49 protein-coding genes and 3 pseudogenes (1 of these 52 running past the window's edge) are annotated in these 57,671 nt (G+C 68.3%); 45 read left to right on the top strand and 7 right to left on the bottom strand.

The annotated features are described in order from the left end of the window. The first annotated feature begins 37 nt into the window (after positions 1 to 37). Together fdxA and D1J51_RS13620 are read left to right on the top strand one after the other, a co-directional pair. Positions 38 to 370 carry a ferredoxin gene (fdxA, locus tag D1J51_RS13615; protein ID WP_119076069.1) on the top strand — a complete coding sequence of 111 codons (333 nt, stop codon included), beginning with the start codon at positions 38 to 40 and terminating at the stop codon, positions 368 to 370. A gap of 13 nt (positions 371 to 383) precedes the next feature. Beyond that, positions 384 to 1,175: a ZIP family metal transporter gene (locus D1J51_RS13620; RefSeq protein WP_119076071.1), complete on the top strand. Its 792-nt coding sequence runs from the start codon at positions 384 to 386 to the stop codon at positions 1,173 to 1,175. A gap of 84 nt (positions 1,176 to 1,259) precedes the next feature. Here the strand turns inward: D1J51_RS13620 and D1J51_RS13625 are convergent, their stop codons facing one another. After that, on the bottom strand, positions 1,260 to 1,943 hold the full coding sequence (locus D1J51_RS13625) for a Crp/Fnr family transcriptional regulator (protein WP_054682993.1): 684 nt from the start codon (positions 1,941 to 1,943) through the stop codon (positions 1,260 to 1,262). A gap of 176 nt (positions 1,944 to 2,119) precedes the next feature. On the opposite strand from D1J51_RS13625, the gene D1J51_RS13630 reads away from it, so the two are divergent. The 4 genes from D1J51_RS13630 (at position 2,120) to D1J51_RS13645 (ending at position 5,982) form a co-directional block, all read left to right on the top strand. Further along, positions 2,120 to 2,365: a heavy-metal-associated domain-containing protein gene (locus tag D1J51_RS13630; RefSeq protein ID WP_054682994.1), complete on the top strand. Its 246-nt coding sequence runs from the start codon at positions 2,120 to 2,122 to the stop codon at positions 2,363 to 2,365. Positions 2,366 to 2,459: 94 nt separating this feature from the next. Continuing rightward, on the top strand, positions 2,460 to 4,463 hold the full coding sequence (locus D1J51_RS13635; protein WP_054682996.1) for a heavy metal translocating P-type ATPase: 2,004 nt from the start codon (positions 2,460 to 2,462) through the stop codon (positions 4,461 to 4,463). Between the two features lie 105 nt (positions 4,464 to 4,568). Continuing rightward, on the top strand, positions 4,569 to 4,994 hold the full coding sequence (locus tag D1J51_RS13640) for a cupin domain-containing protein (RefSeq protein WP_119076073.1): 426 nt from the start codon (positions 4,569 to 4,571) through the stop codon (positions 4,992 to 4,994). Positions 4,995 to 5,076: 82 nt separating this feature from the next. Further along, complete coding sequence (locus D1J51_RS13645; RefSeq protein ID WP_054683000.1) at positions 5,077 to 5,982, top strand: NADP-dependent oxidoreductase; 906 nt, start codon at positions 5,077 to 5,079, stop codon at positions 5,980 to 5,982. Positions 5,983 to 6,199: 217 nt separating this feature from the next. On the opposite strand, the gene D1J51_RS18670 is transcribed toward D1J51_RS13645, so the two are convergent. Next, positions 6,200 to 6,424 (bottom strand): hypothetical protein, encoded by a 225-nt coding sequence (locus D1J51_RS18670; protein WP_162903849.1) that lies wholly within the window; start codon positions 6,422 to 6,424, stop codon positions 6,200 to 6,202. Positions 6,425 to 6,472: 48 nt separating this feature from the next. On the opposite strand from D1J51_RS18670, the gene D1J51_RS13655 reads away from it, so the two are divergent. From D1J51_RS13655 to D1J51_RS13670, 5 genes and pseudogenes are all read left to right on the top strand, one after another. Next, positions 6,473 to 8,425, top strand: a complete 1,953-nt coding sequence (locus D1J51_RS13655) for a heavy metal translocating P-type ATPase (protein WP_119076075.1) — start codon at positions 6,473 to 6,475, stop codon at positions 8,423 to 8,425. Between the two features lie 481 nt (positions 8,426 to 8,906). Next, entirely contained in the window at positions 8,907 to 9,734 is an 828-nt protein-coding gene (locus D1J51_RS13660) for a helix-turn-helix transcriptional regulator (protein ID WP_119076141.1), read from the top strand. Between the two features lie 241 nt (positions 9,735 to 9,975). Further along, positions 9,976 to 10,472, top strand: a 497-nt coding sequence (locus D1J51_RS18450; RefSeq protein WP_240423278.1) for an ArdC-like ssDNA-binding domain-containing protein, incomplete at its 3' end; no start/stop codon positions are given. A 1-nt stretch (position 10,473) separates the two neighbouring features. Beyond that, positions 10,474 to 11,175 (top strand): annotated as a pseudogene (locus D1J51_RS18455) (ImmA/IrrE family metallo-endopeptidase); the annotation flags it as partial. Further along, positions 11,172 to 11,636, top strand: a pseudogene (locus D1J51_RS13670) (bifunctional DNA primase/polymerase); the annotation flags it as partial. The pseudogenes D1J51_RS18455 and D1J51_RS13670, both read left to right, overlap by 4 nt. A gap of 73 nt (positions 11,637 to 11,709) precedes the next feature. Here the strand turns inward: D1J51_RS13670 and mobF are convergent. Further along, a complete protein-coding gene (mobF, locus tag D1J51_RS13675; RefSeq protein WP_119076143.1) occupies positions 11,710 to 15,249 on the bottom strand; it encodes a MobF family relaxase in 3,540 nt (1,179 codons plus the stop codon). Between the two features lie 666 nt (positions 15,250 to 15,915). Between mobF and D1J51_RS13680 the strand changes: the two genes are divergently transcribed. Then, positions 15,916 to 18,387, top strand: a complete 2,472-nt coding sequence (locus D1J51_RS13680) for a phosphoketolase family protein (RefSeq protein ID WP_094452546.1) — start codon at positions 15,916 to 15,918, stop codon at positions 18,385 to 18,387. Positions 18,388 to 18,676: 289 nt separating this feature from the next. After that, positions 18,677 to 19,881: pseudogene (locus tag D1J51_RS13685) on the top strand (IS110 family transposase). Between the two features lie 543 nt (positions 19,882 to 20,424). Here the strand turns inward: D1J51_RS13685 and D1J51_RS13695 are convergent. Both D1J51_RS13695 and D1J51_RS13700 read right to left on the bottom strand, forming a co-directional pair. Then, positions 20,425 to 20,826, bottom strand: a complete 402-nt coding sequence (locus D1J51_RS13695; RefSeq protein ID WP_094452548.1) for a four-helix bundle copper-binding protein — start codon at positions 20,824 to 20,826, stop codon at positions 20,425 to 20,427. Between the two features lie 208 nt (positions 20,827 to 21,034). Continuing rightward, the gene (locus D1J51_RS13700; RefSeq protein ID WP_119076079.1) at positions 21,035 to 21,622 is read right to left on the bottom strand and encodes a CueP family metal-binding protein; all 588 of its coding nucleotides are present in this window, start codon (positions 21,620 to 21,622) and stop codon (positions 21,035 to 21,037) included. A gap of 232 nt (positions 21,623 to 21,854) precedes the next feature. On the opposite strand from D1J51_RS13700, the gene D1J51_RS13705 reads away from it, so the two are divergent. From D1J51_RS13705 to D1J51_RS13725, 5 genes are read left to right on the top strand one after another with little or no spacing between them, the layout of a single operon-like run. After that, positions 21,855 to 22,124 carry an SHOCT domain-containing protein gene (locus D1J51_RS13705; protein ID WP_094452552.1) on the top strand — a complete coding sequence of 90 codons (270 nt, stop codon included), beginning with the start codon at positions 21,855 to 21,857 and terminating at the stop codon, positions 22,122 to 22,124. Then, on the top strand, positions 22,121 to 23,584 hold the full coding sequence (locus tag D1J51_RS13710; protein ID WP_119076081.1) for a multicopper oxidase family protein: 1,464 nt from the start codon (positions 22,121 to 22,123) through the stop codon (positions 23,582 to 23,584). The genes D1J51_RS13705 and D1J51_RS13710 overlap by 4 nt, the downstream gene beginning before the upstream one ends. 60 nt (positions 23,585 to 23,644) lie before the next feature. Next, positions 23,645 to 24,562 (top strand): cation diffusion facilitator family transporter, encoded by a 918-nt coding sequence (locus D1J51_RS13715; protein ID WP_119076083.1) that lies wholly within the window; start codon positions 23,645 to 23,647, stop codon positions 24,560 to 24,562. Positions 24,563 to 24,621: 59 nt separating this feature from the next. Next, positions 24,622 to 25,326, top strand: coding sequence for a response regulator transcription factor (locus D1J51_RS13720; protein ID WP_205547909.1), 705 nt, complete (start codon positions 24,622 to 24,624; stop codon positions 25,324 to 25,326). Beyond that, entirely contained in the window at positions 25,323 to 26,444 is a 1,122-nt protein-coding gene (locus D1J51_RS13725; protein ID WP_119076087.1) for a sensor histidine kinase, read from the top strand. Before D1J51_RS13720 ends, D1J51_RS13725 begins: the two co-directional genes overlap by 4 nt. Here D1J51_RS13725 and D1J51_RS13730 read toward each other — a convergent pair. Beyond that, the gene (locus tag D1J51_RS13730; RefSeq protein ID WP_119076089.1) at positions 26,409 to 26,795 is read right to left on the bottom strand and encodes a DUF2933 domain-containing protein; all 387 of its coding nucleotides are present in this window, start codon (positions 26,793 to 26,795) and stop codon (positions 26,409 to 26,411) included. The genes D1J51_RS13725 and D1J51_RS13730 overlap by 36 nt on opposite strands. A gap of 571 nt (positions 26,796 to 27,366) precedes the next feature. On the opposite strand from D1J51_RS13730, the gene D1J51_RS13735 reads away from it, so the two are divergent. The 23 genes from D1J51_RS13735 to D1J51_RS13850 all read left to right on the top strand — a co-directional run bounded on the left by D1J51_RS13735 (position 27,367) and on the right by D1J51_RS13850 (position 54,254). Continuing rightward, a complete protein-coding gene (locus tag D1J51_RS13735) occupies positions 27,367 to 28,002 on the top strand; it encodes a DUF305 domain-containing protein (RefSeq protein ID WP_371414093.1) in 636 nt (211 codons plus the stop codon). Between the two features lie 196 nt (positions 28,003 to 28,198). After that, positions 28,199 to 29,083 (top strand): fructose bisphosphate aldolase, encoded by an 885-nt coding sequence (locus D1J51_RS13740; RefSeq protein ID WP_119076093.1) that lies wholly within the window; start codon positions 28,199 to 28,201, stop codon positions 29,081 to 29,083. A gap of 203 nt (positions 29,084 to 29,286) precedes the next feature. Further along, positions 29,287 to 29,514, top strand: a complete 228-nt coding sequence (locus D1J51_RS13745) for a heavy-metal-associated domain-containing protein (RefSeq protein ID WP_119076095.1) — start codon at positions 29,287 to 29,289, stop codon at positions 29,512 to 29,514. Between the two features lie 3 nt (positions 29,515 to 29,517). After that, positions 29,518 to 32,607, top strand: a complete 3,090-nt coding sequence (locus D1J51_RS13755) for a heavy metal translocating P-type ATPase (protein ID WP_240423280.1) — start codon at positions 29,518 to 29,520, stop codon at positions 32,605 to 32,607. A gap of 63 nt (positions 32,608 to 32,670) precedes the next feature. Further along, entirely contained in the window at positions 32,671 to 32,961 is a 291-nt protein-coding gene (locus tag D1J51_RS13760) for a metal-sensitive transcriptional regulator (RefSeq protein WP_119076097.1), read from the top strand. 163 nt (positions 32,962 to 33,124) lie between these two features. After that, positions 33,125 to 34,192 (top strand): type II glyceraldehyde-3-phosphate dehydrogenase, encoded by a 1,068-nt coding sequence (locus tag D1J51_RS13765; protein ID WP_119076099.1) that lies wholly within the window; start codon positions 33,125 to 33,127, stop codon positions 34,190 to 34,192. A 202-nt stretch (positions 34,193 to 34,394) separates the two neighbouring features. Next, positions 34,395 to 36,425, top strand: coding sequence for a copper-translocating P-type ATPase (locus D1J51_RS13770; RefSeq protein WP_205547910.1), 2,031 nt, complete (start codon positions 34,395 to 34,397; stop codon positions 36,423 to 36,425). A gap of 84 nt (positions 36,426 to 36,509) precedes the next feature. Then, positions 36,510 to 37,418, top strand: coding sequence for a DMT family transporter (locus D1J51_RS13775; protein WP_094452576.1), 909 nt, complete (start codon positions 36,510 to 36,512; stop codon positions 37,416 to 37,418). Further along, positions 37,415 to 40,597 carry a beta-phosphoglucomutase family hydrolase gene (locus D1J51_RS13780; RefSeq protein WP_119076105.1) on the top strand — a complete coding sequence of 1,061 codons (3,183 nt, stop codon included), beginning with the start codon at positions 37,415 to 37,417 and terminating at the stop codon, positions 40,595 to 40,597. Before D1J51_RS13775 ends, D1J51_RS13780 begins: the two co-directional genes overlap by 4 nt. Positions 40,598 to 40,732: 135 nt before the next feature. Next, on the top strand, positions 40,733 to 41,560 hold the full coding sequence (locus tag D1J51_RS13785; protein WP_240423282.1) for a helix-turn-helix domain-containing protein: 828 nt from the start codon (positions 40,733 to 40,735) through the stop codon (positions 41,558 to 41,560). Positions 41,561 to 41,792: 232 nt separating this feature from the next. Continuing rightward, complete coding sequence (locus D1J51_RS13790) at positions 41,793 to 42,911, top strand: ArdC-like ssDNA-binding domain-containing protein (protein ID WP_119076109.1); 1,119 nt, start codon at positions 41,793 to 41,795, stop codon at positions 42,909 to 42,911. Continuing rightward, positions 42,908 to 43,855, top strand: a complete 948-nt coding sequence (locus D1J51_RS13795; RefSeq protein ID WP_119076111.1) for a bifunctional DNA primase/polymerase — start codon at positions 42,908 to 42,910, stop codon at positions 43,853 to 43,855. Before D1J51_RS13790 ends, D1J51_RS13795 begins: the two co-directional genes overlap by 4 nt. Further along, positions 43,852 to 44,649, top strand: a complete 798-nt coding sequence (locus D1J51_RS13800; protein WP_205547911.1) for a DUF2637 domain-containing protein — start codon at positions 43,852 to 43,854, stop codon at positions 44,647 to 44,649. The genes D1J51_RS13795 and D1J51_RS13800 overlap by 4 nt, the downstream gene beginning before the upstream one ends. Then, positions 44,646 to 45,065 carry a hypothetical protein gene (locus D1J51_RS13805; protein ID WP_119076115.1) on the top strand — a complete coding sequence of 140 codons (420 nt, stop codon included), beginning with the start codon at positions 44,646 to 44,648 and terminating at the stop codon, positions 45,063 to 45,065. The genes D1J51_RS13800 and D1J51_RS13805 overlap by 4 nt, the downstream gene beginning before the upstream one ends. A gap of 87 nt (positions 45,066 to 45,152) precedes the next feature. Then, entirely contained in the window at positions 45,153 to 46,049 is an 897-nt protein-coding gene (locus D1J51_RS13810; RefSeq protein ID WP_119076117.1) for a hypothetical protein, read from the top strand. Next, positions 46,049 to 47,059 carry a ParB N-terminal domain-containing protein gene (locus D1J51_RS13815; protein ID WP_119076120.1) on the top strand — a complete coding sequence of 337 codons (1,011 nt, stop codon included), beginning with the start codon at positions 46,049 to 46,051 and terminating at the stop codon, positions 47,057 to 47,059. The genes D1J51_RS13810 and D1J51_RS13815 overlap by 1 nt, the downstream gene beginning before the upstream one ends. A gap of 40 nt (positions 47,060 to 47,099) precedes the next feature. Continuing rightward, positions 47,100 to 47,795 carry a hypothetical protein gene (locus D1J51_RS13820; RefSeq protein ID WP_119076147.1) on the top strand — a complete coding sequence of 232 codons (696 nt, stop codon included), beginning with the start codon at positions 47,100 to 47,102 and terminating at the stop codon, positions 47,793 to 47,795. Positions 47,796 to 47,814: 19 nt separating this feature from the next. Beyond that, positions 47,815 to 49,452: a M23 family metallopeptidase gene (locus D1J51_RS13825; RefSeq protein ID WP_119076122.1), complete on the top strand. Its 1,638-nt coding sequence runs from the start codon at positions 47,815 to 47,817 to the stop codon at positions 49,450 to 49,452. Between the two features lie 174 nt (positions 49,453 to 49,626). Next, the gene (locus D1J51_RS13830; protein WP_240423284.1) at positions 49,627 to 50,370 is read left to right on the top strand and encodes a site-specific integrase; all 744 of its coding nucleotides are present in this window, start codon (positions 49,627 to 49,629) and stop codon (positions 50,368 to 50,370) included. Positions 50,371 to 50,487: 117 nt separating this feature from the next. Continuing rightward, on the top strand, positions 50,488 to 51,783 hold the full coding sequence (locus D1J51_RS13835; RefSeq protein ID WP_240423290.1) for an IS256 family transposase: 1,296 nt from the start codon (positions 50,488 to 50,490) through the stop codon (positions 51,781 to 51,783). A gap of 59 nt (positions 51,784 to 51,842) precedes the next feature. Beyond that, on the top strand, positions 51,843 to 52,241 hold the full coding sequence (locus D1J51_RS13840; protein WP_240423286.1) for a tyrosine-type recombinase/integrase: 399 nt from the start codon (positions 51,843 to 51,845) through the stop codon (positions 52,239 to 52,241). Then, complete coding sequence (locus D1J51_RS13845; protein ID WP_119076126.1) at positions 52,238 to 52,582, top strand: helix-turn-helix domain-containing protein; 345 nt, start codon at positions 52,238 to 52,240, stop codon at positions 52,580 to 52,582. The genes D1J51_RS13840 and D1J51_RS13845 overlap by 4 nt, the downstream gene beginning before the upstream one ends. Before the next feature lie 7 nt (positions 52,583 to 52,589). Then, positions 52,590 to 54,254 (top strand): hypothetical protein, encoded by a 1,665-nt coding sequence (locus tag D1J51_RS13850; protein WP_119076128.1) that lies wholly within the window; start codon positions 52,590 to 52,592, stop codon positions 54,252 to 54,254. 37 nt (positions 54,255 to 54,291) lie between these two features. On the opposite strand, the gene D1J51_RS13855 is transcribed toward D1J51_RS13850, so the two are convergent. Next, entirely contained in the window at positions 54,292 to 54,681 is a 390-nt protein-coding gene (locus D1J51_RS13855; RefSeq protein ID WP_119076130.1) for a heavy metal-responsive transcriptional regulator, read from the bottom strand. Positions 54,682 to 54,774: 93 nt separating this feature from the next. Between D1J51_RS13855 and merA the strand changes: the two genes are divergently transcribed. The 4 genes from merA to D1J51_RS13875 form a co-directional block, all read left to right on the top strand. Next, a complete protein-coding gene (gene merA / locus D1J51_RS13860) occupies positions 54,775 to 56,205 on the top strand; it encodes a mercury(II) reductase (protein ID WP_119076149.1) in 1,431 nt (476 codons plus the stop codon). Positions 56,206 to 56,618: 413 nt separating this feature from the next. Then, positions 56,619 to 56,885: a DUF6112 family protein gene (locus D1J51_RS13865; protein ID WP_119076133.1), complete on the top strand. Its 267-nt coding sequence runs from the start codon at positions 56,619 to 56,621 to the stop codon at positions 56,883 to 56,885. A gap of 121 nt (positions 56,886 to 57,006) precedes the next feature. After that, entirely contained in the window at positions 57,007 to 57,318 is a 312-nt protein-coding gene (locus D1J51_RS13870) for a DUF6112 family protein (protein ID WP_019158359.1), read from the top strand. Between the two features lie 36 nt (positions 57,319 to 57,354). Beyond that, positions 57,355 to 57,671, top strand: the 5' end (the start) of a protein-coding gene (locus D1J51_RS13875; protein ID WP_119076135.1) for a TrbL/VirB6 family protein. The gene runs 1,168 nt beyond the window's last position; 317 of the gene's 1,485 nt are visible here — the first part of the coding sequence; it begins with the start codon at positions 57,355 to 57,357; the stop codon falls past the right edge of the window.

Here is a 57,671-nt window from a genome sequence, read left to right on the forward strand (position 1 = left end):
CGCTGAACCCAGCTGACCGTGAAGGTGGCGTTCACCCATGACTTATGTAATCGCCCAGCCCTGTATAGACGTCAAGGACAAGGCCTGCGTTGAAGAGTGCCCGGTGGACTGCATCTATGAAGGCGAGCGGTCGCTCTACATTCACCCGGACGAGTGTGTGGACTGCGGGGCCTGCGAGCCCGTCTGTCCGGTTGAAGCCATCTATTACGAGGATGACACCCCCGATCAATGGGCGGAGTACTACAGAGTGAATGTCGAGTTCTTTGACGAACTGGGTTCACCGGGTGGCGCCGTCAAACTCGGCAACACCGGCAGGGATCATCCATTGGTTGCGGCATTGCCCCCGCAAAATAAAGACGCCAGCCTCTAACTGGCGAATCGACATGGAACTGTTCGGACAGGCGCTCGGACTGGGCACGATCGGCCTGGTGGCAGGTGTCCTGGGGGCGGTGATCGCGGCTCTCGCGACGCGTGGCCAGACCTCCACACTCACCAGTTATGTACAACACTTCGCCGCAGGCTTGATCATCGCCGCGGCAACACTGGATCTGCTCCCGGAGGCGCTCCACCTGGGTGGCGGCTGGCCGCTGATCATCGGCTTCGTGCTAGGCACTGCGTTCATGCTGGCGCTGCGCGCGCTCCTCACCCGGTTCGGCCACGGCCATTCCCACGGCGACGAGCACGGGCACGGGCACGGGCACGGGCACGGGCACGGTGATAGTCAGACCAAGGCGGTCACGGGTGTGAATCTCCGCCTCGTCGTCGCCCTCGCGGTCGTTGTCTTGATCGACGGCGCCATCATCGGCATCGCCTTGTCCGCCGGCGGGGCGGCAGCCCTCTTGATCGCGATCGCGCTGTCGATCGAGCTTCTGTTCGTCGCCGCCTCCACAGCGGGATCCGCGCGCGCGGGCGGCGGCTCCCTCGGCACCGCGATCGGTGTCGGCGCCTTCGTTGCGGTCATGATGCCTATCGGCGCGGTGCTCGGCGCTGTCGTCTTCGCCGGTGTCTCAGCCCCCGTGCTGATCGCAGGCCTCGGCTTTGGTGCCGCCGCCCTGCTTTTCACCGCCGTCGCAGAGCTGTTGGTCGAAGCCTACGAAATCAAAGAGAGCACCGGCACCATCGCGATGGCAGCCGGCGGCTTCCTGCTATTTCTCATCCTCATGATGCTGATGTGACCATGCTTACGCACCCGAGGACGGGGCAAGCCGCATACGGGCCCGGTCGCACGCCACCTTTAGCCAAGCCATGGCGATACCGGTCTATCGAGGTGTGGCTACGCGTTCGAGCCCATCAATGTCGAGAATCGTGACATCACGACGCCCGTGGAGTTCGATGACACCGGAGGCGGAGAGCGCGGCAAGGCGTCGGCTCAGAGTTTCTGGCGTGGTGCCCAGATAGGAGGCGATTTCGTACTTCGCCAACGGCAGCCACACTGTGGGCACGCCGTCTCGGATGCTGCCGGGCAGATCCAGCAAGTAGGCCGCGATGCGGGCACTGACATCGCTGGAGGTGATGGCGGCCAGCAATCGCTCGACGGAGGCGAGCCTGTCGGACAGAGTCCGCAGCATCCGCAGACCGACATCAGGGTAGTCGCGCAGCAGGGCCGAGAGGTCGGTGTGGTCGAAGACGCACATCCGGCTGTCTTCCAGCGCGACGACGAGGTCATTGGGCAGGTGGCCGGTCAGGAAGGCCCGTTCGCCCACGACATCACCGTCGGTCACCGTGCGCAGGATTTGTTCCTGGCCATTGGCCGCCGCATGGCTGACCTTGAGCTGTCCGCTGTGCATCACCAACAGACGCGACACCGACTGTCCTGGCGAATAGACCGTCTCTCCCTTGGCAACATGCACCGGGCGGACGAACTCCGCGACCCGCAACTGCTCCTCGCGGGTGAGTCCTTGGAAGATCGGCACGCGGCTGACGCACAAATCATCCACAGGCATGTGGCAAGTCTACCGGAGTCGGCATCGGCGCCGCGGGACCGGACAGCGGCAGCGGCAGCGGCAGCGACGCCTCGGTAGCAGGCGCGCACCGAACATGATCTATGTCAAGGAGTTCCGGGCGCCGCAAACCTATCGTGAAGGTACCAATAAGGAACACATCACGAAAGGGGTCCACAATGGCCACCTCCACCTCCACCCCCACCACCACTCACACCGTCCTGAGAGCGGAGGGATTCTCCTGCCCGTCGTGCGTGGCGAAGATCGAGAAGCAGGTCGGGCGACTCAAGGGTGTCGAGAACGTGAAGGTCCACTTCGCCTCCGCCCGCATCGAGGTCGACCATGACGCCGAGCGCATCTCCGTGGATGACCTCGTCGCCGCTATCGCCAAAGCCGGCTACAGGGCCGCACCGTCTGCCTTCTGAGGCCAACGGCCCCCGCGGGCCGCCTGCGGACATCCTTCCGACATTCCACTCTGCCGGTCTGCTGGCACGAGACCCAGAAAGGTCGTACCCGAAAGTGAACAGGCTCCAAAAATGGGTCTATGGGAACTGGTCAGTCCCCGTCGTGTCCGGCGTGCTCATCATCATCTCCTTCGCCATCCAGTGGCTGGCCGGGGGTGTCGCCAACCTCACCGTCAGCCCCCAGTGGTGGCTCGACGCCGGGGCCCACGCCACTCACGCCAGCGCGGCTTTCACCCTCGGGGATGTCTTCATGATCGCCGCGGCCGTGGTTGCCGGCTACGGGATCGTGGTGAAGGCGGTGCGCGCGCTGATCGCCAAGGTCGTCGGCATCGACCTGCTCGTGTCGGTTGCGGCTATCGGCGCGGTCATCATCGGCAACTTCTGGGAGGCCGCGGCGGTCACGTTCCTGTTCGCGATCGGCCACGCGCTGGAAGCTGCGACCCTGAACAAGACCCGCTCGGCACTGGCCGAACTCGTCGCCGTCGCCCCGGATTCCGCGATCGTTGTGCGCGATGGCGAGCAACAGGAGATCCCTGCCGGGCAAGTGAGAATGGGCGAGATCGTCCTGGTCAAGAACGGTGCGAAGGTCCCCGTGGACGGCCAGGTCGTCTCCGGCACCGGTGCCATCGACGAGGCCTCCATCACCGGCGAGTCCATCCCGGTGGAGAAAACTAAAGGCGGGCAGGTCTTCGCCGGCACCGTCTCCCGCGGCGGCTTCCTACAGGTCCTGGCCACTGGCATCGGCGCAGATACCACCTTGGCCCGCATCATCCACCGTGTGGAAGAGGCTCAGGACGCCAAGGCCAAGACCCAGGCCTTCATCGACCGGTTCTCCACGTGGTACACCCCCGCCGTCATGGTCCTGGCCCTGGTGGCCGGACTTATCAGCGGAGACGTGGTGCTGGCCCTGACCCTGTTGGTCATCGGCTGCCCGGGCGCCCTGGTGATCTCCATCCCGGTCGCCATCGTGGCGGGCATCGGCCGCGCCGCGCGCAACGGCATCCTCATCAAGGGCGGCGAGTTCCTGGAGACCTCCGCGAAGATCACGGCGGTCGCCGTGGACAAGACCGGCACCCTCACCGAGGGCAAACCGCAGCTGACCGACGTCATCATCCTGGATTCCACGCTCGACCGTACGGAGGTGTTGCGCTGGGCCGCGGCAGCTGAGGCCGGCTCCGAACACCCATTGGCCCGCCCCATCCTGGAGACCGCCCGCGAGGAGGGCGTTGCCCCGCAGGGCATCCCCGGCGCCGTCACCCCGGTCCCCGGCAAGGGCATCGTGGCGAACGTCAATGGCCGCCAGGTGCTGATCGGCAACCCGCCGCTACTGGAGCAGTACGGCATTGCCTCGGGCATCGCCGAGGCTGCGCAGGCCGCCCAGGACCTGGCCGCCGCCGGGAAAACACCTATGATCGTCGCTGTTGACGGGAGGGTGATCGGCGTCGTCGCCGTCGCGGACCAGATCCGCCAGGACGCACCGGAGATGGTCGCGCGACTGCACCGGGCCGGCGTCGAGAAGGTCGTCATGCTCACCGGTGACACCCGACTGGTGGCCGAGGCCGTCGGCAAAGCCACCGGGATCGACGAGATCCACGCCTCCCTGCTCCCTGAGGACAAGCTGGACGCTGTCACCGAGCTACAGCGCCAGGGCCACACGATCGCGATGGTCGGTGACGGCGTCAATGACGCTCCGGCTCTCGCCACCGCGAACATCGGCGTGGCGATGGGTGCGGCAGGCTCGGCCGTGGCCGTGGAGACCGCGGACATCGCCCTGATGGGCGACAACCTGCTCAAGCTGCCCGAGGCCATCGGCCTGGCCAAGCGAACCGTGAACGTGATGAAGCAGAACATCGCGATCGCCCTGATCACCGTGGTGCTGCTACTGGCCGGAGTCTTCGCCGGCGGAGTGACCATGTCGATCGGCATGCTCGTCCACGAAGCCTCCGTGCTCGTGGTGATCGCCAACGCGATGCGGCTGCTGCGAAACACCCGAGACTCCACGACGATGCCAAAGAGTGAACGCACCATCGGGACAGCTGCGGAGCAGGTGGCCGCCTGACGCCCATCCCGGGGCAATGGACCCACCCCGGACACCGGGCACCTCCAAGACTCAAAACAACGACGCGAACACCAAAATCAACACACGAAACAGAGGAGACCGACCATGAGCGAAAAGAACTTCACCCTTGGCGACAACGTCGAGCATTTCACCATCGAGGACGTGGCCAGGGATAATCCTGACTTCCGGAAGGTGCTGTGGACCGGAGAACACACCCAGATCGTGGTGATGACCATTCCGCCCGGTGGCGAGATCGGAGACGAGGTCCACGAACACACCGATCAGATCCTGACCTTCGTCTCCGGAACCGGCGAAGCCGACCTCAATGGCCACACCCACCCCATCGATGCCGGTGACCAGTGCGCGGTACCCGCCGGTGCCCAGCACAACTTCCGCAACACCGGCGACGAGCCGCTGGTGCTGTACACCAACTACAGCCCACCCGAGCACGCTACCGGCGCCGTATTCGCCACCCGGGAAGAGGCTGACGCCGCCGAAGCCGCCGGTGAGGACGAACCGCCCCGGTCCTGACCGCCACCGCCACCGCCACGAAAGACCCACCCGGGACGTCGACGACGCGCCACCCAGTCCAGATCAGAAGGAGATTCGATTCATGTCCAAGGTTTATGTCTTCACCGGCTACGGCGGACCCGAGACCCAGCAACTGATCGAGGGGCCTGTTCCAACGCCCGGGCCCGGGGAACTGGCCATCGAAGTCCGAGCCGCCGGTGTAAATCCGGCGGACTGGAAGATCCGGGAAGGCCAGCTGGGCCGTCACTGGAGCCTGCCGGCGCCGATGGGCCGTGAAGCCGCCGGCGTAGTCACTGAGGTCGGCGACGGGGTCGAGGACTTCGCCGTGGGCGACGAGGTGCTCGGCCTGGTGGCGCCCGGGCAGGGTGGAATGGCCGAGCACACACTGCTGCGCGCCTCCACGACTGTGGCCAAGCCCGAGGAGATCTCCTTCGCCGACGCGGCCACCATCCCGGTGGCCGCAGCCACGGCCTACGACGCCACCCACCAGATTGAACTCAAACCTGGCCAGACCCTGCTACTGCTCGGCGCCGGCGGCGGAGTGGGACTGATGGCGACCCAGATTGGTCGCGTGCACGAGTTCACGGTCATCGGCGTGGCCAGCGCAACCAAGCGGGAACTCGTCGAGTCAACTGGTGCCACCTTCATCGAATCCGGTCCAGGGGTGGCCGATCGGGTGCGGCAGGTGAGTGCCGACGGCCCCGACCTGATTGTTGATCTCGTCGGTGGCGATGCGCTGCGTGCTGTTGCGGACCTGGTGCCCGACCGAACCCGGATCATCTCCGCAGCGGACCCAGACACCGCCGCCGAGCTGGGCGGCCTGGCCCTGGCACGCACGGATGAGGCCATGGCCAAGATCACCGAGGTCATCCAATACGGACTGGTCGATCCCCACGTGGACGCTCAGTTCGCCCTTGATCAAGCAGATCAGGCGATTGCCGCAGTGGAGACCGGACACGCCGCTGGAAAGATCATCGTGGTGCCCTAAGGCTGGCTCCACCGACACCACCGGGGGCGTGGGTGATTAACCGGCAAATCCGAAGACGAACACATGACAACAGATAACCACCATGGGAACGACCACCGGCACTGGGCCGCTTCCATTGGCTGACGAGCCGGGTGTCCTTAAGCCCGCCCGCCGCATACCCATACCGGGTAAAGAAAGGAGCATGATGACGCGACCCGATCATCACCGAACGCCAGAATCACCCACACCTGAGCAGCACGGAGACCATCCCGACACGCACTCGGGCGCCACGGATCACGGCGACAAGCACTCCGATGGCGGCGGTCACGACCATCATCACGCGCCTTTCCATTACGGCAGTCCAGATCATGACCCAGCACACCGTGACGAGCACGCCGGCCACCATGGCGATCACGGTCAGGCCGGCCAGCACCACGCCGGGCACGAGGACCACGGCGGTCATGCAGGCCACGGCGACCACGTCGGGCAGTTCAGGCGGCTGTTCTGGATCATGCTGGTTCTGGCGGTGCCAGTGGTGGGCTTCAACGACATGTTCGCCGACCTCCTGGGCTACCAGCTCCCCGATGCCGGATGGGTGTGGTGGGTCTCCCCAATTCTGGGCACCGTGATGTATGTCTGGGGCGGCCGGCCGTTCTTGACCGGCGCGGTTTCCGAGCTCCGCGCCCGCCAACCCGGCATGATGCTTCTCATCGGCCTGGCGATCACCGTGGCGTTCATCGCCTCCTGGGGCGCGAGTCTGCGAATTCTGGATCACGAGTTGAACTTCTGGTGGGAACTGGCCTTGCTGGTGGTCATCATGCTGCTGGGCCACTGGATCGAGATGCGTTCCCTGGCGCAGACCACCTCCGCACTCGATTCCTTGGCTGCCCTGCTGCCCGACGAGGCCGAGAAGATCGACGGCGACGACGTGGTCACAGTCGCTCCGGCCGACCTCGCGGTCGGTGACATCGTCATCGTGCGCCCCGGCGCCTCCGTGCCCGCCGACGGCAGAATCACCGACGGCTCGGCGAGCATGGACGAATCCATGGTCACCGGCGAATCCAAGTCCGTCCGACGCGAGACCGGCGAGCAGGTGGTCGCCGGCACGGTGGCCACCGATTCAGGCTTGCGCATCGAGGTCACCGCGATCGGCGAGGACACCGCCCTGGCCGGTATCCAGAAGCTGGTGACCGACGCGCAGGCATCATCCTCGCGCGCTCAGCGCATCGCCGACACGGCGGCGGCCTGGTTGTTCTGGTTCGCAATCGGTGCGGCCGCGATCACCGCCGTCATCTGGAGCTTCCTAGGGATGCCGGATACGGCGGTGGTACGGACGATCACCGTGCTGGTGATCGCCTGCCCGCACGCACTGGGGTTGGCGATCCCGCTGGTGGTCTCGATCGCCACCGAACGCGCCGCCCGCGGCGGAGTGCTGGTCAAGGACCGCCTCGCGCTGGAGTCGATGCGAACGGTGGACACCGTCCTGTTCGACAAGACCGGAACCCTGACCAAGGGCGAGCCCAACGTCACCGGGATCGAACCGATCGAAGGGCACACCGAAGACGAGGTGCTGGCTCTGGCCGCAGCAGCCGAGAGCGACAGCGAGCACCCGCTGGCAAGGGCCGTGGTCGGGGCGGCGCGCGCCCGTGAGCTGGCCGTGGCCGAGGCGACCGACTTCTCCTCCTCGCCCGCTGTGGGTGTGAGGGCCAGGGTGGACGGCACCGTAGTCGAGGTCGGCGGCCCCCACCTCCTGGACCAGCGTGGCCTCGACGAACTCGCCGTCGCCGATGAGTGGCGCACCGAGGGCGCGATCATCCTGCACATCCTTGCCGACAGCCAGGTGATCGGCGCGCTGCGGTTGGCCGATGAGGTCCGGTCCGAGTCCCGCGACGCCATCGATGCGCTCCACGCTGCCGGTGCGCAGGTCGTGATGATCACCGGCGACGCCCAGGCCGTGGCCGACACCGTCGCCGCCGAGCTGGGCATCGACCGAGTCTTCGCCGGGGTCCGGCCGGAGGACAAGGCCGCCATGGTCGCCGAACTTCAGGGCGAGGGCCGCAAGGTGGCCATGGTCGGCGATGGAGTCAACGATGCCCCGGCACTGGCCCAAGCCGATGTCGGCATCGCCATCGGCGCAGGCACCGACGTGGCCATCGGCTCCGCCGGTGTCATCCTGGCCAGCTCGGACCCGCGCTCGGTGCTGTCGGTCATCGACCTCTCTCGGGCCTCGTACCGGAAGATGAAGCAGAACCTCTGGTGGGCCGCCGGCTACAACCTCATCTCCGTACCGCTGGCCGCCGGAGTGCTCGCACCGATCGGATTCGTACTGCCGATGAGCGTTGGCGCGATCCTCATGTCCGCCTCGACCGTGGTGGTCGCGCTCAACGCCCAGTTGCTGCGTCGGCTAGATCTGACTCCAGCCCACAGCACCTCCAGGTTCCTCGACCGCGATACGTCCGGGTGAATACCCGACCGGACCGACATCAGATTCGCCAAGCCACGAAACAGGAGCAGACAGGATGGCCACCGAGACCAAAACACCGCTTGGTCAAGTTTTGAACGGCCGTGGTTGGATGCGCCCCGCATGCACCTGTCTCAAACCTCTGCTGCTTGCATTCCAAACGCTGACCTCCGCACCTCGACAGAACGTGAAGCAGGCCTCCAGACGTCAAGCAGTCCCAGACGGACTCACTGGGTCGTTGAAGCGTCCACCCGCGCTGTCAAGGCCTGTTGCTGACGCCAGGCTCAGCGCCGTAGCCGACGCTTCCGGACGACGCATACCCGTGTGACGTAAGGATGACTCGGAGCGCTGGCCGCGAGGATCAATCGGACCACTGGTGAGTCGAGATGGGGACCCCGATACACCTGATCTCGACCGGTTCGCGCCGGTCGTCGCACGTACGAGGTCGATACACCACCCCATCGCGCCGGTGGCGTACGACTGCGTGAAACTGATCTTCGTACGCGCCGGCTCAGCAATCTTATTGAGCGAGTTCGGCGAGAAACCGGTGACCATCGGCGACGTCGTCATGCTCGGTGCCAACACGCTGTGCGGCAGTGAACCTGAGTGCTCGATCACGGTAACCACTCTCTACCTCGACCATGACTACGTGGTCGATCAGGTGTTCTGGCAGTACGCCGCGCAGTTAGCGGATCGATGGGACGCGCAGGACTTCGCCGAGAAGCTGTACTCCGAGCCAGCCCAGATACTCCAGCTCGGCGAGGACCAGGCCGGGATGCTGATGCCGTGGCTCGATGAGCTTGTGGCGCTGAGCATTGACGGCCCCTCGCCAGAGCGGTTCTACCGGCTGCAAGCACTGCTGTTCGCCGTGCTGGATATCGTGACGCCGTACGTGAGAACGACTACCATGCGACGGACGCCGAGACAACGGAAATCGACCCGGCCCGGCCTGCCACACCATCGCCGGTTCGCACCCCTGCGTTCCGAGGCCCGCGCTGCGGCCCACCTCCTGCGCGAGCAGCCGACTCTGAGATGGACGCTGCGAGAACTAGCCGGTGCCGTGCACTTGTCGCCGTCGCAGCTCGGTCGGGTCTTCGTCGAGGCCTACGGCGCCACCCCGATGACGTACCTGACGACACTGCGTGCCGAACTCCTGGCCCGCTTGCTGCGCGAGACGAACCTGCCCATCGAGGTGGCGATGGGTGAGGTCGGCTGGCGCAGCCGGGGTCACGCCGCTCGACTGTTCCGCCAGGCCGTCGGCGTCACCCCGACGCGGTACCGGCAACTCAGCCGGGATGAGGGCGACGTCTGACCGTTTCGATACACATCTTCGCATTTGCGATACGCCGATCCGCATCATCGGTCGATCCCGGCTCGTATCTGGGTTGTGGGCTGGTAGTCCGGGAGGGACTCGTTGGGTTCACCGCCGCGCCTGACGGTCACATCGCCCGTTTCGTTGTCCGTCTCCTCGCCCCTGGTGGTCCCGGCGTACCTGAGGGTCACCGAGCCAGTACTGGCCCGGTGCTCAGGGTATCGGGAAGGGGACAGCGAGAATGGCCGCGACACGGGAGAACACCCAGGCGGCGCGGGAGGCGAAACTCGACGAGCTGCACAAGAAGCTGACCGGCGCGGTCGAACAGCTCGTCTCCGGGGACGACTGGGCGCGGGCGCTCGCGTTCGCGGCTCGGTTCAGGGCCAGATCGTTCTCGAACACACTGCTGATCTGGGTCCAGCACCAGGGCGCCTACGAAGCAGGCCGGGTACCGGAGCCGATGCCGTCGTATGTGGCCGGGTACCGGGAGTGGCAGACCCTGGGCCGGCAGGTCGAGAAGGGGCAGGCCGGGTACCAGATTCTCGCGCCGGTCACCGGCCGGTTCGCCTCATCGAACCCAGCTGATGCGGAGTCGTGGCGGCGCCTGGGCAAGGGTGAGAGGCCCCGGCCGGGCGAGGTGGTCCGGTCGAAGATGATCACCGTCCGCCCCGCCTACGTGTGGGACGCCTCCCAGACTGCTGGCGAGCCGCTCCCGGAGCCTCCGGCGCCGACACTGCTNCACCGTCCGCCCCGCCTACGTGTGGGACGCCTCCCAGACTGCTGGCGAGCCGCTCCCGGAGCCTCCGGCGCCGACACTGCTGGAAGGCGAGGCCCCCACCGGTCTCTGGGACGGGCTGGCCGACCACGTGCGCGCTCAGGGGTTTGAGGGGGTCCGGGTGCCGCACGAGGGCATGATCCATGGCGCCAACGGCGTCACCGATTACACCGCGAAGACGGTGGCGGTCCGGGAGAACATGGACCCTGCCGCGCAGGTGAAAACGCTCGCCCACGAACTCGGCCACGTCCTGCTGCACGGTCCCGACAACGACGAGGCGCGTCAGCATCGCGGCATCGGGGAGGTCGAGGCGGAATCGGTCGCGCTGATGATCGGCGCCGCCCACGGCATGGACACTTCCGGCTACACGATCCCGTACGTCTCCACGTGGGCAGCGCGGGTGGATGCAAAGAGCCCGGCGAGATCGTCAAGGCCACCGGTGAGCGAGTCCGCAAGACGGCACTGGGAATCCTGGACCGGCTCGACACCGCACAAGTGACCGACGGCGCCCCGCCCGGCCTGGACCGCGAGGCACCACAGCGCGAGGAGACTTCGCGCAAGCAGCCGACCCACGAGACCCCTGTGTCGCGCCGGGTCACGCCGCTGCCCGAGCCCGAGACCGGAATGGTCACCGCATCCTCGAAGGCACAGTCGCGGGCTTTGTGATGGCCTCGGTGGATGCTGTCGCCAGCCTGCTGATACGCGCAACCAGCTCGTGGGCGGTCTCGGTCGTGGCGCGGGACCTGGCCGTCGCCGGGGTGCCAGTGTTCCCGTGCCTGCCTGGTGGGAAGCGTCCGCTGACTGAGCATGGCTTCCACGACGCCACCACCGACCTCGAACAGATCGTGGCGTGGTGGCAGAAGCACCCGACCGCGAACCTCGCCGTGCCCACCGGCGCGGCATCCGGCGTGATGGTGGTCGATGTCGACGTCCACGGGCCCGTCGACGGCTACCGGGCGTTCGAGCGCGCCCACCGGACGGGGCTGGTGTCGGGGTGGCAGTTCCTCGTGGCGACGCCATCGGGTGGGATGCACGCCTACTACCCGGCCACACCAGATCGGGAACAGCGGTCGTGGCAGGCCGCGCGCGCCGGTATCGATTTCCGTGGTGATGGCGGCTACATCCTCCCCGGAGGGCCCAGGTACCGTAGTTTGAGCCTATCAGCGCCTTCGGGTGCGCCCCTGTCCTCTCCGAGTTGCGCTATAGCGCTCGTCCCTGTTCTCTGCGCATGACCTTGCGCTCTGCGCGGGCACTGCTCCCGCGGGTGATGTCGCCTGCTCGCTCAAGTGCACTGCGGGCTCGGGCAGCGTCGATCTTCTGTGCGGTTGTCGCGTCCGCCGTGCCCAGTGGTGTGTCATCGGTGATGCCATAGCGGTCCCGGTAGGCAGCCACAGTGCGGGCGTGGCGCCGCCAGCTCAATGCCTTGCGCGGATCACCAGGTGGCGTACCGAGTGCCTTCGTCCAAGTGGCCTTCTCGTCGAGGGCGATACCGAGCACAACGTCGGCCCGCTGCTCGATCAACTCGCGTCGTTCATCGAGCGCTTGGCGCATGTCCTCGGGCATCGATCCTCCAGCGTGTGGGATGAGTCCTGCGATCAGTCGTGGTGCCTTGCGGGTACGGCCCGATCCTGCTGGCCGTGCGGTGGAGCGCGCGACGCGGTAATGGAGGACGGAGGCGATGTCGTCGGCATCATCGAACCCGCGAGCGGCCACGAGGCGAGGGAGCAAGCGGCCGAGGTCGTGGTTGTTGGCCTCTGCTCGGCGGAGTTCCGCGGTCAGTGCCCCGAAGGCGTCGGACTCGATCACCGTGTTGGCCTGTTCCTCGCTGAGACCCGAGTCGCGGATGAGGGTGGCCCAGCGGTCGTGCTGGGCTGCGGCGGCGATGGTCTCGTACTCAGCAGCAAGCTGCGCGATCGAGCCCCAGTGTGCGTGTTCGGCGGTGATGGTCTCGTGCGCGGACAGCTCGGCCCCGACGTGTTGCAGGACGCCATACAGGACGGACCGGCCAGTGGCGTCGGGGGTGTCGCCCGGATGCGGCTCGGCGTGAGCGTCGTCAGGCCGGTCCAGCACCACGTAGGCCTGGTTGGCGTGCTTGCCGCGGGTCATCGCGACGTAGAAGTTCTCCCTCGTGGTCGTCGGTTCCACCAGGACGTGTGCGGTGTCGACGGTGACGCCCTGCACCCTGTGCGCCGTGACCGCGTAACCCAGATCGACGTGGTCGGACACATACGACGCAGGCAGGACGATCGAGCCGCCGAACCTGCGCCCAATGGGGCGGATCGTGACCGACCCGTCGTCGCGAACGCCGGTGATGGTCCAGGCATCGCCGTTGCGCACCCAAGTCTTCTCGTTGCGTAGGCGGCGGTCGTTGCGTCGGGTGATGATCGTGTCCCCAACCCCGGCGATGGCGCCGTCGTTCAACTCGACCTCCCGACCCGGCTTCAGGGTGCCGTCGAGAATCAGGTCCGCACGAGCACGCTGATTGAGGGCGGTCACGTCGTCGCGGGTCTCAGCGACCAGCACCGACACCAACCCCTGGTCGCGGTCTGCGCGCCAGGCGGTGTAGGCCGCATCGGTCATCGCCTCGGCGTCACCGTCGCGGACGCGGTCGTGGTCGAGGTAGGTGTCGATCACCTGCGTACGTCCGTGGCGCAGGGCCAGGGAGGCGGTCTTCTCCCAGGCGTTGGTGAAGCGGTGTACGTCGACGAGCTCGGGCGCATCGTCACGGTCACCGACGAGGAGCCCGAACGCGCCACCAGCGTCCACGGACTGGAGCTGGGCGAAGTCGCCCACCAGGAGCACTTTCGCGCCGGCCCGTTCGGCCAGGTGGGTGATCCGATCCAAGGACAGGGTTCCGGCGAGGGAGGCTTCGTCGATGATCACAAGCTGACCCGCCCGAAAGTCCTCGCCGTGGACGAGGTGGTTCTGCCACCACTTCGCCGTGTTCTCGCATCTGATCCCGAGGTCGTCGGCGAGCACCTGCGCGGCCACCGCGGACGGTGCGAGCCCAACCACTGAGCCCTTGCCGTGTTCCTTCTCCCACGCCCGCCGCAGCGCGGACATCGCCGTCGTCTTCCCGGCGCCGGCAGGTCCCACCAGCACATCGAGAACCCGACCGGAGACCGCGATCTTCATCAGCGCGTCGGCCTGGTCCTCACCGAGCATTCGCCCCTCACGATCAGGCTTCGTGGTGAACTTCTCGACCATCGCCAGCGGCACAGTCGGTCCGGTCATGGTGCGGGCGTGTTCGAGCAGTCGGTCCTCGGCGCCGAGCAGCAACTGGGAGGAGAACACGGTCGAGTGCTTCGGGCGGAACACGCTCGTCCCGTCCACCCGCCGGAACGCGGCCGGGCTGGTGGCGAGGTCGGGCGGGGTCAACCGCAGCGAGGCTTGCTCGGCGGCGTCGGCGATCATGCCGACGACGGCCTCGCGGTCTTGCATGGTGGCGAATCGCCAGCCCATCGTCTGCCGGGACGCCTCGGCCATCAGGTTCCACCGCCGCCAGGTGGACCGCTTCTCACCCACCACCTCGACCACGGTCTGCCCGAGTTCGCCGATGGCATCGAGCGGTACGTCGTCGGCGCGCAGCAGCAGCACCTTGTCGTTGTCGGTAATCGTGCGCGCCCAGCCGGTGGCGTCCTGGCCGAGTACCCCGGTGGCGCGGGTGCGCCACTCGGCAGTCAGGTCGGCCAGCGACCGTACTTCCTTCTCCGGGCGCGTGGCGAGGGTGGCTTGGGCGCGCAGCTTGATCACCGTGGCTGTGGACGGTTGGCGGCCGTGCCGGGCGACGTACTCTGCGATCAGCCGGTCCTTCTCGGCGTCGATGTGCCGGGCACGGGTCGAGAACTCCTGGACCAGCTCCTCCGGAACTGTGCTGATCGCCCACGCCGGATTGCGGTCGCGCCCCATGTCTCGGGCCTCCCATTCGATGCCGAAGGTGCGGGCCATGTGATCGGCGAACACCGCCTCATGCAACTCCGACAGGGCAACCACGGCGGCGTGCACCGGCCGCCCATCCAAGCTCCGCCACTTCCCGTCGAACGCGGTCTGCACCTTGTTGGAGATCACGACGTGGGTGTGCAGGTGCGGGTCGCCGGCGCGGGAGTCGAAGTGATCGAACGCCGTCGCCACTAACCCGGTCACATCGACCTGCGCAACGGCACCGTCCCCGGCGGTTGCACCCGAGCGGGTGGCTGCAACCTCCCGCTCCATGAACGCAACCACCTCTGCAACCGCCCGATGATGCGCCTCCCCAATCAGCGCCTGCGTGCCGGCGTCGGCGACCGCCCACAACGCCGAGGCCGACTTCGGGATCGAGAAGGTGAAGTCGAACCCCGCCACCGCCCGCCGCCTGCCGCGCTCGGTCTCCTCCGCCTCAATCTGCGCGACCGCCTCACCCTTCGCGCCCGGACTCAGGTCCGGGTCAAGGTCGGCGATCCGGGCCTCGATCCGCTCCGGCACCGACTTGTAAGCGGGGAACGCGTGCCCGAGGGGGTCGCCGGTGATCGGGTCACGGCCCATGCCCATCAAGAGCTGGAGCTGAGCCTCCGACACCCGATCACCCACGACGAGCTGACCCTTGCCGAGTGAGGCGACGCCGGACCCGAGCCACTGGCCCGGTGGCGTACCTGCCTCCGCGTAGTACCTCGTCAACGGCGTCGACAGCTCACGATCCCCATCCGCGGCCGCGATCGTGCGCAGCAGGTACTTGTAGCCATCGCCCGCGCTCATCACGCGCATCGAAACCGTCACCACGACACCGCCCTTCGACGGTCAGGTGAGCGGACGCTGACCACGCGAACGCGCTGTCAACTTTGGTTGACACCTCGATCTGCAAGACGCGTGGCGACTCGGAGACAGGGCGAAGCGAGGACCTCTTCTGTGCGCTGCCAAGGGAGACTGCGTCGCTCATCGACGGAAGCAGGGCGAGATCCGCACGGCTGAGAAGCCGGCCGCCGCGCTCGTCGTCAGCTGCGTGCGCTCTGTCACGTCCAGGGAGACCAGATTTCGATTCACGTCTCGACGGCGACTGCGGGCCCTTTTTCGTTCTTGCTGGCTGGGCGCCCACGGCACGAGGGCTTCCAATTAGGACTCGTCCTGCGCACTCTTCCTGCCGTCCCTGCGCTACTTCGGGGGTGGTCATGGCACTCGCTCACTGTTGCAACTGCGCACTACGCTGCAGCGCCGCTCCTCAGGTGAAATGTCAATCGGCTACATGGTGTTCCTGCTGTCGGGCTTCTTATCCCTGTGGGTCAGTTACGAAATCGCTTCTGGGTGACATCGCCCTCGTCATCCCCCAACACCTGGGGCGGTGTCGCCGTTCGATTGTGGCGAAACGATGTTCCTTCAGTGACGTCTGGGCGAAGTGCGAAGACTTCTTCGGGCGCGGGCTGACATGGTGGAGGTATGACTCGTGACGCGCGGGTGGCCGGAGGGGCTGCCGAGGACAAGACCACCGAATACCTGCTTGCACCCGACGACGCCGCGGCCGTCGATGCGTGGTGGCGGGCAGCGAACTATCTCGCGGTCGGACAGATCTATCTGATGGGCAACGCGCTGCTGAAGCGTCCACTGGCGGAAGAAGACATCAAGCCCCGGCTGCTCGGGCACTGGGGGACCTCCCCGGGGCAGAATTTCCTGTATGCCCACCTCAACCACCAGATCATCCAGCGCAACCTGGACATGATCTACCTGAGTGGACCCGGTCACGGCGGCCCGTCCCTCGTAGCCGCCTCCTGGCTGGAGGGCACGTACTCGGAGGTTTACTCCCACGTCGGCACGGATGCCCGCGGTGTCGACGAGCTGTGCAGACAGTTTTCCTTCCCGGGCGGCATCCCCAGCCACGTCGCACCCGAGACGCCCGGATCGATCCACGAGGGCGGCGAACTCGGCTACGTTCTGTCTCACGCCTACGGCGCGGCATTCGACAACCCGGACCTGATCGCGGTGGCAGTGATCGGTGACGGCGAGGCCGAGACCGCGCCGCTGGCGACGGCGTGGCACAGCAACAAGTTCCTCGACCCGCAGGTGGACGGCACGGTCCTACCGATCCTGCACCTCAACGGCTACAAGATCGCAAATCCCACCATCTTCGATCGAATTCCGCGCCAGGAGTTGGAGTCGCTGCTAGTCGGGTACGGCCACAAGCCCTACTTCTTCGAGGGCGGCTTCGACGACGAGGACATCACCAACACGCACCGGCGGTTCGCCCGCTTACTTGCCCAGGTCCTTGACGAGGTCGTCGACATCCGCGCTCGCGCTGCCGACGGACGCCTCACCGAGCGGGCGCGGTGGCCGATGATCGTCTTCCGTACTCCGAAGGGCTGGACGGGGCCGCAGGAGGTCGACGGACTGCCGGTCGAAAACAGCTGGCGCAGCCACCAGGTCCCAATGTCTGCCGTCCGCGGCAACGAGGAGTACACCCGTCTGCTGGAGAGCTGGATGCACAGTTACCGCCCGGAGGAGCTCTTCGGTCCCGAGGGGCGGATCATGGACCTCGTCGCGCAGAACAACCCGGTCGGCACGCGGCGAATGAGCGCCAACCCGCACGCCAACGGTGGTCTACTCACCCGCGACCTGGATCTGCCGGACTTCCGTGACTACGGCGTCGACGTCCCAGTACCGGGTGGCGCCACCGTGGAAGCGACACGCGTACTTGGTGGCTGGGTGGCCGACGTCGTGGACCGGAACCGGCAGACCTTCCGGGTCTTCGGACCCGACGAGACCCACTCCAACCGGCTCGGCGCCGCGGTGGAAGCGGGCGGCAAGGCCTGGCAAGCAGAACTGCTCGACACCGACGTCGACCTGTCCCGCACAGGCCGGGTGATGGAGGTTCTATCCGAGCACCAGGTACAGGGCTGGCTGGAGGGCTACCTGCTCACGGGCCGTCACGGGCTGCTCAACAGCTACGAGGCATTCATCCACATCATCGACTCGATGTTCAACCAGCACGCAAAGTGGCTCGACTCCAGCCGGGACATACCCTGGCGAGTACCAGTGCCCTCGCTGAACTATCTCTTGTCTTCCCACGTGTGGCGTCAGGACCACAACGGGTTCTCCCATCAGGACCCGGGCTTCCTCGACGTGGTGATGAACAAGACCGCCGACGTCACCCGCATCTACCTGCCCCCGGACGCCAACACGCTGCTGTCGACATTCGACCACGTGCTGCGCACCCGCAACTACGTCAACGTCGTGGTCGCCGGCAAACAGCCCGGGCCGCAATGGCTGACGATGGATGAGGCCGTGCTGCACTGTACCCGCGGCATCGGTATCTGGGACTGGGCCGGCTCTGAGGAGCCGGGCAGCAAACCTGATGTCGTGCTCGGGTGCGCTGGCGACGTGCCCACGATGGAAGCGATCGCCGCGGCCAGGCTGCTGCGCGAGCGGCTGCCGGAGTTGAAGGTGCGGGTGGTCAACGTGGTGGACCTCATGCGGCTGCAGGACGAGCGGGAGCACCCGCACGGCCTGAGCCACCGCGACTTCGATGCCCTGTTCACCGCCGACCGGCCAGTAATCTTCGCGTTCCACGGCTACCCGTCACTGGTACACCAGCTGACCTACCGGCGCACCAACCACCACAACATCCACGTGCGCGGCTTCAAGGAGAAGGGCACCACGACCACACCGTTCGACATGCTGATGCTCAACGACCTGGACCGCTATCGACTGGTCATCGACGCCATCGACCGGGTGGGTCTGGCCGAGCGGGAGTCGTCCCTGCGCCAAGAGATGCTCGACTCCCGAGTACGCGCCCGCCAGCACACCCGCAAGCACGGCCAGGACCTCCCCGAGGTGACGCAGTGGGTCGTGCAGGACGGCGACAACACCCAGGGTTCGGGCGCGCCCGGCTCCGACACCGGCGGGGACAACGAGTAGCGGAGCTCACCCCCCGGCGTCCGCGCCGACCCACATGCGGCGCCCCCGTTACTTTCTTCGGAGCCGCTTGGTGAGCATGCTTGGCGGTGACGGCCTGCCGGGCCCGGCATGATTGCTGCCCCCTGTCCTTGATGATCTGGGGGGTGTTGTCACCGGGCCTGGTTGGCGGTGTGTGATCGCTGATAGGGGCTGGACCCGAGCGCGCTCGAGGCCGTTCGTAACGTGGATGCCGAGACGCACCGTCGCGGACGCCGTCGACGACACGAACGGAGGAGCAGTGGCCACAAGCATCGACAACTACGAAGACGTCGAGGTGTTCGTCGGACTCGACGTCGGCAAAGGAGAGCACCACGCGGTCGCCCTCGACAAGACCGGCAAGCGGCTGTTGGACAAGGCGCTGCCCAACGACGAGCGCAGGCTCGGGGCCGTACTCGGCGAACTCGCGCGGCAGGGGCTCGTGCTGCTGGTAGTTGATCAGCCTGCGACGATCGGCGCGCTGCCAGTCGCGGTCGCCCAGGCCGAAGGGGCTCTCGTTGGCTACCTACCCGGCCTAGCGATGCGGCGCATCGCTGACTTGCACCCTGGCGAGGCGAAGACCGATGCGAGAGACGCAGCGATCATCGCGGAGACTGCTCGCACGATGCCGCACACGCTCCGTTCGATCCAGGTCGCTGACGAGCAGGTCGCGGAGCTGACCATGCTCTGCGGGTTCGACGACGACCTCGCCGGACAGATCACCCAAGTCTCCAACCGAATCAGGGGGCTGCTCACTCAGATCCACCCGGCCCTGGAGCGGGTTCTCGGGCCGCCACTCGACCACCCGGCGATCCTCGACCTGCTCCAGCATTACCCGTCACCAGCAGCGATGAAGGCAGCTGGCGAGAAACGGCTCGGGAACCGGCTGCTCAAGAACGCACCACGCAAGGGCCGCATCTGGGCGACGGAGATCATCGCCTCGCTGGGTGAGCAGACCGTCGTTGTCACCGGCGCCAACGCCGCAGCCCTCGTCCTCCCACGACTCGCCGAACAGCTCGCCGCGCTACGCCGGCAACGGGACGACATCGCCGCAGAGGTCGAGAACATCGTCAACGCGCACCCTCTTCAGCCGGTCCTGACGAGCATGCCCGGAGTCGGCGTCAGGACCGCAGCCCGACTCCTCACCGAGATCACCACGAAGACCTTCCCCACTGCCGGGCACCTCGCCGCTACGCCGGACTCGCCCCCGTCACCCGACGCTCCGGCACCTCGATCCGCGGCGAACACCCATCGCGACGCGGCAACAAGACCCTCAAGCGGACGATGTTCCTCTCCGCATTCGCCGCGCTCCGCGACCCTGAATCCCGCGCCTACTACGACCGCAAGATCGCCCAAGGCAAGCGGCACAACCAGGCCCTCGTCGCCCTCGCAAGACGCCGTTCGGACGTCCTCTTCGCCATGCTCCGCGACGGCACCCTCTACCAGCCACGCACAGCTGAGCCAGCCCTCGCCGCTTGACAGAAGACATAGGGGCACCCCCCGATCCAGCTAAATGGATCGCTCAGCCCGTGGCGGGATAAGAGCGTGTCACCGACACGGGTGCAGAGGGAGATCTGCTCGTCCTGGAGGAGCCGGTCGATCTGCGCCCGGCAGTCGGTGTCGTCGACGCTGACCTCAGGCAGGGTCACTCCCGCATGCCTCCAGTTGCGGCTACGCGTTGGCGAACGCAGTGCATCCCTGATCCCGCAGTGCATCCCTGATCCCAAGGGCACGACCGTAGCTGGAGGCTGAGCAGCACACCGGTGCAGTCCTCCCCGAGGCCAGTTGGTCGAATCGGGTAGCAAGCACCTCGGCGGGCCGGGCGCCATGCCCGACCGCGCGCTCTGCATGTATTCCTCTGACTCCGTGAATGCTCAAGCTGGCGGCTACGGCCTCCGATGGCGCCATGTGGCTTGGAAGCGCACGCGGCGTCGCTCAACATTTGGGATGCCCTTGGCCCGCCCGCCCGGTGACGCTGGACGCCCCCCACGTCTTGAGTGGCGAGCGGTCGGTGGCGACGGGTTACCCGATGGCGGCGAGCAGTTCGTTGCAGGCTTGTTCGCAGGCCCGGCACGCGTCGGCGCAGATGCGGCAGTGTTCGTGGTGGCCGGCGTGCTGCTCGCACTCGTCGCCGCAGGACTTGCAGGCCTGGGCGCAGGCCTGGAGTTGGGCGCAGGTGAGGTTGGCGTCGTAGCCGGTATGCCGGGACAGGACTCGGGCGGTGGTGGCGCAGATGTCAGCGCAGTCGAGGTTAGTGCGGATGCACTTGCGCAGGTCGGCCACCATCTCCTCGCTCAGGCAGGCATCGGCGCAGGCCGTACATGCCTGGGCGCACGCCACGAGTGCGTCGACGGTGCGGGCGAGCAGGTCTCGGTCGAGGTTGATCGCGGCCGGGTAGGTGTTCATCATCTCGGCGGTCTTCATGGCTTGCTCCCTCATGTGATTGGGTGCGACGCCGGAGCGGACCGGGCGCCGCAGGGTCCTTCTGACGCTACGGCGTCACGATGGGTGATACGCCGGTGAATCGATGAAGGTTCCATGAAAAACGGGGGTCCATCAGGATGGTGAAATCGGCGTCTGCCGGCGCGGGCTCTGCGGTGCCCGTCCCCGCTGACCGAGGTGCGTCTCATACTCAGGCGTCAATCCGGAGTGTGGTCAAACAGGTCGCCCCGTCCTCGCGGGTTGAGAACGGGCTCTGGCCGGTGCGCCCGTCATAGGTGACCTCGATGGTGCCGTCGACCTCGCGCGGAAGCCAGAACCCGACGAAGCCGTTGTCAAACGTGGTGGCCTGCTCATCGACGAGGACCTCGCCGGTCTCGTCGACGATGCGCACGCCGATGTCCTCGTTGGCCAGCTCGCCGCGACACGTGGTCAGAGAGTGGTAGTAGCACTCGTGGGTCTGATCGACGTAGGGCGCCACGGATAGATAAAACCGGTCCTCTGCCAGCGGGACCATGACCTCCTGCTCAACATCGGCGAGGACAAGCTGGTCCGCGCGCACGGATGCCATGAGGTCAGTCGGCCGCTCGGCCACGGGCATCCGGTCGAGGTGGTCGACGATCTGCTGCCCGTCCATGCCATCGAGGTCGTGCGCCGCGAGAAAGTCGGCCTGCGCGGCGGTGTTGGCTGGGGGGCTGGCCGTCGGGCTCGCGTCGGGGGTGGTGGAACATCCGGCGAGCACCAAGGCGAACGCGGCAAGGAGGATCACGGGTCGTTTCATACAACGCATTCTGTGACAGGCCCACCGACCTCAGTGTGGTCGAGCGTTGAAGATTCGATGAAGATCGACGGGCGGGGCGGGGCCTCGGCGGGCCGATCTGCTTGACTCGATCGGGAGGTTCTCCGCACATGTCGGATGTCACCGATGTCCACTGGGATCGAGGGGACGACCAATCCCCCGGTGCATCCTGTGATCCCGGTCCGGAGCGGGCACTGAGTGATGGAGGTGAGGTATGGGTTGGAACTGGGGCCACATGGGCGGGTGGGGCATGGTCTGGGGCTGGCTTTTCCTGGCGCTGTTTGTCGTGGGCCTGGTCGTGCTGATGGTGGTCCTGGTCCGGCTGCTGAGCGGTCGCGATCGGCGGTCCGACGAGGTGCACAGATCAGGGCGGAGTCGGGCCCGGGAGGTGCTCGACGAGCGATACGCCCGTGGGGAGATCGATGACACCGAGTACGACGAGCGCCGCCGGCGCCTGGACGAGCCGGGGAGGCCTGAGGCGTGAGGCCCATCACTCGGCGGGAGGCGCTCCGGCTCGGCATGCTCGGCGGCTTCGGCGTCCTGGTCGGTGGGGTGGGGTTGTCGTGGAGCGGCTTGCCCTGGCTAGCCCCGCGCTCCAGCTCGATCGGGGGCGGCGGAGGGTCCCTGGTGGAGCCGGAGGTGCTGCGCAGCTGGGGCGGGGTGCTGCGGGTCGAACTGGTCGCCGCCCGCCAGGAGTCGACCGTCGCTGGGCGGCGGGCCCGAGTGCTGACCTACAACGGCACGGTGCCGGGCCAGACCTGGCTGGTCCGGCCCGGGGATCGCATCGAGGTGCGGCTGCGTAACGAGCTGGACATCCCGACCAACCTGCACACCCACGGACTGGAGGTCTCCCCGCAGGACAACGGGGACAACCCGTTCCTGTCCATCGAACCCGGCCAGGTCTTCGACTACCGCTTCGATCTGCCCGCGGACCACCCGCCCGGGGTGTTCTGGTATCACCCGCACCGGCACGGCACGGTCGCCGATCAGCTGTTCGGCGGCTTGTACGGTGCCCTGATCGTCGAGGGCGATCAGGTGCCGGTCAGCCGGGACCGGGTGTTGGTCGTCTCGGACCTCTCGCTGACTGCGGACGGGCAGGTCGCCTCGGTCTCGGGCCCGGAGGTGATGATGGGCCGCGAAGGGGAGCTGGTGCTGGTCAACGGCCAACACCGGCCGCAGCTGTCGGCGCGTCCCGGGCAGCGGGAACGCTGGCGCGTGATCAACGCGTGCACCTCCCGCTACCTACGCCTGAACCTGCCCGGACAGCGTCTGGAGCTGCTCGGTATCGACAGCGGCCGCGAACCGGCCCCGCGGGAGGTGACCGACGTGCTCTTGGCGCCGGGCAACCGCGCGGACCTGCTGGTGAGCATGCGCGCCGGCACCAGCGAGCTGCGCAACCGGGGTCACGACCGCGGCGGGATGGGAATGATGGGGGGCCGCGGCCTGTCCGGGCCCGGCGCCCTGGCCATACTCACCGTCACCGGGGACGAGGTTGCCGCCCCAGGCCCGGTGCCGGACCCTCCGCCGGTCCCGGATCTGCGCGAGAAGCCCGTCGCCCGGCAGCGGGAGATCGCGTTCACGATGACCATGGGGTCGATGATGGGCCCCGGCCGGGACATGATGGATCTCGGGTTCGACGGTCGCGCCTTCGACGCCGACCGGATCGACCAGCAGGTGAGCGCCGGGACAGTCGAAGAGTGGGTGATCGCCAACCCCACCACCATGGACCACCCCTTCCACCTGCACGTGTGGCCGATGCAGCTCATCGAGAGCGGCGGGCAACCGGTCAACGAGCCGGCCCGGCGCGATGTCGTCAACGTCCCGGCCCAAGGCCAGGTGCGGGTCCTGGTCGACTTCGTCCGCCACCCGGGGCGCAGCGTCTACCACTGCCACATCCTCGACCATGAGGACGCCGGCATGATGGCCAGCGTCGAGGCCCGCTGACCACAGGACACCCCGGTCCCGACGAGCAGGAGAATGCATGAGTGACGAGCAGGAGAATGCATGAGTAATGACCACGCCGCAGGCGGGCACGTCCCCGCCCACGGAGATCGCCGCGCGTTGCGGATCTCCGGGGCATTGACCGGGGTGTACTTCGTCATCGAGCTGATCGTGGGGCTGTGGTCGGGGTCGGTGGCCGTGCTCTCCGATGCGTTCCACACCTTCTCGGCCGTCGGTGGCGTGCTGATCGCGCTGGTCGCCCAACGCCTCAGCCAGCGTCCGGCCACCGGCAGAGAGACGTTCGGATGGGGACGCGCGGAGATTCTCGGGGCGCTGTTCAACGGGGTCTTCCTGGTCGTCATGGCCGGATACGTGTTCTGGATGGGGGCGATGCGCCTGGCCGACCCGATCGAGCTGCCCACCACGGTGATGCTCTGGGTGGCCGCGGGCGGCATCGTCACCGAACTGATCGCCTTCTGGTTGCTCTACCAACGCCAGAAGACCAACCTGAACCTCAAGGGCGCGTTCTGGCATATCCTGCAGACCTTCGTCGGCAGCCTCATCATTATCGTCTCCGCGGTGGTGATCCAGTTGACCGGGTTCCTGGCGATCGATCCCCTGTTGGGGATGGCCTTCGGGCTGGTGCTGCTGTGGGCATCTTGGACCATCCTGCGCTCGGCGATGCGCGTCCTGCTCCAAGGCACCCCCGAGCACCTCGACGTACACGAGGCGACCGCACAACTGCGGGATCTGGATGGGGTGGCCGACGTCCACCACGTCCACGCCTGGACCATCACCTCCGGGCGCACCGTCTTCTCCGCCCACCTACGCGTGCCCGACCTGCCTGCGACCGGCGACCGGGTCCTGCACCAGGCCACCGCCCTGCTCCAGGACCGCTTCGACGTCTACTTCTCCACCCTCCAGCTCGAACAAACCTGCCCGAGCCAAGAGAACGCCACAGACATCGACATCACCAGATAGCTCACCACCCTGCGCATGGCCTCGCCGACGGGTGGCGCGCTCTTTGGGAGAATAGGGGCATGATTTCGATGGGTGGCCTGCCGCGCGTGCTCGTCGTGGACGACGAGGAGCCGTTGGCGAGATTGGTGGCGAGTTACTTCGAGCGCGACGGGTTCGAGGTCGAGACGACGGGCAGCGGTCGCGAGGCGATCAACCTGACTCGGCAGCTTGACCCGGGCGTGATCGTCCTCGACCTCGGTCTGCCCGGGATCGACGGGGTCGAGGTCTGCCGCACGGTGCGCACCTTCTCGGACTGCTACATCGTCATGCTCACAGCGCGGGTGGAAGAGGTCGACAAGCTCATCGGCCTGTCGGTGGGCGCCGACGACTATGTCACCAAGCCGTTCAGCCCGCGTGAACTCCTCGCCCGGGTGCGGGCCATGCTGCGCCGCCCGCGTTCGAGCCTTGACCCGGACGCGCAGACCAGACGGTTCGGTGCCCTGACGGTGGACGCCGCCGGCCGCGAGGTCCACCTGCACGCAGAGCCGGTGGAACTGACGCGCACGGAGTTCGACGTGCTGGCCGCGCTGGCGGCCCGACCGCGGATGGTTTTCACCCGGCGCCAACTCATCGAGGCGGTCTGGGGTGAGGGCTGGGTGGGTGATGAACACCTGGTCGACGTGCACATCGGGCATCTGCGGCGCAAGCTCGGCGACGATCCCACCACCCCGATCTTCATCAAGACCGTCCGCGGGGTGGGGTACCGGATGGGCAGCGGCGAATGACACGGCTGTCGGGACTGGCTGCGCGCCTGCTCGCAGCCACGGCGGTTGTCGTGTTCGTGGGCTGGGCGACCGCCTGGGTGGTCGTGGCCGCCGTCGGCCCCGCCATCTTCCATGACCACATGATCCGGGGCCAGGCAAGTGAGCCCGGCGTGGTCCAACACGCCGGGGAGGCCTTCCAGTCCGCCTCGGCACTCTCCTTGGCCGGGGCGTTGCTCGCCGCCCTAGTCGCCTCTGTCGTGGTGAGCCTGTTCCTGGCTCGGCGGGTCAACGGCTCTCTGGTGGCGGCCACCGACGCCGCCCACCGCGTGGCAGCCGGCGATCATTCCGCTCGCGTGCCCCGGGTAGGGCTGGGCCGGGAGTTCGACGACCTGGCCGAGGCGTTCAACACCATGGCGACGGACCTGGCGGAGGTCGAGACAACCCGCACCCGGATGCTGGGGGACCTCGCTCACGAGATGCGCACCCCGCTGGCCACCCTCGACGGTTACCTCGAAGCCATCCTGGACGGGGTGCGCGGCGCCGACGAAGAGACGATCACGCTGCTGCGGGACCAGGTCGCCCGCTTGTCCCGGCTCGGGGAAGACATCGCGCTGGTGACCACGGCAGAGGAGGGCGGGCTGACGATGCACCGCCGGGAGGTCACCGTCACCGCCCTGCTCGCCGCGGCGCACGCCGAGGCGCAGGCGCGCTACCTGGAGCGTGGCGTCCGCCTGGAACGGGCGGTCTCGGCCGCAGCGGCACAAGCCCGGGTGGACGCCGACCCCGACCGGCTCGCGCAGGTGCTGACCAACCTGTTGGACAACGCCTTGCGGCACACCCCGGCTGGCGGACGAGTGGAGCTGAGCGCGGAACGACAGGGGCCGGCGGTCCTGCTCCGGGTGGCCGACGACGGAGAGGGCATCACGGCTGAACACCTCCCCCGCCTGTTCGACCGGTTCTACCGGGCCGACACGGCCCGGGACCGCGCCCACGGCGGGTCCGGGATCGGGCTCGCGGTCGTCGACGCCATCGTCCGCGCCCACGGCGGAACAGTCAACGCCACCAGCGCGGGACCAGGCCAGGGCGCCACGTTCACCGTGACGCTACCGGCGGACGGCTTCGCTACCGCCGCCGGGTGAGCGGTCTGCCGAGGGATGCTCGGCCGGCGGTGGGGCATCGGCGCCCCGGTGCGGGTGACCATGGGCGCCGTGGCCCATGAACATCATGCCGATCATCATCAGCGGGCAGGCGAGCAGGGCAGCCAGTGGAAGCGCTTCACCGAGCGAGCGGCCTGCGGCGAGCAGGGCCAACACGACCAGCGCAGCGATCCCTAGTATGCCGTGAGCAGGTGCGAACGGTGGTTGGTGTGCATGGGATGCTTCTCCTTGATCGTCGGCGCGGACGGGGAAGATCGTCGCCACGGCCCAGATGCCGAGGGTGACATAGAGCAGGACGACCGCCGTGAGCGTCAACCAGATGGTGGGTGCCATGTCCGCTGCTCCTCGTTCAATCCCACCTTCGGGCACGTCGCTTGTGCTTCGGGTAGAGGAATGACGAAGAAACCCTGAAGCCTCCAGCCAGCCTCCGCCTCGGTGGAGGCCTGCCCGATGTCCGCTGGGCGAATCAGGACGGAATCGAGTCCACGCGCGACCGACAGCGCCTCGTTGCCCCTCCTGCCCCCGCCGAAGACTGCTGCATGAGGCGCGGCTCGCCACTGGTCCTGGATTTCCCCGGAGGTCCAGGATCTTTTCGGGCCCACGCGAGCGATGCTCCACGACCCCGGCCGAGATGGCGCACGACCTGGCTTGGTGAGGCGACCCGAGGTGTCGCGGTGATCTTCCGGGTTCGGTCGCGAATGCTTACTGGTGGTCAGCTGGCCGGTGCACCCACGGTGGGCGGGTCACGCGGCGGGCCCTTCGATCGCGCGCGCCACGAAGGTCTCGACCGGATTCGATGAAGAGGTGATGAAGATCGGCCGCCCGGCTGGTGGCAGTTCCCGTGTTCTTGCTTCACTCGGAGGGAACCCTACGTCACCGTCTTTAGGAGCAGTTCCCCGTGAAGATCACCTCCCGCTTAGCCGCTGGTGCCAGCGCGCTTGCCCTCGCCCTGACCTTGGCCGCCTGCGGCAGTCCGCAGGACCAGGGTGAACCGACCGGGCCCGGCACCGTGACCCAGGACCCGGGTGGGACGCAGACCAGCGGGCCGGCCGGTGAGGGGGAGATCGATCAGGCCCACAATGGCGCCGACACGATGTTCGCGCAGATGATGATCGTCCACCACGAGGGCGCCATCGAGATGGCCGACCTGGCCGTGGAACGGGCCGCCTCGGAGGAGGTCCGGACCTTGGCCGAGGGCATTTCCGCCGCCCAGGGGCCAGAGATCGAGCAGATGACCTCCTGGCTGGAAGCCTGGGGTGAGAGCACCACGCCGATGGACGACATGGAAGGTCACGGCGGCATGGACATGGATGGGATGAGCCAGGAGGAAGCCATGGCCGAACTCGAAGGACTATCCGGGACCGAGTTCGACCGGCGGTTTCTGGAGTTGATGATCGCCCACCACGAGGGCGCCGTAACCATGGCCGAGGACGAACTCACCGACGGGCAGAACCCCCAGGCGCGCGAACTCGCACAGAAGATCATCGACGACCAGCAGGCCGAGATCGCCGAGATGGAGCAGCTGCACCAGACCCTGTGACCACCCCTCGACTGGCGGCGGTCCCCCCTCCCCCACAAACCCAAGGCGGGCCACCGCCCACCGCGCGAGGCGGCGGCATCGTCAAGTTCGGTGACCTTCAACGCGCAGGGGCACTTCCTGTGGCTGGCCATCGACAGCGAGCGAATTGCGGGAACCGATTCGCCGAACGAAGAGGAGAAACACGAGGAACTGACGTATGGACATGGATCAGGCCGAAAGACTCAGGACCGGCACCGGATTCGTGGCAGCCCTGGACCAGAGCGGGGGCAGCACGCCGAAGGCGCTGGGACTGTACGGAATTGGCGAGGACGCCTACACCGGCCACCAGCAGATGTTCGACCTGGTGCACCAGATGCGCACCCGGATCATCACAAGCCCGGCTTTCGACGGCGACCGCGTGATCGGGGCCATCCTTTTCGAGGACACCATGGACCGGGACATCGAGGGAGTCCGGACAGCTGAGTACCTGTGGACGGTCAAGGGCATCGTCCCGTTCCTCAAGATCGATCGGGGCCTGACCGCCGAGACCGACGGCGCCCAACTCATGAAGCCGATCCCCGACCTGGACGCCCTGCTGACCCGCGCCGCGGCGAGCAGATGCTTCGGCACCAAGATGCGCTCGTTCATCCGTCTCCCCGGTGCCAGCCTGACCCAGGTCGTCGCCCAGCAGTTCACCCTCGCCCGGCAGATCCTGCGTGCCGGCCTGGTTCCCATCGTCGAGCCCGAGGTGGACATCCACAGCCCCCGCAAGACCGAGGCGGAAAGGCAGCTCCGCACGAGTATCCGCGCCGAACTGGACCGGCTGGGCCAGGACCAGGCAGTCATCCTGAAGCTGACCCTGCCTGAGGTCGACGACTTCTACCAGGAGTTCGTCGCCCATCCGCAGGTGGTTCGCGTGCTGGCGCTGTCCGGCGGCTACACCCGGGCCCAGGCCACTGCCCGACTGGCTCGAAATCACGGGGTGATCGCCAGCTTTTCCCGCGCGCTGACCGAGGGCCTGGCCATCGACCAGACTGACGAAGAATTCGACGCCGTTCTGGACGGGGCGATCGAATCGATCGCCGACGCATCGCGCACCTGACCGCAGCCGCGGCGGGACGAGCGCCGGGGGTGGAGCCGGCGCGGGAGAAGGTCCAGCATCATCGCCGCGCCTCGCGCGTCCGCCCGGGCACGACGGCGTCTTCATCGAATCTTGACTGTTTCACCGCCAAAACCCCACCCCACCCGGCGTTACATGAATGGCGATACCACCTACCGGTATCGGGTCGCGGAAGGAGACGGCGGATGAGCACGACGACGTATGAGGTCGAGGGCCTGACGTGCGGGGCCTGCATCGGCGAGGTGCTCCGGAAGGTCCTCGACCTCGCGGGTGTCGACGAGGCCACGATGAACCGCACCGCGGACGCGTACTCCCTCACCGTGGTCGGCGCCCCTGCCCCGGACATCGAGGGTGTGCGCGGGGCGCTGCGAGCCGGGGGCTTCACCGTGACAGTGCGTGAGTCGGAGGTGTGAGCGGTGAATCTCAACGACTGGCTGGTGGTGGGTGTGGCGCTGGCGGTGACGGTGCTACTGGGCTGGTACTTCTTCGGGCCGAAGAAGTCCCGCCGGGCCGAGGTGGCCGATGGTGTCCAGGAAGTGACCGTCACCGTCAAGGGCGGCTACAGCCCGGACCTGATCGAGGTGCAGCCGGGAGTGCCGGTGCGGCTGGTGTTCGACCGCCAGGAGAGCGGCGAGTGCTCCTCGCGGGTGGTCTTCCCCGACTTCAAGATCAATCAGACGCTGCCCGCGAACGCCCAGACGGCGGTGCAGTTCCTACCCGAGGTGCCCGGGGAGTACACCTTCGCCTGCGGGATGAACATGCTGCACGGGCGCGTGCGGGTAGTGGACCGGCCCGGACCTACCACGATGGCCCCGACCGAGACGGCCGTCGCGGTGGCCGACCGACCCCGGCCGGTCACCGACGTGCCGGCCGGGCCAGTGCCCGGCGTCCGAGTCGATGACGGGGTGCAGGTGGCGCAGGTCACGATCCGCGGCGGCTACCACCCCGACACCGTGCGGCTCTCCGCCGGTTTGCCCACCCGGCTGGAGCTGACCCGCCAAGAGCAGGCGGCGTGCTCGGAACGGTTCGTGGTCCCCGCCCTCGGGGTGGACGTGGAGGTGCCCGCCTTCGCAACGACCACTGTCGAGCTGCCGGCCCTGCCGGAGGGCCGCCACGAGGTCACCTGCGGGATGGACATGCTGCACGGGGCCATCGACGTCGGTAACCACGACGACCGGGACCGCGATGATGGCCGGCACAGCGGCACCGGTGACCGCGCTGCGCGCACTGCGCCGGGCGAGGACGCCGAGGCGCGGGAACGGGCCGCGGAGATCAAGGATCTGCGTCGGCGGGTCATCGTCGGCACCGTTTTGACGCTGCCGGTGCTGCTGGCGGTGATGGTCCACGAGTTCTTCGCGGCGACCTGGGTGCCCGAGGCGTTGCTGAACTCGTGGGTGCAGCTGGCGCTGATCACCCCGGTGTTTGTCTATACCGGCTGGCCGATCCACAAGACCGGATGGCTGGCGTTGTCACACCGCACCGCGGACATGAACTCCCTGATCACTCTCGGCACGATCGCGGCCTACGGGTACAGCCTGGTGGTGACCTTCGCCCCCGGCGCGGTACCCGTCGAGGCCCGCGAGGTGTACTACGAGGCGGTCGGAGTGATCCTGACCTTGATCCTGCTGGGCCGCTGGCTGGAGACCAAGGCCAAGGCCGGCACCGGAGAGGCGATCCGGGCCCTCATCGGGCTGCAGCCGCGCACCGCGCGGGTGGTCCGCCGCGGGGAAGAGTTCGAGATCGGGCTCGAGCAGGTCGTCGTCGGCGACGTGGTCGTGGTCCGTCCCGGCGAGAAGCTGCCCGTCGACGGCGAGGTGGCGGAGGGCAGCTCGGCGGTGGATGAGTCGATGGTGACCGGGGAACCGATCCCGGTGACCAAGACGGTCGGGGACACGGTGATCGGGGCCACGATCAACCAGACCGGCGCGTTCCGGTACACCGCCACCAAGGTCGGGGCGGACACGATGCTCGCCCAGATCATCAGACTGGTCCAGGAGGCGCAGGGCTCCAAGGCCCCGATCCAGCGCCTGGTGGACAAGGTGTCCAGCTACTTCGTCCCGGCGGTCATCGCCATCGCGATCTGGACCTTCGTGGTCTGGGCGCTGGTCGGGCCAGCCCCGGCACTGGTGTTCGCCCTGGTCGCGGCCGTGTCGGTGCTCATCATCGCCTGCCCGTGCGCACTCGGGCTGGCCACCCCGTTGTCGATCACCGTCGGCACCGGCAAGGGCGCCACGCACGGCATCCTCATCCGCTCCGCCGAGGCGCTGGAGACCGCGCATAAGCTGGACACGGTGGTGTTGGACAAGACGGGCACGATCACCCAGGGCGCCCCCGCGCTGACCGACGTCCTGCCCGCCGAGGGCTTCAGCGAGGCGGAACTGCTCCGCCTGGTGGCGGCGGTAGAGCGCTCCTCCGAGCACCCGCTGGCCTCGGCGATCGTCGCCGGCGCGACCGAACGCGCCTTGGACCAGCCGGCGGCCACCGCCTTCGACTCGGTCACCGGGCAGGGCGTGCGCGCCCTGGTCGAGGGTCGTGAGGTCGCCGTCGGAAACCGGCGCCTGCTGGAGGGCGCCGGCGTGCGGGTCGAGGCGGCCGCGGCCGACCGTCTCGCGGCGGACGGCAAAACCCCGATGTTCGCGGCGATCGACGGCCGTTTCGCCGGGGTCATCGGCGTGGCCGACACCGTCAAAGACGGCTCCGCGGCTGCCGTGGCCGCGCTGCAGGCCCGCGGCATCGACGTGGTGATGATGACCGGCGACAACCGGGCCACCGCCGCCGCGATCGCCCGCCAGGTCGGCATCAGCCGGGTGGTCGCCGAGGTCATGCCGGAACACAAGGCCGCCGAGGTCCAGCGCCTGCAGGCCGAGGGCCGGGTGGTGGGGATGGTCGGAGACGGCATCAACGACGCTCCCGCCCTGGCCCAGGCCGACGTCGGCTCCGCGATCGGCACCGGCACCGACGTGGCGATCGAATCCTCCGACATCACCCTGATCTCCGGGTCGCTGTCCGGTCTGGTCACCGCGGTGGACTTGTCCCGGGCCACGATGCGCAACATCCGCCAGAACCTGGTCTTTGCCTTTATCTACAACGGCCTGGGCATCCCGATCGCCGCCGGGGTGCTCTACCCGACGCTGGGCTGGATGCTCAGCCCGATGATCGCCGCGGCCGCGATGGCCCTGTCCTCCCTGTCGGTGGTGACCAACGCCAACCGGCTGCGCGCCTTCACCCCCAAGCCGATCCCCGAGGTGACGCAGGTCCCCGCCACCGACCCGGTGGTGGAGGTCGGGCACGGGCCCGACGAAGAGAACACCCCCGAAGAGAAGGAGAACATCATGTCCCAGAAGTCCACGACGGTCACCGATCCCGTCTGCGGGATGAGTTTCGAACCGTCAGCGGCGGCGTCGAGCACCGAACACGAGGGACAGACCTACTACTTCTGCTCCAGCCACTGCGCGCAGACGTTCACTGCCGACCCAGCCGCGTACACCGGAGCGGGGACGCCCTGACCCAGCTTCGCGCGGGGGCACTCGCACGCATGCGGGTGCCCCCGGAGAAAGGAAGACAGGCCAATGACAACCATCCAAGCCGTGCGGGACCCGAAAGACGACGTGCTCGTGCGGCTAGCGCGGATCGAGGGTCAGGTCCGTGGCATCGCGCGCATGGTCGAGCAGGACAAGTACTGCATCGACGTCCTCACCCAGGTCTCGGCCGTCAACCGGGCCCTGCAGGGGGTGGCGCTGGCCCTGCTGGAGGAACACATGAGTCACTGCGTGGTCGACGCCGCCCGCACCGGCGGCCCGGGACAGGACACCAAGCTCAAGGAAGCCTCCGCCGCCATCGCCCGCCTGGTGCGCAGCTAGCCGAGTTGCTCCGGCGAGGCGACAGGAGTGACCGACCCCGACCCACTGCCTCGCACCGGACCCGCACGCGAACGACGTATGTGCATCCCCCGCCGCCGGTTCGCCCCGCCATCCACAGATCAAGAACAGAGAACACGACCAAGCAGTCGACCGGGAGGTCACAATGAACGTTCAGGTTGCCGTCAACGGTTACGGCGTGATTGGCAAACGTGTCGCCGACGCGGTGCGCTCGATGCCGGACATGGAGTTGGTCGGGGTCGCCGATGTGGCCCCCGATTGGCGCATCCGCACCGCCGCCGAACTCGGCATCACGGTGTATGCCGCCACCGAGACGGCTGGCACAGCGATGCGCGAGGCCGGCGTGCCGGTGGCCGGCACCCTGACCGACCTGCTTGACCAGGTCGACGTCGTTGTCGACACCACGCCAAAGCGAGTTGCTGCCACCAACCTGCCCACCTACCAGGCCGCCGGGGTCAAGGTGGTGCTGCAGGGCGGGGAGTCCCACACCACGACGGGGCACTCCTTCGTCGCCCAGGCCAACTACGCCAGCGCGCTGGGCCGGGACATGACCCGGGTGGTCTCCTGCAACACCACCAGCATCGTGCGCGTCCTCGGCGCCCTGCAGGATGCCGGGCTGCTGGCCCGGGCCCGCGGGGTGCTGATCCGCCGGGCCACCGACCCCAGCGAGTCCCACGAGGGCGGGATCATGAACACAATGGTGCCCGAGGCCGCCATCCCCTCCCACCAGGGACCGGACGCCAAGACCGTCCTGCCCGAGTTGGACGTGGTGACCATCGCCGCCAAGGCCGCCCACACCCAGACCCACAACCACTTCTGGACGCTGCAACTGACCCGTCCAGCAGACCGGGAGGACGTCCTCCAGGCCCTGCGGTCGGCACCGCGGATCGCGTTCATCCGCATGTCCGACGGGCTGACGGCGCTCAACACGACCGTGGAACTCATGCGCGACCTGGGCCGGCCCCGCGGGGACATGTGGGAGGTCGCGCTGTGGGAGGACGTCCTCAGCGTCGACGGCGACGAGGCCTACCTGACCTACCAGGTCAACAACGAGGCTATCGTCGTCCCGGAGACCATCGACGCCATCCGCGCCCTGACCAGCACGGCCCGCGACGCCGCCACCTCCATCGGACTGACCGACGAGGTCCTCGGCATGCGGCAGGAGTTCCTGGCCGCTGCAGGTGTGCCGTCGGGCCGGACAGCGCAGGGCTGATCGAGTGAGGAGATAACCAATGTCAGAGGCAGACCCCAATAAGCGCCATCACCGGGGTGCGGACCGCGGATCGGGTGAGTCCATCCGTCGGAACGCTGGGCACCGTGCCGGCGAGCACCGAGATCCACCGACAGCACCTCCCGCTGCATCACGCGGGCGGAATCAGCTCACCGAGGCCCCGGCTCCGGGGCACGACGAGGTCGTGAGTCACCCCGGGCATGCAGCGCACGATCCGCAGCTTGGCCCGGATGATCATGCTGGGCACGACAAGCATGAAGGCCACACCCCGGAGATGTTCCGCAACCGGTTCTGGGTTGCACTCGTCCTGACACTGCCGGTCGTGTTCTGGGCCGAGCACATTCAAGAGCTGCTTGGCTACCAGGCGCCAGAATTTGCGGGTTCCACCTGGATTCCTCCGGTGCTGAGCACCGTGATCTTCATCTACGGAGGATGGATCTTCGTCCAGGGGGCCTGGCACGAGCTGCGGGCCCGGCTCCCGGGCATGATGACGCTGATCGCCCTGTCCATCAGCGTGGCGTTTGTGTTCTCGTGGGTGGTGCAGCTCGGGCTCCTCGATGCCGAGCCCCTGTGGTGGGAGCTGGCCACCCTGGTGACCATCATGCTCCTCGGGCACTGGGTGGAGATGCGTTCGATCGACCAAGCCCAGGGCGCGCTTCAGGAGTTGGCGAAGCTGCTGCCGGACCTGGCGACGCGCATCACCGACGGCGGCGAGGAGACCGTGGCCGTGGCGGAGTTGCAGGACGGCGACGTGGTGCTCGTGCGACCCGGTGAGAGCATCCCCGCTGACGGGGTCGTGCGACGCGGAACAAGCGAACTCAATGAGGCGATGATCACCGGGGAGTCCCGCCCAGTGAAGAAGAGCGAGGGGCAGGACGTCCTCGCCGGGACGATCAATGGCGAGGGTTCCCTGCGGGTGGAGGTGACCGGGACCGGAACGAACACCATGCTCTCGGGAATCATGCGGCTGGTCTCGGAGGCGCAGGGGTCGAAGTCCCGAGCCCAGCATCTGGCCGACCGTGCCGCTCAGCTGCTCACCGCGGTGGCCCTGGTTGCCGGCGTCTTGACCCTGATCGTGTGGCAACTCCTGGGGGCCCCTATCGACTTCTCCATCGTACGCGTGGTCACGGTGCTCGTGATCGCCTGCCCGCACGCGCTGGGCCTGGCCGTCCCGCTGGTGGTGGCGATCTCGACCACCCTCGGTGCCCGGAACGGGCTGCTGGTGCGCGATCGAAGGGGCCTGGAAGAGGCCCGCCTCTTGAACGTGGTGGTCTTCGACAAGACCGGCACCTTGACCCTGGGTGAGTTTCGCGTCGTGAATCTGGCGGTAGCGGATGGCGTCACGGAGGAGGACGCCCTACGGATCGCTGCCGGTGTCGAGGCGGAATCTCAACACCCCATCGCCCGGGGGATCGTCACCACGGCGCAGGACCGTGGAATCGACGTTCCCTCCCCAGAGGGGTTCCGCTCGATCACCGGCAAGGGCGTTGCGGCGTCGGTGGACGGAGCGGAGTACCACATGGGTGGACCCCGTCTTCTCGAGGCCGAGGAGGCACACGTGCCTGAGGCCCTGCGGGCGGCCGCGGCCCAGGCCTCCGAGCGGGGTCAGGCGGCCATCTACCTCCTTCAAGACGGCAAGGCCCTGGGCGTGTTCGTCGTGGCGGACGCCGTCCGCGAAGAGAGCCGTGAGGCAATCAGCGCGCTCCACGAGCGTGGTATCGAGGTGGCCATGCTCACCGGCGACTCGTGGCCAGTTGCCAACGCGGTGGCTGAGGAGCTGCAGATTGACACCGTGTTCGCCGAGGTGCTGCCCGAGGACAAGGCCTCAAAGATCCGCGAGCTGCAGCAGGAAGGCCGGAAGGTGGCCATGGTGGGCGACGGAGTGAACGACGCTCCGGCGCTGGCCACCGCTGACCTCGGGATCGCCATCGGCGCCGGAACTGACGTCGCCGTGGAAGCCGGTCACATCGTGCTTGTTCGGTCCGATCCCCGCGACATCCCTCGAATCGTCACATTGTCCAGGGCCACGTACCGAAAGATGATGCAGAACCTCTGGCTGGCAGCCGGGTACAACATCGTGGCCATCCCACTGGCAGCAGGGGTACTGGCCGGGTGGGGAATTCTCCTGACGCCAGCGCTGGGTGCGGTACTCATGTCGGCGAGCACCATCGTCGTCTCCCTCAACGCTCAGCTGTTGAGAAGGGTCGAGATGTAGATGGCCACCCCCGTCACCCCCGTCGTTGCCAGCGACCCCCTCGGCCGGGAGTCCGGAGCGCCGCGACCACCGCGCGCTGGCCGCATGATCTGGATCACCGCAGCCTGGGGCGCGTGCTTCGTGGCGATCGAGTGGGGCCTGCGGGACGCGCCCGTCCTGTGGTACGCCGCGCTGCGGGCCCTGCTCGCGGGTGCCGCGCTGGTCGCGCTGGGTGCTACTCAACGCCGCCCGGCACCGGCAGCGGCACGGGACTGGGCCTGGATCACGGTGCTGGGGCTAGTGAACGTGACCGTCGCGTTCGCTGCGATGTTCGCCGGCGTCGACACCGGTGCGACCGGCACCGCGGCGGTGTTCGCGAATGCTCAGCCCCTGCTCATCCTGGTCCCCGCGTGGTGGCTGTACGGAGAGAAGCTGTCGGCCCGCACCAGTGCCGCACTGGGCCTGGGCTTCATCGGCCTGGTTTTGGTCGCGGTCCCTGGCGGCGGGGGCAGCGGGGCCGTGCTGTCGCTGGTGTCCGCCGCGGCGGTCACCGCCGGGACGCTGCTGTCCCGGCGCCTGCGCGGAGTCGATGTCGTGGTGTTCACCGGATGGCACCTGCTCGTCGGCGGGGCCGCCCTGGCGGTGGTGGCTGCGGTGGCGGAGGGACCTGCAGTGATCGTCTGGACCCCACGGTTCGTGCTCGCCCTGCTCTTTCTCGCCCTGGTCGGCACGGCGGCCACCACGGTGGCGTGGTTCGCGGAGGCGCGCCGTTCGCGCCTTGACACACTCACCGCCTGGACGTTCCTCACCCCGGTCGTCGGGATCGGGATCGGTTTTGCGGTGCTCGGCGAACGCCCGACTGGGTGGACCGCCGCGGGTCTGGTCGTGGTCCTGGCCGCCACGTGGATCGTGTTGCGGCGCCCGGCCCCACCAGCGCCACACCGACCGACCGATCCGGCGCCGGCGGCGGACCCTCCGGTTGATCCCCATTACCGATCTGGAGGCGCGCGATGACCCGGACGACGACACACGAGCAGGGTCGACCGCCCGCACCAGCAGGCGCCACGCCCCCGCAGGAGGCGGTGATTTTCGACCTGGACGGCGTCGTCACCAACACCGCCACCGTGCACGCTGCCGCCTGGAAGCGCCTCTTCGACGAGGCGCTGGCCGACCCCCGGCTGGACGGCGGCCCGTACGCTCCCTTCGACGTCACCGAGGACTACCGGCGCTACGTCGACGGGCGCTCCCGCGAGGACGGCGTGGCCGCCTTTCTGGCCGCCCGCGGCATCGAGATCAAACCGGGCGCTGATGGCGGGGCGGCCGACGACTGGTCGGTACGCGGGCTCGCAGCACGGAAGAACCGGATCTACCTCGACCTGCTCGCCGAGCAGGGCGTGCGGGTGTTCCCCGGCACGGTGGACCTGCTGCAGCGTCTGCGGGCCGGTGGGGTGCCGGTGGGCCTGGTGACCGCCAGCCGCAACGCCGAACAGGTGCTGGCCGCGACCGGACTGAACGGGCTCTTCGACGTGGTCGTGGACGGCCGGCAGGCCGAGGAACTCGGTCTGCCGGGCAAGCCCGACCCCGCCATGTTCCTGCGGGCGGCCGAACGGCTCGGCGTCGACCCGGCCCGCGCGGCGGTGGTCGAGGACGCCGTCGCCGGGGTCCGTGGCGCCCGGGCCGGGGGGTTCGACCTGGTGGTCGGGGTGGACCGGGCCGGTGATCGTGCCGCCCTGGAGGCCGCCGGGGCCAGCATCGTCGTCACCGACGTCTCCGAACTGGACCTCGGGGCGCTGCGCGCCGACCCTTGGACCCTGGTCTATGCCGGGTTCGACCCGGCCCACGGGACCCACCGGGAGGCGCTGACCGCGCTGGGCAACGGGTACCTCGGCACCCGCGGGACGGCGCCGGAGCGGGCCGCGGACGGGGTCCACTACCCGGGCACGTATCTGGCCGGGGTGTACAACCGGCTGGTCACCACCGTGCACGGGCGGCAGGTCGAGGACGAGCACCTCGTCAACGCCCCCAACTGGCTGGTCCTGGACCTCCGCGTCGGCGACGGGCCGTGGTGGTCCGAGGGTGGTCTGACGGTCATGGACGAGCGCCGCGAGCTGGACCTGCGCCGCGGGGTGCTCACCCGCACCGCGGTGCTCACCGACCCCGCCGGACGGCGGCTGCACCTGACGCAGCGGCGTCTGGTGTCCATGGCCCGCCCCCACCTGGCCGCCCTGGAGACCACGCTGGTGGCACAGGGCTGGAGCGGCCCGGTCAGCGTCCGGTCCGGCATCGACGCCGGGGTGGTCAACGCCAACGTGGCCGAGTATCGGGCGCTGGCCAACCGTCACCTGCGCGTCCTGGGCGCCGACACGCTCGGCGACGGCTCCCTGCTGGTGGAAGTGGAGACCACGCAGAGCCGGATCCGGATCGCCACCGCAGCGCGCACCACCATCACCGGCGCGGCCGCTGCACCTCCCGTGCCCGAACTCGTCGGAGACCGGCACGCCCAGCTCTTCCAGTTCTCGCTCCGGGACCGCGTGCCGGTGACGGTCGACAAGACGGTCACGATGTTCACCTCCAAAGACCGGGCGATCGCCGCCCCCGCGCTGGCCGCAGCCGGTGAACTGGGCTGGGCGCGCGGCGGGTTCACCGACCTGCTGCCCGCCCACGAAAACGCCTGGGCGCGGCTGTGGGACCGCTTCGGCGTCACCCTGGACGCCGACACCCAGACCCAGCTGGTGCTGAACCTGCACGTCTTCCACCTGCTCCAGTCGCTCTCAGGACACACTGCCGGCGTCGACGCCGGGGTGCCCGCGCGGGGCCTGCACGGGGAGGGCTACCGCGGGCACGTGTTCTGGGACGAGTTGTTCGTCCTGCCCGTACTCACCGCCCACCAGCCGTGGGTGTCCCGGACACTGCTGGACTACCGGCACCGGCGACTCGACGCCGCCCGCCGCGCCGCCACCGCCGCCGGCCACCGTGGAGCCATGTTCCCCTGGCAGAGCGGCAGCGACGGACGGGAGGAAACCCCGGTCATGCTGTTCAACACCCGTTCCGGGCGGTGGATGCCGGACAACTCCCGCCACCAGCGCCACGTCGGGCTGGCCGTGGCCTACAACGCCTGGCAGTACTACCAAACCACCGGGGACACCGCCTGGCTCGCCCACCGCGGAGCAGACCTCATCATCGAGGTAGCCAGGTTCTTCACCTCCCTGGCCACCTACGACGGCACCGAGGACCGGTTCCACATCGCCGGCGTGATGGGGCCCGATGAATACCACGACAGCTACCCCGACGCCCCCGGGCAAGGCCTGGTCGACAACGCCTACACCAACGTGCTCACCGCCTGGCTCTGCACCCGCGCGCTCGACACCCTTCGGGTCACCCACGGCCAGGACTGCGACGAGTTGCGTGCACGGCTGGGCATCCGCGCCGACGAACTCGCCCGCTGGGAGCACCTCTCCCGGCGCCTGGCCGTGCCCTTCCACAACGGCGTGATCTCCCAGTTCGCCGGCTACGAGCACCTCGCCGAGCTGGACTGGGGCGCCTACCGCGACCGGTACGGCAACATCGGCCGCCTGGACCTGATCCTCGAAGCCGAGGGCGACACCACCAACCGGTACCGGCTCGCCAAACAAGCCGACGTGATCATGCTGCTCTACCTCCTGGGCCCCTCGGAGCTAATGGCCACGCTGGGGCGACTCGGCTACCCAGCCGACCAGAACCTGCTCGCCCGCACGGTGGACTACTACCTCGCCCGCACCGCCCACGGCTCCACCCTCAGCCGGGTCGTGCACGCCTCGGCGCTGGCCCAGATGGACACGCTGCGGTCCTGGGCCACCTTCCGGGAGGCGCTCGTCGCCGACCTCGACGACACCCAGGGCGGCACCACCGGAGAGGGCATCCACCTTGGCGCCATGGCCGCCACCGTCGACATCGTCACCCGTGCCTTCGCCGGACTGCGCACCGACGGCGACACCGTCGTCTTCGACCCCCACCTCCCGCGGGCCCTAGGCTCGGTGCGCTTCGGACTCGTGCACCGCGGCCAACACCTGCGCGTCACCCTCGACCACCACAGCCTCATCATCAATGCCGACCCGGGCACCACCAACTCCCAGCTGCTGGTTCGCCAGGGCGCGCGGACTGTGGCAATCCCCGCCGGGGGCACGGTCACCTTCCAGCCGAGGGAAAGCCACTAGCGAGACGTCAGGATGGATGGGCGCGGTGACGGGGTGTATGGCTCATCGACCACGCCATCTGACCGGGGCTTCTCGCCGGTGGTGGCGCGGACCGAATGTGTGCACCAGCGGCGTGATCCGATCGCCTATGACTGCGTGAAGCTGATCTTCGTACGGGCCGGGTCGGCGTGGTTGTTCAGCGAGTTCGGTGAACGTCCCATTCGGCTCGGGGATGCAGTACTTCTCGCGGCGAACACACTCTGTGGCGCCGAATCTGAGGACTGGATCACCACCACGACGCTGTACCTGAACCGGGACTACGTGGTGGACCAGGTGTTCTGGCAGCACGCCGCGATCCTGGCCGACCGTCTGGAGGCCAAGGACTTTCTCGCCGCCCGGTATGCCGAACCCGCTCAAGTGCTGCGGCTGGGTGAGCATCGCGTGGGGTGCCTGATGCCGTGGCTGGACGAACTCGGCCAGCTCAGTCTCGACGGGCCCGCCCCGGAGCGGTTCTACCGGATGCAGGCGCTGCTGTTCGCCGTCCTGGACGTGGTCTCTCCCTTCGTGGCGACCACGGCGGTGCGCCGGTCCCCGACTCAGCGCAAGGCCACCTGGCCCGGCACCCCGGCACTGCGGCGGCTGGCGCCCCTGCGAATCGAGGCCCGGACTGCGGCTGACTTGTTGCGCGAGCACCCGGCACGACCATGGACGCTGAGCGCGCTGGCTGACGTGGTGCATCTGTCGCCGTCCCAGCTCGGACGGGTCTTCGTCGAGGCCTACGGTCAAACCCCGATGACGTACCTGACCACGCTGCGGGCCGAACACCTGGCCCGGCTGCTGCGCGAGACCGACCTGCCGGTTGAGCAAGCGATGGCCCAGGTCGGCTGGCACAGCCGGGGCCACGCCGCTCGTCTGTTCCGCCAAGCGGTCGGGCTCACCCCTATACGGTACCGCCACCGCAGCCGGCAGGGCACTTCCGACTGACCGCGTGATTCGTGTTAGCGCATCTTCGATACGCGGATCGGCATCATCGGCCCCTCCCGGCCCACGGCCGGACTTCGGTTTGGTAGGCCGGTAAGGACTTGTCGGGTTCACCGCTGCGCCTGACGCCCACCCCGTCGTTGTCCGTCTCATCCGTGCTGGTGGTCCCGGCGTACCTGATGGTCACCGAGCCTGTTCGGCCCGGTGACCAGGGTAGCGGGAGGAGACGGCGACGATGGCCACGACACGGGAGAACGCTCAGGCGGCCCGCGAGGCGAAGCTCGACGAGCTGCACGAACGGCTGACCGGTGCGGTCGACCAGCTCGTGTCCGGGGAGGACTGGGCGCGGGCGCTCGCGTTCGCGGCACGGTTCAGGGCCAGATCGTTCTCGAACACGCTGCTGATCTGGGCGCAGCACCAAGCGGCCTTCGAGGCGGGCCGGGTACCGGAGCCGATGCCGTCGTATGTGGCCGGGTACCGGCAGTGGCAGACTCTGGGGCGGCAGGTCGAGAAAGGGCAGTCCGGGTACCAGATTCTGGCCCCGGTCACCGGCCGGTTCGCCTCCTCGAATCCAGCGGATGCGGAGTCGTGGCGGCGCCTGGGCAAGGGTGAGAGGCCCCGGCCGGGCGAGGTGGTCCGGTCGAAGATGATCACCGCCAAGCCTGCCTACGTGTGGGATGCCTCCCAGACCTCCGGGGAGCCGATCCCGGAGCCGCCGGCGCCGACGCTGTTGGAGGGTGAAGCTCCCACCGGTCTGTGGGACGGGTTGGCCGATCATGTGCGCGCGCAGGGGTTTGCGGTGCTGCGGGTGCCGCACGAGGGCATGATCCACGGCGCCAACGGGGTCACCGATTACACCGCGAAGACGGTGGCGATCCGGGAGAACATGGACCCTGCCGCGCAGGTGAAGACGCTCGCCCACGAACTGGGTCACGTCCTGCTGCACGGCCCCGACAACGACGAGGCGCGTCAGCATCGTGGCATCGGGGAGGTCGAGACGGAGTCGGTCGCGCTGATGATCGGCGCCGCCCACGGCATGGACACCTCCGGGTACACGATCCCGTACGTGTCCACGTGGGCCGCGCGGGTGGATGGCAAAGAGCCCGGCGAGATTGTCAAGGCCACCGGGGAGCGGGTCCGCAAGACGGCACTGTCGATCCTGGAACGGCTCGACACCGCACAGGTGACCGACGGCGCCCCGCCCGGCCTGGACCGCGACGCACCACAGCGCGAGGAGACCTCCCGCACTCAGCCGACCCACGAGGTCCCGGCATCGCGCCAGGTGACGCCGCTGCCCGAGCCCGAGACCCGGACGGTCACCGCGTCCGCGACAACACCGGCGAGGGCATTGTGACGGCCGCGGTAGACGCGGTCGCCAGCGTGCTCAGACACGCCGCCGACCCGCGGCCGGTCTCGGTCGTGGCACGGGAACTGGCCGCCGCCGGGGTGCCGGTGTTCCCGTGCCTGCCCGGCGGCAAGCGTCCCCTGACGACGCATGGTTTCCACGACGCCAACACCGACCTCGAACAGATCACAGCGTGGTGGCACAAGCATCCGGAAGCGAACCTCGCCGTGCCCACCGGCGCGGCGTCCGGGGTGGTGGTGGTCGATGTCGACGTGCACGGGCCCGTCGACGGCTACCGGGCGTTCGAGCGCGCCCACAGGACGGGGCTGGTGTCGGGGTGGCAGCTTCTCGTGGCGACGCCCTCGGCTGGGATGCACGCCTACTACCCGGCCACCCCAGACCGGGAACAGCGGTCGTGGCAAGCCGCGCGCGCCGGGATCGACTTCCGTGGTGACGGCGGGTACATCGTCGTCCCACCCTCGACCGTGTCCACCGCCGGTACGAGCGCCGGCTACCGGGTGCGGCGGATCAACAGCGGGGCGACGTCGGTGCTCGATGCCGACCGTCTGCGGGAGTTCCTCGATCGCCGTCCCACGTCCTCCGGCAGGTCGGGCCGGGAGGTGGAACGGTCAGCGGATGTGTCGCGCCTGGCGGCGTGGGTCGCCGGCCGCGGCGAAGGAGAACGCAACCGAGGCCTGTTCTGGGCCGCCTGCCGCCTCGCCGAGAACAACATGCCGGCGCCGGAAGCGCTGGAGGTGCTCGCGGCCGCAGCCACGGAGGCGGGACTGGGTGAGCGAGAGATCACCGCGACCGTCCGCTCCGCCTACTGCACCGTCCAACCCCGCCCCCAGACCTCCTCACAGGTCCAGGGCGGCTTGTCGCCGGCAACGGATAGTTGGTTCAGTCGGGAGGCGACCGTGCGGCCCTCCCCTCCGGTGCGGGGGCTGTCATGACCGTCCATGCCGGCACGGGGCGGAGGAGCCGGCACTGGGCGGTGGTCACCGCCGTGGCCGGGACGGTGTTCATCGCCGCCGGCGCGTTCTGGCTGTCGTTCACAGCGCTGGCCGATCTCGCCGCTCGCTCCGGCGTTGGCGGCTCGCAGGCGTGGGCGTGGCCGCTGATCGTCGACGGCATCATCGTCGTCGCCACCGTCGCCGTCGTCGCCCTGGCCGGTCAGCGGTCGGCGTGGTACCCGTGGGCGCTGCTGATCGGCGGCGCTGCCGTCTCCGTGACCGCCAACGCCCTCCACGCCGTCGTCGCCGCGGATGCCGATGTCCCCGGGGTGCTGGCCGCGGCCGTCGCCGCGGTGCCGCCGGTGGTGCTGCTGGCGATCACCCACCTGACCGTCATCCTCACCCGACCCCAACGGAACACCGACGCATCCGTGTCCCACGACGACACCGTGGCCAGTGACACGTCCGCGTCCATCAATGAAGCCGGGTGGGGCGGGGTGCCGGCGCCGGAGTTGGGAGCGGAGCAGTCAGCAGAGGCTCAAACGGTCGTCACGTTGCCGGCGCCAACGCCGGAAGCGATCGACCCGGCATCGGCGCACGAGAGCGCCGAACCGTCGGTCGACCCCCGGGCGGTCCTTACCGATCGGCGTGCCCGAGCAGCGGAGCTGCGCGGGCAGGGGTGGTCGAACAAGAAGATCGCGCGAGAACTCGGCGTGCATCCCTCCACCGTGGGCCGCTGGTTCACCGCGGCGCACCTTCCCGACAGCACCGATGTCGAGGAGGCGACCCCATGAGTTCCGAACACGACCACGATCCCCGGCGGCCCGACGCCGACGAGCGGGTACCCGAGCAGGACTCCGCGCGCACGTCGGCGGAGTCTGTCGAGAAGAGCGAGGCACCGGACGCGGTCCGGGCAACACGGGCCTCCCACCGACGCGGAGCCGAACGGCAGACACCAGCGGCGGAATCGAGGCGGGCGCGGGGTGTGGAGTGGGTGCGGCCCACGGACCTCATCGCCCGCCACGGGGCGGCCCTCGCCGGGCGGGGTATCGACTTCGAGGTAGAGCTGGCCCGCCGCACCGGCACCCCGATCGCCACTGGTGCCCGCCGGCTGGGTGAGCGGGCACGCCGGCTGCCGCCCTTGTCGGCGTTCGGCCGCGGCAGCTCGGGGCAGGTCGCTCCGTCCCGGCTCGGTGTCGGGATGAGCTGAGGAGGGCGGTGACAAGCGATGCGGATGCCAGCAGGAACGGAGCGTGGGGATGGGGTGTGCACCTGCTTGTCAGGAGGTGCCCTGACCATGACCGAGAACACCCACCCCACCACCGCCCCAGCGGCAGCTGCTGACCGCGCGGACTTCACGACCGGTGAGGGCCTGCGCGCCGTGCTGCACCGGCTCGACCACGGCGGCCGGCGCGCCTGGCAGCACGATGCGCAAGCGGCGGAGCTGATGGCGTTCACCGCGGAGAAGTACGCGTCGCTGGCGCGCAAGCATGGGCTGGACCCGTGGGAGGCCGCGTCGGCGGCGTTCGACGTGATGTACACCCGGGCCGCCCGCGAGGCGCACGATCCGTGGGCGGTGGTCACGCACGCGGTGCGGATCACCTGCATCTTCGAAGAACGCGCCCAAGGACTGCTGTGCTCGGTCCATCAAGCCCGCCGCCCCCACATCTCCGCGTTCCACGACCCCGAACGGTTCTCCGACCGCGAGACTCCGCTGACCGACTACCACCCCGCTTTCCACATCCCCGCCGCCGACGCACCGGACGCTCCCGAGACACCGGCATCGGCGCGGGCCAGCACCTCGGCGGGCTCGGCCGTCGACGACGCGATCGCGCTGTTCACGCTGCTGGACTGGCCGCCCGACACGGCGCGGGCTGCGGTCGAGCACGTGTGCGGAGCGCTCACCCGGGCCGGCACCCGACAGACCGCCTACGAGGCGTTGCGTCGCGACAAGCATGCCCGCGCCCTGCTCGACATCCCCGGCCACTCCTGGACCGCGCTGTTGAAGGCCCTGCTCGGCCACCCCCACCCGGCCTACACCGCTACTGGCCTTGGCCGGGGTGTGCTGCTGCGCCTGCTGATCGGCGAGAGCCTGCCGGTTTTGCTGCGCGACGACGACCTCGTGCTCTCGATCTCGCTCGCCGCCCCACGCCGCCGTCGGAACCACGCCGATGACACCCATGGTGGTGCGTGATGAGCGCGCCGGCGGGGTCCATCGAGCTGGAGCGCACGGTCGCCTCGATCCAGATCGGCCACCGGCACCGCACCGAGTTGGGCGACATCGACGCACTCGCCGCCTCCATCGCCCGCGACGGTCTCCTGCAACCCATCACCATCACCCCCGACGGCGTCCTCGTGTGCGGGGCTCGCCGGTTGGCCGCGATCCGGCAGCTTGGTTGGAAGACCGTCAATGTCTGGGTCCGCTCGGGTATCTCCGACCGCCTCGGCCACCTCCTCGCCGAGCAGGATGACAACGTCCTGCACAAGCCCCTGACCCAGCTCGAAGCCGCCGCCCTGTACCGGGAACTGAAGCAGGTCATGGCCGAGGACGCCGCCCGCCGGCAGACCGCGACCCGGTTCAGTGCGCAGCGGCAGCCCGGGGACGACGGTGCGGGAAACTTTCCCGCACCGTCCGACCAAGGGCGGGCCAGCGAGCAGGCTGCCGGGATGATCCCCGGCAGCGCGTCCTACAAGACGCTGGACAAGATCAGCTACCTCCAGCACATCGCCGAGGACCCCGCTCAACCCGACGAACTACGCCAGGAGGCGGCGACCGCGCTGGAGCGCATCGACGCCGGCAACCCCGTCGACCCGCTCTACCGGGAGATCCGGGAACAGGCCGACACCGCACGCGGTGACCGCGACGCGGACCTGCACCAGCTCGCCGCCGACGCGCTGGCCCGCATCAAGGCGACGACACCACAGAGACGCACCCCGCGATCCACTCCAGCAGCTGGTCAGGGTGATGGTGAGACGGTGCGGTATCCGGTGCGGGCGTTCGTGCTTACCTGGAGCGAACTGGTCGACTGGTGGACCCACTACGACCTCGACCAGCTCGCCGCTGAGCTGACCGACGAGCAGATCGACTCCTTCCTCGCCACTGCGGACGGCACTAGCCGATTCGGGGAGCAGCTGCGCGCCGCGCGCAACCGTCAGCGCGGCGATGACCCGGCGCCAGGCCGCGGCCACCTCCGCGCCCTCTGACCATGCCGATCACATGGGCGCGCGGGTGCACCTACGGGGCATGAAGACTCCTGAGCTGTCCGATGCTCGCTCCCGTCACCGCATGATCGCGGTGCTCGCCGCCCTGGTGGCCGTCCTCGTGCTGGCCGGGGTCGGCGTCTACGGCCTGCTGGCCGGACCACCCGCCAGCACCGAGCCCGGCAGCGATGAGAGCAGCGGGCCGGGGCCTGTTGTCACCGTGCCCAGCGAGCCGGTACCCACCCAGGCACCCCGCCTTCCCGTGCTACGGCCCTCAGCTGATCCGGCGACGTTCGCCGGCAATGTCGCCTCGGCGCTGTTCAGCTGGGATACCGCCAGCGGGTTCATGCCCCTGGACTACACCGCCGTGATCCTGGCCGTGGGTGACCCGTCGGGTGCGGAACAGGCCGGGCTCGCCGCTGACATCGCTACTTACCTCCCCTCCCGGGAGGCCTGGGTGGAACTGCGCCAGTACGCCACGACCCAGCACCTGACCATCGACACCATCTACGTCCCCGACGCGTGGAGTGACGCCGTGGCGCAGGCACAGCCCGGGCAGCTTGCCGAGGGCACTATCGCGTACACGATCGAGGGCACCCGGCACCGCACCGGCCTCTGGAACGACCAGGCCGTCACCTCCGAGCATCCGGTGGCGTTCACCGTGTTCATCGTCTGCGCGCCGACCTACGACACCTGCCACCTGCTGCGGCTGTCCCAGCTCGACAACCCCCTGCGCTGAACGACAAGGGGTGCCCACAGTGTTGAAGAAGCTCGGTATCGTCGCCCTGGCCCTGGTGCTGCTCGGCCCCTCGCTCGGGCTGATCGGCGTCGGTCTGGTGATGAACCCGGCCGCGTCGGCCACCTGCACCGTGACCGGCACGAACGTCACCATCGGGGACGTCCCTAACTCGTTGACCGTGACCACCGCCAACGGTGAGACCTTCACCCTGAACAGCACCCAGCTGACGCACGCGGCCACCATCATCGCGACCGGCTCCGGCATCGACGGAGTGACCAGCGACGGCCTGGTGATCGCGCTAATGGCGGCCCTGACCGAGTCCACCCTGCGGATGCTGTCCAACACCTCCGCGTATCCGGAGTCGGCGAACTACCCCAACGACGGTGACGGCTCCGACAACGACTCGCTCGGCCTGTTCCAGATGCGCCCGCAATCGGGGTGGGGCACCGTCGCCGACCTGATGGACCCCGTCTACCAGGCGCGGGCGTTCTTCGGCGGACCCGACGGGCCGAACTACCCCTCACCGCGCGGGCTGCTGGATATCCCCGGCTGGGAACAGATGGACAAGGGCGAGGCCGCCCAAGCCGTCGAAGTCTCCGCCTACCCCGACCGCTACCGCAACTACGAGCCCGTCGCCGAAACCATCTTCACCACCCTCACCACCAGCGCGAGCCCAGCAACTGGCGACGCGGCCATGCCAGCAGCGCAGACGGTCACGGCGGAGTCCTCCCGGGTGGTGTTCCCGGTACCCGAAGGCACCTGGGTGCTCACCAGCGAATACGGGCCGAGGGTCCATCCGATTTCTGGGGAGAACTCGTTTCACACCGGCACCGACTTCGCCGCCCCGGACGGCACGCCGATCCTCGCCGCCGCCGACGGCACCGTCACCATCGCGGAGTTCTCCGGCGGCTACGGCGGCCTCGTCGTCATCGAGCACCAGATCGCCGGGCAGACGGTGGCGACCGCGTATGCGCACATGTGGGAGCACGGCATCCACGTCACCGCCGGCGACCAGGTGAGCGCCGGGCAGCACATCGGCGACATCGGCTCCTCCGGCAACAGCACCGGCCCGCACCTGCACTTCGAAGTCCGGCAAGGGGGCACCGACGGAGAGCACACCGACCCCGCCGCCTGGCTCAACGCGCATGACGCCGCCGACCTGCCCGAACCCGAGACCGGCGCCCCCGCCGGCTGCGACCCCGCCACCGCGCCGCCCGGCGGTGACCCTGACCCGATCGATGGCGACCCGGACGCGCTCGTGGATGACCCCATCTCCGGCGGGCAGATCACCACCCGGATGCTGCACCTCTACACCCAGGGCATCGCGGCGTTCCCCGACACGTCCTGGGCGTGCTACTCACCCCGGCCCGGCACCCGCTCCGAGCACCCCCTCGGCCGCGCCTGTGACCTCACCTTCGGCAACGCCATCGGCCAGCACCCCACCCCCGCCCAGCTCGAAGCCGGCTGGGCCGTGACGAACTGGATGAAAGACCACGCCGAGGTCCTCGGCGTGGAATACCTGATCTGGCAAGGCCGCATCTGGTCCCTCGCCCGCGACGCCGAGGGGTGGCGTGACTACACCGGCGGCGGCATGCACGACCCCGACGACGTCACCGGCGGCCACTACGACCACCTCCACATCACCGTCCGGACATAATCTCGGAAGTTACATCTACTGTACGATTCGTACATTAGATGTACGGCGGATTCACACCCGGCCACGGGGGCGCGTGCTCCTGGAACGTAGCACCGGCAACCCCCTCTGACCAGTTATTTCGCAACAGATCTTACATTTGACGCATGATTCGTACATCTAATGTAAGGTGGTCGTATGGTGTTCGTGGACGGCCAGGGGCCTGGTTCCGGGGCTTCAGCGTCGGCTGGCAAGGTGACGCTGCTGCGCCCGTCGGAGCAGTTCTTCGATGAGATGCTGACCGGCTGGACGGCCCAGCAGACCTCCCGGATGCTGACGACGCAGACGATCAAGACGAGGGCCTCGCAGGTGCGGCGGTTCGGTGATTTCTGCGGCTCGCCACCGTGGGAGTGGTCCCCGGCCGATGTCGAGGAGTGGACGACCTCGTTGGTCTCGGGCGCGCGGCCGTTGTCGACCTCTACGGTGCGGGCGTACCAGAACTCGGTGGCGCTGTTCTGCGACTATCTGACCGACCACCGGTACGGGTGGGCGGATCGGTGCATGGAGCTGTTCGGCACGCACCCGGTGCAGGTCTGCCACGAGTGGAACACCGTCATCCACACCAGCGATCACGAGGCGCGGCCGGCGGTGCGACCGCTGAGCAGGTTGGAGTTGCAGGCGTTCTTCGACTACGCCGACGATCTGGTGGACCGGGCACGTTCGTCGGGCCGCAAGGGCTGGCAGACGCTGTTCCGCGATGCGACGCTGTTCAAGATCATCTACGCTTTCGGCCTGCGCCGCCGTGAGGCGGCGATGCTCGACCTGCACGACTTCACCCGCAACCCGAAAGGCCCGGAGTTCGGCCGGTTCGGGGTCTGCAACGTCCGCTGGGGCAAGGCGATGCGCGGCTCCCAACCGGGGGGTGTCAGATGGTCTGTGTAGGAGGTTCCTCGATGATGAGGAGTAAGAAGCATGACTATGACGGAACACGACGACGAGGTGGGCACGTTCGGGCCGGGTTCTGAGCAGCCGAAGACGGCTCGGGAGACTGTCAATGAGATGGTCGATGCGGGCCTGTTCGACGATGTGATGAGCCGGATCGACGCGGGGAATCTGCAGCTGACCGGTGAGGGCGGGTTCTTGCCCGAGATGGTCAAAGCTGTCCTCGAGCGGGGTCTGCAGGCGGAGCTGTCCGAGCATCTCGGCTATGAGAAGGGCGACCCTGCCGGTCGGGGTTCGCCGAACTCACGCAACGGCACGACCCCGAAGACGCTCGCCTCTGAGGTCGGCGATCTCCGCCTCGACGGGCCCCGGGATCGGGCCGGGAGTTTCGAGCCGCGGCTGGTGCCCAAAGGCGCCCGCCGGGTCGGCGGGTTGGACGAGATGATCATCTCGCTCTATGCCGGCGGGATGACGATCCGCGACATTCAGCACCACCTGGCCAGAACCATCGGCACCGATTTGAGCCATGAGACGATCTCGAAGATCACCGACGCGGTCGCTGAGGAGGTCAAGGGCTGGCAGGCTCGGCCGTTGGAGGAGATCTACCCGATCGTCTATCTCGACGCCCTGGTGGTGAAGGTCCGCGACGGACACCAGGTCAAGAATCGCGCCGCGCACATCGCGATCGGCGTCGATCTCGATGGGATCAAACACGTCCTCGGGATCTGGGTGCAGGCCACAGAGGGCGCGAAGTTCTGGGCCGGGGTCTGCGCGGAGCTGAAGAACCGCGGCGTCCAGGACGTGCTGATCGTCTGCTGCGACGGGCTCACCGGGTTCCCGGAGGCGATCGAGGCGACGTGGCCGCAAACCACCGTGCAAACCTGCGTGGTGCATCTGATCCGCGCCGCGATGCGGTTCGTGTCCTACACCGACCGGAAACGCGTCGCCGTGGCGCTGCGACCGATCTACACCGCCCCGACCGCCGACACCGCCGAGAACGCGCTGCTCTCCTTCGCCGACTCAGACCTCGGGAAGCGATACCCGGCCGCGGTGGCGACTTGGGAGAACGCATGGGAACGGTTCATCCCGTTCCTGGCGTTCCCGCCCGAGGTCCGCAAGATCATCTACACCACCAACGCGATCGAGTCGCTGAACTACCAGCTGCGCAAGATCATCAAGAACCGCGGCCACTTCCCGAACGACGACGCCGTGATCAAGCTGCTCTGGCTCGCGATCCGTGACATCGAAGACAAACGAGCCCGAGAACGCGTGAAGGAAGCCGGACTACCGAAGGGCACGAGCCGCAAAGCCCCCGGCAAACTCGTCGAAGGCGCCACCGTCCAAGGCTGGAAAGCCGCCCTCGGAGCCCTCGCCATCACCTACCCTGACCGGCTCGCGCAACACATCAACTAGGGAACCGGAACCCACTTACACAGAAAACTTGACAGGCTCCCCAACCGCGGCGCCGGGCAGTGCTGGCGGTGTTCGACTGGACCCGACCGGTGATCGAGGAGTATGTCACCGAGGTCCGGCCCCGCTTCGACACCGCCGACGAGTCCGTCCTGTGGCCGACCGAGCGGCAGAGCCGCATCCGCCTGGACCATATCGACGACCGGTTCGCCGACTGGCGCGACGACCTCGGCCTGGACCCGGTGCTACACCCGCACTGCCTGCGGCACTCGTATGTGACCCATCTGATCGAGGATGGCTTCGATCCGCTGTTCGTCCAGCAGCAGGTCGGCCACCGCTGGGGCTCGACCACCGCCCTCTACACCGGGGTCTCCGGCGACTACCGCAACCGCACCCTGCGCCGCGCCCTCGACGCCGCGTTCGCGCCGCCACCTGCTATCGAGGAAGGCTCAAGCCGATGACCAAGACCGTCGCCTACCACTGGCACCTGCGCAAGGTGATGAACGAGCACGGCATGCACTCCACCACCAGCCTGGTGCCGCTGCTGGCCGACCGGGGAGTGGTGATGACCTCCACGCAGGTCTACCGGATCGTCACCGGCACCCCGGAGCGATTGAACATGCAACTCCTCGCGGCCCTGTGTGACATCTTCGGCGCCACCCCCAACGACCTCATCGAGCCCTACGTCGCTTCGAGTTCCCGGCGGGGACGCAAGACCGGCACCACCGGGACGCCCAAGGCGCCGAAGTCCGGCAGCAGGAACCGCCCGACCCGCGCGGTGATCAAGCCGGCCCAGGACTGACCGACTGGTGGCCAGCGCGATCGTCCGCGGCGTCTGCTTCCGCTGCGGACGGGAGAAGAACCTGCGCTGGAACCACAGCCTGGACCGGGGCGAGTGCCGAGCCTGCCGCGCCACCCGCGCACCGCAGGAGACCTGCACCGGCTGCGGACGACAGCGCAGGATCAATGCCCGCACGCCAGACGGCGGGGCTCTCTGCGTGACCTGCTACGCCCGCGTCCGCACCGGCGACGACGTCTGCGAGGAGTGCGGAGCCATCGGTCCGCTCGCCACGAGAGGCGGCGGCAAGAGCGAAGCGTCACGGAATCTCTGCACCCGCTGCTACCGGAACCCGCGACGGCCCTGCGGCATCTGCGGCCGGCTCAAACGCATCGCGCTCAAGGCCACCGCGACCAGCCCGGATGTCTGCCCGACCTGCTACCAGGCCCCGGTCATCGACTGCTCCATCTGCGGCCAGCAAGCCCTCGGCCGCCTGAGGACGAACAACGGCCGGCCACGATGCTTCGCCTGCCAAGCCACCGCGCAGATCGAGGCCGCGCTGACCGGACCCGACGGCACGATCCGGCCCGAGCTCCTGCCCGTGCGCGACGCTCTCACCGCCACCAGCCGCCCGCGATCGCTGTTGAGCAACTGGCACAACCTCGCCAGCCTGCACCTGCTGGCCGAGATCGCCCAAGGCCAGCTCGGCCTGACCCACGACGCCCTCGATGCCCGGCCGCAGACGTTCTCGGTGACCTACCTGCGCGCCATGCTCGTCGCGACCGATGCGCTGCCTCCGCGGGACGAGCACGCTGCCCGCCTGCACCGCTACGCCATCCGCGCTGTCGCCGGCGTGGACAATCCCGAGCTGCGCGGCGTGCTCACCCGGTACGCCCGCTGGCACGTCGTCGGCCGCGCCAAGACCAACCGTCACGGCCATATCTCCGCAGCCACCGCCGCCCGGTGCCGCCGCGACGTCCAGACCGCCAAAGCGTTCTTCGACCACCTCACCGCCCGCAACCACGACCTGGACGACTGCCCCCAGGCCTGCCTCGACGGCTGGATCATCGTCGACCGCAGCCGACGGCTGGGCTTCATCCGGTGGCTCAAACGCGGCGGATACCTGGCGCGCACCCGACTGCCCAAACCCATCCCCGGCAAGGACCCGCGACACGACATCGACCCCGGCCAGCAACTCGACCTGGCCCGCCAGCTTCTGCACGACGGCGACAGTGCGAGCATCGAGGACCGCGCCGCGGCCTGCCTGGTCCTGCTCTACGCCCAACCCATTGCCAAGATCGTCACCCTCACCACTGCGGACATCCGCGCCGTCGACAGCGACACCTATCTGGCCCTGGGCCGCGAACCCCTGCTGCTCATTCCGCCCCTGGACGCGCTGATCACCGCGCTGCCCGTCGCCAAGCCGTTCGGCACCGCAAGCGCCCTGGCCGACCGCAGGTGGCTGTTCACCGGCAAGAACGCCGGCACCCACCTCCAGCCGCCCTCGCTCATGGCCCGGATGAGCCGGCTCGGGATCACCATCCGAGCCAGCCGCAACACCGCCCTGCTGCACCTCGCGTCGACCACCCCGCCAGCCGTTTTCGCCAACCTCATCGGTGTCGACATCGGCACCGCCACCCGATGGGCCGGGATCGCCGGCGCCGCCTGGAACAGCTACGCGACCGCTCCGAGGTGACAGGATTGATCCCACAGGCGAATGGGTTCCGGGATCGTTAAAGGTAGGCGCAGACCGCGCCAGCCTGACACGTCTCGGGCTGAACGTGCTCAGCCGCCGTCCGTAGCTGACCGATGGTCTCACGCAGCCGGCCGAGTTCGGCAATCTGCTCATCGACTTCGGCCAGGCGTATATCCAGCAGTTCCCGAACGTGGTCACACGGGGCCGTCCCGCTGTCGCGGATCTGGAGGATCTGTCTGATTTGCGCAAGAGTCAGTCCTGCTGCCTGGCCGCGATGGATGAAGTCGAGCCGGGCCAGAATCTCCGGGCCATAATGGCGGTAGCCCGATGCGGTTCGCGCGGCAGGTAGTAGAAGTCCCTGGTCTTCGTAGAACCGCAGCGTCTTGGCGGTCGTCCCCGCCACTTGGGCCAGCTCCCCGATACGCATGACGTCCTCCTCCGCCCTCGCTTGACCTTCCAGTGTAGTGGAAGGTTGAGAATGATGGTCGGAGCGAGAACCGACGTCTGGGAGGAACACATCATGGGCTCGAAGGTCGATCTGGCGATTATCGGATCAGGCGGCGGGGCCTTCGCCGCAGCGATCCGGGCCACCGGGCTAGGCAAGTCGGTGGTGATGATCGAGCGGTCAACATTCGGGGGCACCTGCGTGAATACCGGTTGCATTCCCTCCAAGAGCCTGCTCGCAGCCGCAGAAGCGCGGCATACAGCTTCCGATGCCGCGCGGTTTCCGGGGATCGCGGCGGCGGCCGGCCCCGTGGACATGCCGGGCCTGGTCGGTGCCACTCAGTCACTGGTGGAGTCATTGCGCGGTGAGAAGTACGAGGACGTGGCCGACGCTTATGGGTGGCGGGTCCTGCACGCCGACGCGTCGTTCGCCGGGACCCCGGACGGCCCGTTGCTGCACACCGTCACCGGTGACGGCAAGGCTGAGGCGATCAGGGCCGATCACTACCTGATCGCGACGGGATCAGCCCCCTGGGCGGCACCAATCCCCGGCCTGGCCACCGTGGACTATCTGACCTCGACCACCGCGATGGAACTCACCGAGGTCCCCGACTCTCTGCTCGTGCTCGGGGGCGGCTACGTGGCGATGGAACAAGCACAGTTGTTCGCCCGACTCGGCGCCCGGGTGACCATGGTGGTCCGCTCCCGGCTGGCATCAAGAGAGGAACCCGAAGCCTCCCGTGCCCTAGAGGACGTGTTCGCCGACGAAGGCATCCACGTTGTTCGACCCGCCGAGGTCACCTCCGTGCTCCACGACCCGGCCAGCAGCCAGGTTGTCGCGACGGCGAACGTCTCCGGCATCGAGCAGGAGTTCCGAGCCGACCGTGTGCTGGTGGCCACCGGCCGTCGCCCGGTCACCGAGGGACTCAACCTCGACGCCGTCGGGGTCAACACCGGCCAGGCCGGAGAAGTCGTGGTCAGCGACCAGCTCCAGTCGACGAACCGGCGGGTCTGGGCTGCCGGGGACGTGACCGGGCACCACGAGTTCGTCTATGTCGCTGCGCAACACGGGGCGATGATCGTCGACAATGCGTTCACCAGCACCGACCGCACTGTCGACTACGCCCGCCTGCCACGAGTGACGTTCACTAGTCCCGCTCTAGCCGCGGTGGGCATGACCGAAGCAGACGTCCTCGCTTCGGGGATCCGCTGCGACTGCCGGGTCCTGCCCCTGAAATACGTGCCCCGCGCGCTGGTCAACCGGGACACCCGCGGCTTGATCAAGATCGTCGTCGACGCCGACACCGGTCACATCCTCGGACTCACTGCGGTCGCCAAGGACGCCGGTGAACTCGCCGCGGCCGGTGTCTACATCCTCGAAGGCGGGATGACACTCGAACAGGTCTCCCGAAGCTGGGCCCCGTATCTGACGATGGCCGAAGGCATCAGGATCGCTGCCCAATCATTCACCACCGACGTCTCCAAACTCTCCTGCTGCGCGGTATGACGCCTTCACCGGCGGACCCGATGTGGTGAACAAGCGGCGCACCACCAGTCCCGTACCGTGCTGACCTTTCTGGAGACGGGCGAAGCCGCAATCGTGGTGATCGCCTGCTGACGCCCGGGCCAACCCTCTTTGCTGCTGGAGTGCTGACCGGTTTCGTTGGCGTTATGCGGCATCCGTCAGTCTTCACCGCCGGGCTCACCGCTGTCCTTGGTCGCCGTGATCACCACGCTAAGTCCCCCGCCCAGGACACCAGCGTTCTACCGACGAATAACTGCCTTGTCCCTCCTGCTGCTGCCGACCGTCCCGGTGATCGCGGGCGGCCCGACGTACCTGAGTGACATGCAGCTGCCACTTATTAACTCCGTATTCGGGCACTTCCATCATCCGACCCTGCCGGTGGGGAGCTGAACGGCATGGACGTCTTCCCCAACTTCGACGGAATCGGCGGGATCGGCGACCTGCGTGCGGTGATCGGAGCGCTGCTGACGTTCGTGCTCATCACCGCCGTCCTGATGCTCATCGTCTCCGCCATCATCTGGGCCGTCGCTGCCGCGAACGGCAACTACAGCGCAGCCGGCAAGGGCCGCACCGGTGTCCTGGTCGCCCTCGGCACCGCGGTCCTGGCCGGTGCCGGCGTGGCGTGGATGAACTGGCTCATCGAACTCGGCCAGCAACTCTGATCCCTGCACACGCTCGAAACGGCCGCCGCGGACCGCCCTGGGGATTGTCGCGCACCTGATCTGCGAACCCATCCGTGTTCCCCGCCCGGAAAGGGCGGGTTCGCTCGTCAGGAGACTCACCGTGTTCGATCTCATCACCGCTCTGCCGGCGCTTCTGCCGATGGATGTCGACATCACCCCCAACGATGACGGCCTGCCCGGCATCGCCCAACTGCGCACCATCGTCGGCGCGGTGATGACCATCGGCCTGATCCTGTCCGTCCTCGCGCTGATCATCTCCGCCATCGTGTGGGGATTCGGCGCCAACTCCTCCAACCCGCACTTGGCCGGCCGCGGGAAGGTCGGCGTCCTCGTCAGCTGCGGGGCCGCGGTGATCTGCGGCGCCAGCGTGACGTTGATCAACTTCTTCTGGGACGTCGGCCAGCAGGTCTGACCACCCGCTGACCGACCCCTTGAAGGAGTGATTGCGGTGGGTGTGTGCGATATCCCCGTCATCTCGACCGTGTGCGACACCGCCGGCGAAGCCGCCGCGAGCTTGGTGGCGGCTCCGTTCGACTGGCTCGCCCAAGCCATGGGTGCCGCCGCCGGGTGGCTGTTCGAGGCCGTGTGGTCCGTGTTCGACACCACCACCCTCGTCGATGTCACCCGGCCGGAGTACGTGGCGGTCTACAACCTGCTGTTCGGCATCGCCGTGTTCGTGATGCTGATCTTCTTCTGCCTCCAGCTGCTCACCGGCCTGGTCCGCCGTGACCCGACCGCCTTGTCCCGTGCCGCGCTCGCGTTGGC

Source organism: Leucobacter sp. wl10, from assembly GCF_003569785.1.
GTDB lineage: Bacteria > Actinomycetota > Actinomycetes > Actinomycetales > Microbacteriaceae > Leucobacter.

Bases quoted from the DNA above. Each gene is read 5' to 3' on its own strand.
- D1J51_RS13820 (WP_119076147.1), top strand. From the start codon at position 47,100: ATGAAGACTCCTGAGCTGTCCGATGCTCGCTCCCGTCACCGCATGATC.
- D1J51_RS13720 (WP_205547909.1), top strand. From the start codon at position 24,622: ATGATTTCGATGGGTGGCCTGCCGCGCGTGCTCGTCGTGGACGACGAG.
- D1J51_RS13815 (WP_119076120.1), top strand. From the start codon at position 46,049: ATGAGCGCGCCGGCGGGGTCCATCGAGCTGGAGCGCACGGTCGCCTCG.
- D1J51_RS13740 (WP_119076093.1), top strand. From the start codon at position 28,199: ATGGACATGGATCAGGCCGAAAGACTCAGGACCGGCACCGGATTCGTG.
- D1J51_RS13715 (WP_119076083.1), top strand. From the start codon at position 23,645: ATGAGTAATGACCACGCCGCAGGCGGGCACGTCCCCGCCCACGGAGAT.
- D1J51_RS13680 (WP_094452546.1), top strand. From the start codon at position 15,916: ATGACTCGTGACGCGCGGGTGGCCGGAGGGGCTGCCGAGGACAAGACC.
- fdxA (WP_119076069.1), top strand. From the start codon at position 38: ATGACTTATGTAATCGCCCAGCCCTGTATAGACGTCAAGGACAAGGCC.
- D1J51_RS13775 (WP_094452576.1), top strand. From the start codon at position 36,510: ATGATCTGGATCACCGCAGCCTGGGGCGCGTGCTTCGTGGCGATCGAG.
- D1J51_RS13640 (WP_119076073.1), top strand. From the start codon at position 4,569: ATGAGCGAAAAGAACTTCACCCTTGGCGACAACGTCGAGCATTTCACC.
- D1J51_RS13800 (WP_205547911.1), top strand. From the start codon at position 43,852: ATGACCGTCCATGCCGGCACGGGGCGGAGGAGCCGGCACTGGGCGGTG.
- D1J51_RS13835 (WP_240423290.1), top strand. From the start codon at position 50,488: ATGGTCGATGCGGGCCTGTTCGACGATGTGATGAGCCGGATCGACGCG.
- D1J51_RS13865 (WP_119076133.1), top strand. From the start codon at position 56,619: ATGGACGTCTTCCCCAACTTCGACGGAATCGGCGGGATCGGCGACCTG.
- D1J51_RS13745 (WP_119076095.1), top strand. From the start codon at position 29,287: ATGAGCACGACGACGTATGAGGTCGAGGGCCTGACGTGCGGGGCCTGC.
- D1J51_RS13625 (WP_054682993.1), bottom strand. From the start codon at position 1,943: ATGCCTGTGGATGATTTGTGCGTCAGCCGCGTGCCGATCTTCCAAGGA.
- D1J51_RS13620 (WP_119076071.1), top strand. From the start codon at position 384: ATGGAACTGTTCGGACAGGCGCTCGGACTGGGCACGATCGGCCTGGTG.
- merA (WP_119076149.1), top strand. From the start codon at position 54,775: ATGGGCTCGAAGGTCGATCTGGCGATTATCGGATCAGGCGGCGGGGCC.
- D1J51_RS13730 (WP_119076089.1), bottom strand. From the start codon at position 26,795: ATGGCACCCACCATCTGGTTGACGCTCACGGCGGTCGTCCTGCTCTAT.
- D1J51_RS13655 (WP_119076075.1), top strand. From the start codon at position 6,473: ATGCTGGTTCTGGCGGTGCCAGTGGTGGGCTTCAACGACATGTTCGCC.
- D1J51_RS13705 (WP_094452552.1), top strand. From the start codon at position 21,855: ATGGGTTGGAACTGGGGCCACATGGGCGGGTGGGGCATGGTCTGGGGC.
- D1J51_RS13805 (WP_119076115.1), top strand. From the start codon at position 44,646: ATGAGTTCCGAACACGACCACGATCCCCGGCGGCCCGACGCCGACGAG.
- D1J51_RS13630 (WP_054682994.1), top strand. From the start codon at position 2,120: ATGGCCACCTCCACCTCCACCCCCACCACCACTCACACCGTCCTGAGA.
- D1J51_RS13855 (WP_119076130.1), bottom strand. From the start codon at position 54,681: ATGCGTATCGGGGAGCTGGCCCAAGTGGCGGGGACGACCGCCAAGACG.
- D1J51_RS13725 (WP_119076087.1), top strand. From the start codon at position 25,323: ATGACACGGCTGTCGGGACTGGCTGCGCGCCTGCTCGCAGCCACGGCG.
- D1J51_RS13790 (WP_119076109.1), top strand. From the start codon at position 41,793: ATGGCCACGACACGGGAGAACGCTCAGGCGGCCCGCGAGGCGAAGCTC.
- D1J51_RS13780 (WP_119076105.1), top strand. From the start codon at position 37,415: ATGACCCGGACGACGACACACGAGCAGGGTCGACCGCCCGCACCAGCA.
- D1J51_RS13700 (WP_119076079.1), bottom strand. From the start codon at position 21,622: ATGAAACGACCCGTGATCCTCCTTGCCGCGTTCGCCTTGGTGCTCGCC.
- D1J51_RS13830 (WP_240423284.1), top strand. From the start codon at position 49,627: ATGGTGTTCGTGGACGGCCAGGGGCCTGGTTCCGGGGCTTCAGCGTCG.
- D1J51_RS13695 (WP_094452548.1), bottom strand. From the start codon at position 20,826: ATGAAGACCGCCGAGATGATGAACACCTACCCGGCCGCGATCAACCTC.
- D1J51_RS13845 (WP_119076126.1), top strand. From the start codon at position 52,238: ATGACCAAGACCGTCGCCTACCACTGGCACCTGCGCAAGGTGATGAAC.
- mobF (WP_119076143.1), bottom strand. From the start codon at position 15,249: ATGCGCGTGATGAGCGCGGGCGATGGCTACAAGTACCTGCTGCGCACG.
- D1J51_RS18670 (WP_162903849.1), bottom strand. From the start codon at position 6,424: ATGACCGCCGTGGTCCTCGTGCCCGGCGTGGTGCTGGCCGGCCTGACC.
- D1J51_RS13645 (WP_054683000.1), top strand. From the start codon at position 5,077: ATGTCCAAGGTTTATGTCTTCACCGGCTACGGCGGACCCGAGACCCAG.
- D1J51_RS13760 (WP_119076097.1), top strand. From the start codon at position 32,671: ATGACAACCATCCAAGCCGTGCGGGACCCGAAAGACGACGTGCTCGTG.
- D1J51_RS13765 (WP_119076099.1), top strand. From the start codon at position 33,125: ATGAACGTTCAGGTTGCCGTCAACGGTTACGGCGTGATTGGCAAACGT.
- D1J51_RS13810 (WP_119076117.1), top strand. From the start codon at position 45,153: ATGACCGAGAACACCCACCCCACCACCGCCCCAGCGGCAGCTGCTGAC.